47 protein-coding genes and 1 tRNA gene are annotated in these 42,773 nt (G+C 54.9%); 26 read left to right on the forward strand and 22 right to left on the reverse strand.

The window, feature by feature from the left end; genetic code table 11:
* Nucleotides 1-276: 276 nt before the first annotated feature.
* Together AC2FIT_RS20975 and AC2FIT_RS20980 are read left to right on the forward strand one after the other, a co-directional pair.
* Nucleotides 277-483, forward strand: coding sequence for a cold-shock protein (locus tag AC2FIT_RS20975; protein ID WP_496832155.1), 207 nt, complete (start codon nt 277-279; stop codon nt 481-483).
* Between the two features lie 216 nt (nt 484-699).
* Nucleotides 700-1,569 carry a fatty acid desaturase gene (locus AC2FIT_RS20980; protein ID WP_496832157.1) on the forward strand — a complete coding sequence of 290 codons (870 nt, stop codon included), beginning with the start codon at nt 700-702 and terminating at the stop codon, nt 1,567-1,569.
* On the opposite strand, the gene AC2FIT_RS20985 is transcribed toward AC2FIT_RS20980, so the two are convergent.
* The 5 genes from AC2FIT_RS20985 to AC2FIT_RS21005 all read right to left on the reverse strand — a co-directional run bounded on the left by AC2FIT_RS20985 (nt 1,561) and on the right by AC2FIT_RS21005 (nt 5,498).
* Entirely contained in the window at nt 1,561-1,809 is a 249-nt protein-coding gene (locus AC2FIT_RS20985) for a ParB N-terminal domain-containing protein (RefSeq protein WP_039524390.1), read from the reverse strand. The two genes, AC2FIT_RS20980 and AC2FIT_RS20985, sit on opposite strands and share 9 nt — an antisense overlap.
* Nucleotides 1,810-1,883: 74 nt before the next feature.
* Nucleotides 1,884-2,573, reverse strand: coding sequence for a hypothetical protein (locus AC2FIT_RS20990; protein ID WP_496832159.1), 690 nt, complete (start codon nt 2,571-2,573; stop codon nt 1,884-1,886).
* Nucleotides 2,574-4,186: 1,613 nt separating this feature from the next.
* Entirely contained in the window at nt 4,187-4,462 is a 276-nt protein-coding gene (locus AC2FIT_RS20995) for a helix-turn-helix domain-containing protein (protein ID WP_496832161.1), read from the reverse strand.
* A 68-nt stretch (nt 4,463-4,530) separates the two neighbouring features.
* Nucleotides 4,531-4,929: a helix-turn-helix domain-containing protein gene (locus AC2FIT_RS21000; protein WP_496832163.1), complete on the reverse strand. Its 399-nt coding sequence runs from the start codon at nt 4,927-4,929 to the stop codon at nt 4,531-4,533.
* A 38-nt stretch (nt 4,930-4,967) separates the two neighbouring features.
* Complete coding sequence (locus AC2FIT_RS21005) at nt 4,968-5,498, reverse strand: GNAT family N-acetyltransferase (RefSeq protein WP_496832164.1); 531 nt, start codon at nt 5,496-5,498, stop codon at nt 4,968-4,970.
* A 208-nt stretch (nt 5,499-5,706) separates the two neighbouring features.
* Here AC2FIT_RS21005 and AC2FIT_RS21010 point away from each other — a divergent pair, with 208 nt between their 5' ends.
* The gene (locus AC2FIT_RS21010; RefSeq protein WP_496832166.1) at nt 5,707-6,183 is read left to right on the forward strand and encodes a MarR family winged helix-turn-helix transcriptional regulator; all 477 of its coding nucleotides are present in this window, start codon (nt 5,707-5,709) and stop codon (nt 6,181-6,183) included.
* A 322-nt stretch (nt 6,184-6,505) separates the two neighbouring features.
* Here AC2FIT_RS21010 and AC2FIT_RS21015 read toward each other — a convergent pair whose 3' ends face one another.
* From AC2FIT_RS21015 to AC2FIT_RS21025, 3 genes are all read right to left on the reverse strand, one after another.
* A complete protein-coding gene (locus AC2FIT_RS21015) occupies nt 6,506-6,715 on the reverse strand; it encodes a cold-shock protein (protein ID WP_170329064.1) in 210 nt (69 codons plus the stop codon).
* A gap of 58 nt (nt 6,716-6,773) precedes the next feature.
* On the reverse strand, nt 6,774-8,105 hold the full coding sequence (locus tag AC2FIT_RS21020) for a DEAD/DEAH box helicase (RefSeq protein ID WP_496832167.1): 1,332 nt from the start codon (nt 8,103-8,105) through the stop codon (nt 6,774-6,776).
* A 398-nt stretch (nt 8,106-8,503) separates the two neighbouring features.
* Nucleotides 8,504-8,956, reverse strand: a complete 453-nt coding sequence (locus AC2FIT_RS21025; protein WP_496832169.1) for a tautomerase family protein — start codon at nt 8,954-8,956, stop codon at nt 8,504-8,506.
* Here AC2FIT_RS21025 and AC2FIT_RS21030 point away from each other — a divergent pair.
* A complete protein-coding gene (locus tag AC2FIT_RS21030) occupies nt 8,907-9,128 on the forward strand; it encodes an acyl-CoA thioesterase family protein (RefSeq protein WP_496832224.1) in 222 nt (73 codons plus the stop codon). The genes AC2FIT_RS21025 and AC2FIT_RS21030 overlap by 50 nt on opposite strands.
* 520 nt (nt 9,129-9,648) lie before the next feature.
* Here the strand turns inward: AC2FIT_RS21030 and AC2FIT_RS21035 are convergent.
* From AC2FIT_RS21035 to AC2FIT_RS21045, 3 genes are all read right to left on the reverse strand, one after another.
* Nucleotides 9,649-10,710 carry a YeeE/YedE family protein gene (locus AC2FIT_RS21035; RefSeq protein ID WP_496832171.1) on the reverse strand — a complete coding sequence of 354 codons (1,062 nt, stop codon included), beginning with the start codon at nt 10,708-10,710 and terminating at the stop codon, nt 9,649-9,651.
* Between the two features lie 41 nt (nt 10,711-10,751).
* A complete protein-coding gene (locus tag AC2FIT_RS21040) occupies nt 10,752-11,045 on the reverse strand; it encodes an ArsR/SmtB family transcription factor (RefSeq protein ID WP_068338846.1) in 294 nt (97 codons plus the stop codon).
* Nucleotides 11,046-11,160: 115 nt separating this feature from the next.
* A complete protein-coding gene (locus AC2FIT_RS21045) occupies nt 11,161-11,466 on the reverse strand; it encodes a hypothetical protein (RefSeq protein ID WP_496832173.1) in 306 nt (101 codons plus the stop codon).
* Between the two features lie 147 nt (nt 11,467-11,613).
* Here AC2FIT_RS21045 and AC2FIT_RS21050 point away from each other — a divergent pair, with 147 nt between their 5' ends.
* The 14 genes from AC2FIT_RS21050 (at nt 11,614) to AC2FIT_RS21115 (ending at nt 24,533) form a co-directional block, all read left to right on the forward strand.
* A complete protein-coding gene (locus tag AC2FIT_RS21050) occupies nt 11,614-12,354 on the forward strand; it encodes a cytochrome c biogenesis CcdA family protein (RefSeq protein ID WP_496832175.1) in 741 nt (246 codons plus the stop codon).
* A 14-nt stretch (nt 12,355-12,368) separates the two neighbouring features.
* Nucleotides 12,369-12,947: a thioredoxin family protein gene (locus AC2FIT_RS21055; protein WP_496832176.1), complete on the forward strand. Its 579-nt coding sequence runs from the start codon at nt 12,369-12,371 to the stop codon at nt 12,945-12,947.
* A 131-nt stretch (nt 12,948-13,078) separates the two neighbouring features.
* Nucleotides 13,079-13,555 carry a sulfur oxidation c-type cytochrome SoxX gene (soxX, locus tag AC2FIT_RS21060; RefSeq protein ID WP_496832178.1) on the forward strand — a complete coding sequence of 159 codons (477 nt, stop codon included), beginning with the start codon at nt 13,079-13,081 and terminating at the stop codon, nt 13,553-13,555.
* Between the two features lie 46 nt (nt 13,556-13,601).
* The gene (gene soxY, locus AC2FIT_RS21065) at nt 13,602-14,018 is read left to right on the forward strand and encodes a thiosulfate oxidation carrier protein SoxY (RefSeq protein WP_068338854.1); all 417 of its coding nucleotides are present in this window, start codon (nt 13,602-13,604) and stop codon (nt 14,016-14,018) included.
* Between the two features lie 34 nt (nt 14,019-14,052).
* On the forward strand, nt 14,053-14,382 hold the full coding sequence (gene soxZ, locus AC2FIT_RS21070; RefSeq protein ID WP_496832180.1) for a thiosulfate oxidation carrier complex protein SoxZ: 330 nt from the start codon (nt 14,053-14,055) through the stop codon (nt 14,380-14,382).
* Nucleotides 14,383-14,452: 70 nt separating this feature from the next.
* On the forward strand, nt 14,453-15,298 hold the full coding sequence (soxA, locus tag AC2FIT_RS21075; RefSeq protein ID WP_496832182.1) for a sulfur oxidation c-type cytochrome SoxA: 846 nt from the start codon (nt 14,453-14,455) through the stop codon (nt 15,296-15,298).
* A gap of 87 nt (nt 15,299-15,385) precedes the next feature.
* The gene (gene soxB, locus AC2FIT_RS21080; protein ID WP_496832184.1) at nt 15,386-17,083 is read left to right on the forward strand and encodes a thiosulfohydrolase SoxB; all 1,698 of its coding nucleotides are present in this window, start codon (nt 15,386-15,388) and stop codon (nt 17,081-17,083) included.
* 24 nt (nt 17,084-17,107) lie between these two features.
* Nucleotides 17,108-18,370 (forward strand): sulfite dehydrogenase, encoded by a 1,263-nt coding sequence (soxC, locus tag AC2FIT_RS21085; protein WP_496832186.1) that lies wholly within the window; start codon nt 17,108-17,110, stop codon nt 18,368-18,370.
* Nucleotides 18,354-19,679 carry a c-type cytochrome gene (locus AC2FIT_RS21090; protein ID WP_496832187.1) on the forward strand — a complete coding sequence of 442 codons (1,326 nt, stop codon included), beginning with the start codon at nt 18,354-18,356 and terminating at the stop codon, nt 19,677-19,679. Before soxC ends, AC2FIT_RS21090 begins: the two co-directional genes overlap by 17 nt.
* Before the next feature lie 2 nt (nt 19,680-19,681).
* On the forward strand, nt 19,682-20,389 hold the full coding sequence (locus tag AC2FIT_RS21095; RefSeq protein ID WP_496832189.1) for a c-type cytochrome: 708 nt from the start codon (nt 19,682-19,684) through the stop codon (nt 20,387-20,389).
* Between the two features lie 24 nt (nt 20,390-20,413).
* Complete coding sequence (locus tag AC2FIT_RS21100) at nt 20,414-21,676, forward strand: FCSD flavin-binding domain-containing protein (protein WP_496832191.1); 1,263 nt, start codon at nt 20,414-20,416, stop codon at nt 21,674-21,676.
* A gap of 80 nt (nt 21,677-21,756) precedes the next feature.
* A complete protein-coding gene (locus AC2FIT_RS21105) occupies nt 21,757-22,191 on the forward strand; it encodes a DUF302 domain-containing protein (protein ID WP_496832193.1) in 435 nt (144 codons plus the stop codon).
* Between the two features lies 1 nt (nt 22,192).
* The gene (gene hemA / locus AC2FIT_RS21110; RefSeq protein WP_496832195.1) at nt 22,193-23,416 is read left to right on the forward strand and encodes a 5-aminolevulinate synthase; all 1,224 of its coding nucleotides are present in this window, start codon (nt 22,193-22,195) and stop codon (nt 23,414-23,416) included.
* 58 nt (nt 23,417-23,474) lie between these two features.
* The gene (locus AC2FIT_RS21115; RefSeq protein WP_496832197.1) at nt 23,475-24,533 is read left to right on the forward strand and encodes a YeeE/YedE family protein; all 1,059 of its coding nucleotides are present in this window, start codon (nt 23,475-23,477) and stop codon (nt 24,531-24,533) included.
* Between the two features lies 1 nt (nt 24,534).
* Here the strand turns inward: AC2FIT_RS21115 and AC2FIT_RS21120 are convergent, their stop codons facing one another.
* From AC2FIT_RS21120 to AC2FIT_RS21135, 4 genes are all read right to left on the reverse strand, one after another.
* On the reverse strand, nt 24,535-25,479 hold the full coding sequence (locus tag AC2FIT_RS21120; protein WP_496832198.1) for an MBL fold metallo-hydrolase: 945 nt from the start codon (nt 25,477-25,479) through the stop codon (nt 24,535-24,537).
* Nucleotides 25,479-26,228 carry an MBL fold metallo-hydrolase gene (locus tag AC2FIT_RS21125; RefSeq protein ID WP_496832200.1) on the reverse strand — a complete coding sequence of 250 codons (750 nt, stop codon included), beginning with the start codon at nt 26,226-26,228 and terminating at the stop codon, nt 25,479-25,481. Before AC2FIT_RS21125 ends, AC2FIT_RS21120 begins: the two co-directional genes overlap by 1 nt.
* A gap of 820 nt (nt 26,229-27,048) precedes the next feature.
* Nucleotides 27,049-27,660, reverse strand: coding sequence for a HupE/UreJ family protein (locus tag AC2FIT_RS21130; RefSeq protein WP_496832201.1), 612 nt, complete (start codon nt 27,658-27,660; stop codon nt 27,049-27,051).
* Between the two features lie 2 nt (nt 27,661-27,662).
* Complete coding sequence (locus AC2FIT_RS21135; RefSeq protein ID WP_496832203.1) at nt 27,663-28,265, reverse strand: HupE/UreJ family protein; 603 nt, start codon at nt 28,263-28,265, stop codon at nt 27,663-27,665.
* Nucleotides 28,266-28,733: 468 nt separating this feature from the next.
* On the opposite strand from AC2FIT_RS21135, the gene AC2FIT_RS21140 reads away from it, so the two are divergent.
* Together AC2FIT_RS21140 and AC2FIT_RS21145 are read left to right on the forward strand one after the other, a co-directional pair.
* Nucleotides 28,734-29,282 (forward strand): TauD/TfdA dioxygenase family protein, encoded by a 549-nt coding sequence (locus AC2FIT_RS21140; RefSeq protein ID WP_496832204.1) that lies wholly within the window; start codon nt 28,734-28,736, stop codon nt 29,280-29,282.
* Nucleotides 29,279-29,554 (forward strand): TauD/TfdA dioxygenase family protein, encoded by a 276-nt coding sequence (locus AC2FIT_RS21145; protein ID WP_496832205.1) that lies wholly within the window; start codon nt 29,279-29,281, stop codon nt 29,552-29,554. The genes AC2FIT_RS21140 and AC2FIT_RS21145 overlap by 4 nt, the downstream gene beginning before the upstream one ends.
* A 348-nt stretch (nt 29,555-29,902) precedes the next feature.
* On the opposite strand, the gene AC2FIT_RS21150 is transcribed toward AC2FIT_RS21145, so the two are convergent.
* The 5 genes from AC2FIT_RS21150 to AC2FIT_RS21170 form a co-directional block, all read right to left on the reverse strand.
* Nucleotides 29,903-30,421: a GNAT family N-acetyltransferase gene (locus tag AC2FIT_RS21150; RefSeq protein WP_496832207.1), complete on the reverse strand. Its 519-nt coding sequence runs from the start codon at nt 30,419-30,421 to the stop codon at nt 29,903-29,905.
* Nucleotides 30,418-30,972, reverse strand: coding sequence for a helix-turn-helix domain-containing protein (locus AC2FIT_RS21155; RefSeq protein ID WP_496832226.1), 555 nt, complete (start codon nt 30,970-30,972; stop codon nt 30,418-30,420). The genes AC2FIT_RS21150 and AC2FIT_RS21155 overlap by 4 nt, the downstream gene beginning before the upstream one ends.
* Before the next feature lie 120 nt (nt 30,973-31,092).
* Nucleotides 31,093-32,109 carry a Fe(3+) ABC transporter substrate-binding protein gene (locus AC2FIT_RS21160; RefSeq protein ID WP_496832228.1) on the reverse strand — a complete coding sequence of 339 codons (1,017 nt, stop codon included), beginning with the start codon at nt 32,107-32,109 and terminating at the stop codon, nt 31,093-31,095.
* A 278-nt stretch (nt 32,110-32,387) separates the two neighbouring features.
* The gene (gene ykgO / locus AC2FIT_RS21165) at nt 32,388-32,513 is read right to left on the reverse strand and encodes a type B 50S ribosomal protein L36 (RefSeq protein ID WP_068338904.1); all 126 of its coding nucleotides are present in this window, start codon (nt 32,511-32,513) and stop codon (nt 32,388-32,390) included.
* A 90-nt stretch (nt 32,514-32,603) separates the two neighbouring features.
* Nucleotides 32,604-32,678 (reverse strand) — tRNA-Val (locus tag AC2FIT_RS21170).
* 148 nt (nt 32,679-32,826) lie between these two features.
* Between AC2FIT_RS21170 and AC2FIT_RS21175 the strand changes: the two genes are divergently transcribed.
* The gene (locus AC2FIT_RS21175) at nt 32,827-33,687 is read left to right on the forward strand and encodes an N-formylglutamate amidohydrolase (RefSeq protein ID WP_496832209.1); all 861 of its coding nucleotides are present in this window, start codon (nt 32,827-32,829) and stop codon (nt 33,685-33,687) included.
* 2 nt (nt 33,688-33,689) lie between these two features.
* Here the strand turns inward: AC2FIT_RS21175 and AC2FIT_RS21180 are convergent, their stop codons facing one another.
* The gene (locus AC2FIT_RS21180; protein ID WP_496832211.1) at nt 33,690-34,943 is read right to left on the reverse strand and encodes a DNA polymerase IV; all 1,254 of its coding nucleotides are present in this window, start codon (nt 34,941-34,943) and stop codon (nt 33,690-33,692) included.
* A 357-nt stretch (nt 34,944-35,300) separates the two neighbouring features.
* Nucleotides 35,301-36,005 carry an orotidine-5'-phosphate decarboxylase gene (gene pyrF, locus AC2FIT_RS21185; protein ID WP_496832213.1) on the reverse strand — a complete coding sequence of 235 codons (705 nt, stop codon included), beginning with the start codon at nt 36,003-36,005 and terminating at the stop codon, nt 35,301-35,303.
* Nucleotides 36,006-36,148: 143 nt separating this feature from the next.
* Here pyrF and AC2FIT_RS21190 point away from each other — a divergent pair, with 143 nt between their 5' ends.
* From AC2FIT_RS21190 to msrQ, 5 genes are all read left to right on the forward strand, one after another.
* Entirely contained in the window at nt 36,149-36,466 is a 318-nt protein-coding gene (locus AC2FIT_RS21190) for a hypothetical protein (protein WP_496832214.1), read from the forward strand.
* Nucleotides 36,467-36,593: 127 nt separating this feature from the next.
* Nucleotides 36,594-39,212 carry an ATP-dependent chaperone ClpB gene (gene clpB / locus AC2FIT_RS21195; RefSeq protein WP_496832216.1) on the forward strand — a complete coding sequence of 873 codons (2,619 nt, stop codon included), beginning with the start codon at nt 36,594-36,596 and terminating at the stop codon, nt 39,210-39,212.
* A 91-nt stretch (nt 39,213-39,303) separates the two neighbouring features.
* Nucleotides 39,304-40,650: a dGTP triphosphohydrolase gene (dgt, locus tag AC2FIT_RS21200; protein ID WP_496832218.1), complete on the forward strand. Its 1,347-nt coding sequence runs from the start codon at nt 39,304-39,306 to the stop codon at nt 40,648-40,650.
* Between the two features lie 299 nt (nt 40,651-40,949).
* Complete coding sequence (gene msrP / locus AC2FIT_RS21205) at nt 40,950-41,852, forward strand: protein-methionine-sulfoxide reductase catalytic subunit MsrP (RefSeq protein WP_496832220.1); 903 nt, start codon at nt 40,950-40,952, stop codon at nt 41,850-41,852.
* A 4-nt stretch (nt 41,853-41,856) separates the two neighbouring features.
* Entirely contained in the window at nt 41,857-42,471 is a 615-nt protein-coding gene (msrQ, locus tag AC2FIT_RS21210; protein ID WP_496832222.1) for a protein-methionine-sulfoxide reductase heme-binding subunit MsrQ, read from the forward strand.
* Nucleotides 42,472-42,773 lie beyond the last annotated feature (302 nt).

Consider the following 42,773-nt stretch of genomic DNA (forward strand, 5'->3'; position numbering starts at 1 on the left):
CGATGCCCGAAAGTCTTTCTGTCCGAAATCGCCCTCGCGGCTCTCGTCATCTACTGGCTATGAGTCCTGAGCGTAGGCCAGACAGGCTCAAATTATCTGTTGTCCGCCAAAGCATCAAGGCTTGTATCGTGTGTACTCGAAGTCCATATACACAAGGCTTACGTTTTTCTTTTTCGACCTGCTGTCTCCCCAATTCGGCGTTCAGTCTTTCGATTCAGACCTACCACGCCGAGTCGCCGCAATGATGCGGGCGGCAAGTATTAGGAGACCTCCACCATGGCAAATGGCACAGTAAAATGGTTCAACTCGACCAAAGGTTTTGGCTTTATTGAGCCTGAAGATGGCAAGCGCGACGTGTTCGTACATATCTCAGCACTTGAACGTTCCGGCCTTAGCGAATTGAAAGACGGTCAGAAAGTTACTTTCGACATCGAAGCTGGCCGTGACGGACGCGAAAGCGCCGCCAATCTGGCACTCGCTTGACTTTCCACGGGCACCCTTATGGGGTGCCCGTTTGAACAGTGGGCAACTAAGAGCCGTTGGAGAACAAGTAAGTTGCAACCTAAAGACTGGACGCGGGTGCTCGCACAATACCGTGTGCCCGATGCGAAGCGCAGTGTTTTTGAACTTGCGATCACTGTTGTCCCCTTATTCGCGCTATGGGCCCTAGCGTGGTTTGCGTTGTCATTTAGCGTCTGGATGGCAATATTGCTGGCCGTCCTGAATGCCGCATTTCTGGTCCGTATCTTCATCATTATGCATGATTGTGGTCATGGATCTTTCTTTAGAAGCCGCATCGCATGCAATTGGACCGGTCGGGTTCTAGGTGTTCTTACCGTGACACCCTATGACGTTTGGCGGCAAAGCCATGCGATTCACCATGCCTCAACCGGTAACCTTGATCGGCGTGGTATGGGTGACATCCCTACTTTGACCATTGAGGAATACCTGAAACGGAAGTGGTTCGGGCGTGCCGCGTATCGTCTAACCCGGAACCCCGTCTTCCTGTTCGGTGTTGCGCCGATCTATACGTTCTTTCTTCAATACCGCTTACCTGTTGGTTTCATGCGGTCGGGCTGGCTGTACTGGGCAAGTGCGATGGGAACAAACGCCGCAATTGCAGGGTTATTGGCTCTGATTTTATGGGCCGGAGGCTTAGAGGTGTTGGCGAGTGTTTTCCTGCCAACCGTGATTGTCGCATCGTCAATTGGTATTTGGCTGTTCTACATTCAACACCAGTTTGAACATACAACCTGGGATCGGGAAGAGGGATGGAATCTCCAGAACGCCGCGTTCTATGGCAGTTCTCACTATGCCCTGCCAGGCATCCTGCGTTGGTTCTCTGGCAACATCGGTGTGCACCATGTTCACCACCTTGCCAGCCGCATACCGTTTTACCGGCTAAACGAGGTTTTGCGTGACCATTCTGAGTTGGAAAACTGCCAGCGTATTACTCTATATGAAAGCCTTCATTGCGCGCGATTGCATCTTTGGGATGAAAAAAGTCAGCGCCTGCTGACCTTTTCCGAGGCCTTGTCGAACACCAATTCCAATAGGCATTTAGTGTAGCCTGGCGCGTACCAGATAGGCTTCGACCGTATCACCACCCAAGGCGCGAATGGCCTCTAATCGGTGAAGGCCTTCAATCAGCACGAACCTCTTGTTGTCCGAGCGTATCTGGATCGGGGTCTTCTGACCGTTCTTCAGGATATCTTCGGCCAGCGTCAGAACTTTTTGTTGATCAAGCGTTTTCGCCCGTTTCACAGGTACATAGATCAGATCGAGCGGATATGGTCTTTTCTCCAACATAAGCTAGGTTAGCAACCTTTCGTGCATTTATTCCGGTTCAGAGTTCGCTACAAAGGTGGGGGCAGGAACATACGTCATAGAACCGAACGAACAGCGTCGCGCAGTTCCTGATGCATAATCCAAGTTGCTGGCTCATCGTCACTTTCAATGTGAGAAAATGCCAGGACCTGAGCGGCGCCATCATTCTGTACCGATCCGGCTTCGGGCAGGTCCAGTTCCAGATATTCTGCGATCAATAGCCCGATTTTCTTGAAAACTTTGATGGAGGCCTCGCGCGATTTGTAACCGGCCGCCTGAGACAAGTGACCAATGGTCAGACCGTCCTTGCCTGCGATAGTAAGTGCTTTGAGCATTGTAACCTGCGCAGGGGTGAGCCTGATCTGTCGCAATGCCTCCGCGTATTCTCTTTCACTGGGAACGAAGGTGCCGGAGTTTCCTTCCAAACGGCGTTGATCGCTTCGTTTCCTGTCGCGTTCTTCGAGAAATTCTTTCAAGGCTTCAATGGCCAATGCCGGTGTTTCGCCAACTGCATCGGCAATCACTGCCTGCGTTTTTGCTGGTGGCTTGGGGAAAGCGCGCGCAACGCAGTTACCGCTCAGAATGCCAGCCTTAATCAAGTACTTTCCAAATTCGACTTCAATCACTCCTGATACGTCAGCGTTCCGCGACTTTCGAACACTACGGTCCTGAAATGATTTTTGTTGCAGACTATGAGCTGACATCATTGAGTCCTGAAGGGTTATTCGAGGGGCATTTTTGCGCATCAGAGAAACACCACTACTATTATCGCCGCAACAAACACCGCTGACGCGATAAACATTTTAACTCTGTAGGACCAGCGATGCGCCCTTTCGGCTTTGAGCCTTTTGCCCAGGTTTTCGTCTATCGAGTTATGGTTCACGGCTTCGTCCTTCCGGATTTGTCAGGCGGTATTGACTCCGACCAACCTATTGTCGCGGCACGTTTTCGGTGCACTTATCGTTCTGCCTTGTGAACGGCCGATTACACTCCCAACCATCACCTCTTCGATTCAAATGAGCGTTTGAAGGCACAAGGATCGCAACGCACCTGTCCCGGTTTGCACGAAACCCACGATCGCATTTCCATCCGGAATATGTTTCAGGTGCAAGATATGCATGCTGTGGAATTGCCACAGGCACACAGCCGCTCTCCGTTGCTCTGTAGCCTCTGAGGCACACCCAACCTTCCGCGCTGTTTTTGTCAGTCAGGCGACCGTTGCTAGGGACACTAATCGCAACACACTCCTGACCCTCCTTTTGAAAACCCCAGTTACAGTGCGTTTCCTGTGCTCCAAACCGGGTTCCGACGTAACCATTTTGAGGTGAAATCACCTCTTCACATTCGTCCCCGACTCGCTGGAAGAGCCGTTTGCACTCCCATCGATCTCCGGTCGATGCAAGATAGGCATTCTCAGGAACATTGATTTCCTGGCAAAACGCCCCGACATGCTTAAAACCGTGATTGCATTCCCAGCCACTGCCATAGGAACTGCCTGTCAAATAAGCGTTTTCTGGTACGTCTGTTCTTTGGCAGGATCCATTCTTGTTTTCGAAACCTTCGTCACAAACCGAACCGTCGGCATTGTCTGCGACTTGGGCAGGAAGCTGCGTTCCTGAGAGCAACACCAAGAGTGTCGGTATCAAACAAAGAATGCATCGCGCAGACACGGTAAATGATTGATTTAAACGAAGCCTGAGACCTGATCTATCGGGCATCAAGCACGCAATTTATGAGCAATGTGCTGTTCATACGGCGCCTTCTTTCATGGGTCACGCGTTGACTGGGGCTTGTCAGGTGACAGTTGCGAATGCTTGCGAGAAACGAGCTCATAACGAAAACCCCAGCGAAACCCGTTCCTATGCTGGGGCACATGCTACAGTTAGTCTGAAGGCCATTGGGTCATCGAAGCCGGCAGCATCGCGGCGACGAATAAATCTTCCCAATACACTCTTGTGGTTCTTAGTCTGTGAAGAGTCAAGGATGCATCCTCGTCACGAAGCGTGTGCTACGGAGATGGCTATTTTTGAGACCGATGAGTGACTAGGTGGCTTAGAGAACAACTGAGAGGAAAAATTCAGCGTGATACCACCTTTGAAACCGAGTTAATGACGAACTTGCACAAACTGAGTTCTGTGATGCTCAGTGCAGCTTCACGAACGCATTGCGTTGAAAGTCTGCTTCCAGGCCAATTTCGGGTACTAAGGCAAAATGGTGAGACAGGAATTCTGGGCACATTGATACCGCAGTGTGATCGGCCCATTGCCAAAGTAAATTTGAGTTCTGTTCCTGGCCTGACAGCGAGACCAATCGTGTCCACGGCTGGCAAGCAAAACGAAGCGATCTGCATGGGTATCGTTCAAATCTGTTCTCGAAGACGAGTAACTGTTTCTTTTGGATGAGCATCCAGTAGCGCAAGGAGCTTATACGCAGGCCCTCCGGGGCGGCGAGCGCCGCTCTCCCACAACTTGTAACCAAACTCGCTCATCCCGATAAGTTCGGCCATTTCGACCGCGGTCAAGCCCGCCTTTTCGCGGACCTCAAGCGGTGTAGCGACGGGCTCGGAATTGGTGTCCGAGCGGGCGCCGTGCGCCAGATCAACGGGCACAAGGCTGGGGTCCGGTCCTGTCATCATCTGCTCCCTATTATTGTCGTTTGAGGCATGTGCAAAAGTCATGCCCGAAGTTCGCGATTGCGCAGATGTCAAAGTCTGGTGCGCAGGCGTTTTTCGACAGCGCTCAATCTGCGGGTCGTCTGTGCCATATCCGTTCGGAGGGTCCGGATTTCATCAAGGATACCTTGAATATCCTCCGACCCGGAAGTGGTATCGGTTGGATCAAGCACACCTTCTCCTTCACCGCTCAGAAGCCAAACCAGCGAGACCCCAAGTATGCCGGACACCATCTGCGCCTTGTTTGCACGCGGCTCTGTGCGATCCTCTTCCCATCCCTGAATGGTCTTCAATTTGACGCCTAGGCGACTGGCAAGCTTCTTTTGAGAGTATCCCACGGCTTCGCGCGCAGCGACAATCCGATCACCCAGAGTTGCCGCTTCATCACCATAGTATGAGGTGTCGTTTGATATGGTCGTAGCTACGTTCATTCTGCTTTCTCACTTTGATTGAAAATGTCATGGCGCGGTCAGGCCGCGAATTCGCTACGATCCTCAAGACGGATCGTCACAAGGTTGCTGTTTTCATGGCGGCGATATGGGGTCAGCGCCTGTTTGATGAAGGGTTGAATGTCCATCCGGGACCGCTGCCAACGCGCAAAACGACGGAACAACGCCCAGGTGCACTCGTTGTTGGACGTAGTCACAGTCTGGACACGGGTGACATCGGCGCAGACGTCCCGACGCATCACCTGCGCCAGCATCAGCGACGCAACGCCCTTGTCAGCCTCACCCTCTGAAACGCCAACCAGCCAGACAAACAGGGTCTCAGGGTCACATGGCAGAACATAAGCCAGCATCGCGGCGACCAGGTCTCCATCCAGTTCCGCAATGATGGAGAATTCTTTGTAGTCATCAAACGTCGCCAGGTCGCCAAGCAAATAACCAATGGCTTCCTGATCCGCGGTTCTGGACAGCGAAGACACCGCTGCGCCATCTTCCGACAAAGCTGGACGCAACAACGGAATAGCTTGTTCGAACAGCTCCAAAGCATGCTGCATGTACCACTCCATCAATAAACTTTAATTAGCTAAGTAACACACGAAAGTTCAAACTCAAAATGCAATGATAAAATTTACAAATCCGCGATGAATTCATCTCTTTTTACGATATTTTAATTTGCAAAACTAATCATTTTACATTCCGCTAACACTTGAGCAATCAATACAAATTTGACAATCTCACTCCAATCGAATGCGGAGTAGATACATGGATCGTATCGACAGCAGCCTTGTCGCCCTGCGACAAATCCTGCGCGCCACCGAGATGTCCGGCCGGGAACTGGCGCAATCCGCCGGGCTGACCGCGGTCCAGCTTCGTGTGCTGCAAGTGATTGGCGAGACGGGGCAAACCACGGCCAAAGCAATTTCAATGCGCATGCATGTCAGCCAGGCAACAGTCACTGCGCTGGTGGACAAGCTGGTTTCGGGCGGCATGGTTGTGCGCGAGAAATCCCTGACCGACCGACGGCAGACCAATATTCTGATCACGGATCGCGGGCGGCAGATCCTGGAGGACGCCCCAGATCCGCTGCAACAGCTCTATGTGCGGCGGTTCAAGCAAATGCAGGACTGGGAGCAAGCAATGCTTGTTGCCGCGCTCGAAAGGGTTGCAACGATGCTAGACGCCGAAGACCTTCAGGCTGGCGCGATCCTGACAACCGGCGATTTGAACAAGGCGGAATAATAGGCCGGAATGACCGACCCTCTTCACGCGCCTCTTTGTCGAGGCGTTTTTCAAGAAAGGACTTGGCAGCTTAAACGGACCCGTCGTCAACTTGGTCGATCTTTCATTGCCACGCATTCATTGCGGGCAAGCAGCCAATATCTCCTTTTGGAACGACACTTCCGCTTTGGACTGCGACCAGCCAATCATGCTTACCGCAGGGAACGGCAGCACTGAACCCAACATGTCGGTTAGTCGCTGCGCAGCAAATGGCTGGTTCTGAATGCCTAGGGTTCCAGACAGCGACAATTGCAGCCGCAGTCTGGTATCGTTTGTGAATTGCCTACTGCAATTGCAGGTTTTCGGCGGATGTCTTGCCACGCATCCGGTCTTCTTTCAGATCGAAGCCGACCTTTGCGCCTTCTTTCAGGCTGTCGAGGCCAGAGCGCTGAACCGCACTGATGTGTACGAACGCGTCACCGCTGCCGTTATCCAATTCGATGAAGCCGTAGCCTTTAGTTTCGTTGAACCATTTTACTGTTCCGGTCGTCATGAGGTTATCCTTTCAATGACATGTGCCCCGCCGGGATTGGCCGGGCTGCTAGCTGCGCTCAGGCAGCAGGTTGGGTAAACTCACCAATGTTGGAGAGCATTCGCATAAGACCGTCCTGCGCTTGGGAGGGGACGATCTGGTGTTGTTGGTGTCCGTTTCGCTGGCGCGTTGCGTGGCTAACCGTTCGCGGCTTTGGCGGAGGTGTAAGATTGGCAACGCTGAGCCTTTGCGGTTTTGCATTGCGATCGCGTTTCACAGGCGCGGCTGGCGGATTTAGGTCACTTGGCAACTGGTTGCCAATTAACTTTTCAATATCCCGCAGGAGCGGTATCTCTTCGCGATCACACAGTGAAATCGCGGTGCCAGTTCTGCCTGCACGTGCTGTCCGACCAATGCGATGCACGTAGGATTCTGGCACATTTGGAAGCTCATAATTTACCACATGGGATACATCGTCGATGTCTATCCCGCGTGCGGCAATATCGGTGGCTACAAGGACAGTGGTTGCCCCTGACCGAAAACCCGCCATAGCGCGTTCGCGTTGAGGCTGGCTTTTGTTCCCGTGAATGGCGGCGGAGTTGATCCCGGCTGCAATCAAGTGCTTGCAGACGTTATCGGCACCGCGTTTGGTGCGTGTAAACACGACCGCACGATGCACGTCCTTGTCCGACAGAATATCTGCCAGAACACGGCGTTTGTCCTGCTTGGCCACATGCTTGACGCTTTGCGCGATCCGTTCAATCGGCGTTGAAACAGCCGCCACCTGAACCTCTGCCGGATCGCTCAGAAAGTCATCGGCAAGCTTTCTGATCTGCCCCGGCATTGTTGCCGAAAGCAGCGCCGTCAGGCGTTTCTCGGGCAGTTTGGCCATGATCTTGCGAATGCTGGGCAGAAAGCCCAAATCCAGCATCTGATCGGCCTCATCCACCACAATGGCTTTGGTTGCGGACAGGTTGATAACGCCTGTGCCAAGGTGGTCGAGCAGGCGTCCGGGTGTTGCCACCACAATGTCCACACCGCCGCTGAGAGTCTTGATCTGCCCGCCGGGGCGTACGCCACCGACGACAAGTGTCGCCGTGATCTGGCTAAACTTGCTGTAAGCGCGGATGTTGTCCACGATCTGCGCCGCAAGCTCGCGCGTCGGCGTCAGGATCAATGTCGTGCACTGTTTCGGAGCGGGTTTTGATCTATCACGCTCAATCCGATGCAACAGGGGCAATACGAATGAGGCGGTTTTTCCTGTGCCGGTCTGGGCAATGCCGATCACGTCGCGCTTAGATTGCAGCAGCGGAATGACCTTGGCCTGAATGGGCGTAGGGGTCGAATATCCCTGAGCCTTGATGGCCTTCAGGATGGGCTCGGCAAGGCCGAGGGTGTCAAATGTCGTCAAAAGCGTTTGGTCTCGTGCCATAAACGCGGTTCACCGCTATCGGCACTTGGTCTCTCTAATCTACTGGGAAGCTCGTATGAAATAGCCGCCGTCGTTTCGTTGCTCTCAAGGAGCTATTCAAGACAACGATCTGGGGATCACGGGCGAGAATACTTTGCCGCTGATTTGGTCATCCACACGCAGCGTTACGACTCCTCTAAAGAGCAAAGGTGAAGAAAGCAACAACTCATTTCGGAGCGGACATCGGCCCAAGGTTCAGTCTATTGCGCATCCTAGAACCTGCAAAGTCTACTTGTGAATGTCCGCTTCGGGCTGCAATCAGCCAAGTATGCAACCCGCGGAAAATGACCGCTGTGGGCCAAAGCTGCCGAAAACTGACCCGGTCCTAAGATGTTTTGTCAACCACGGGCGCGCATCTCCAAAGCGTCTTGTGTAGTTAGAATGTTACCCGCGTAACCCCAGGAACCGCTGCTCACTTCTAGCAACCGGACAGACGTTCCATTCTGTATCGTTTGCCCGGTGACTTCACCGAAGGCCTTGGTGACATTTTGTATTATCTTGCTTTTTTCTTCTGCCGAAAACACACTTTCAAGCACCTGAATTTCAATTGAGGGCATCGCACACTCCATTTCTTTAGACTTACCAAAATGCTGGTCTGTACTTGGCCGATTGTTCGACAAGATGACATGCAATGCCCTTTCTTGTAAGAATTCTATGCAGTTCGAGAGGAGTAACCACATGTCAGCAATGGTTTCATTTCGCTCGGTTGTTGATCCAACGGATTGCGATTTTCTTGGACATATGAATGTTTCGAAGTACTTCGCCGCATGTTTCGACGGTGTAATCGCCATTCAATCTGAATTGGGTTTAACTGCAAATGATATACGAATGGGCCGCCGAGTTTCATTCGCTGTTGTCAACGCCCAAAGCGATTTCCGCGCAGAGCTTACTGCTGGCGACTCGATACGGCTGGAGACGGAAGTTGTAGCGATTGACCCTACGCTCAGGACACATAGCCAGTAGATGACGAGAGCCGCGACGGCGATTGCGGACAGAAAGACTTTCGGGCATCGGTCATCAGGTCTCATGCCAAGCTGGTCTCCATCGTAGATACCAGCTTGAATCACGCCTGTCCCACAATGTGTATCCCTTTTGTCAATACTTCCTAGGCCGTTTGATGCAACCAACCGGAGTTCTGTGCCGGGGTGCAGCCCGTCGCTTCTGCCGTTCGCTACGAATGCAAAAGAAGCCAGCGGATCGGTGAAAAAATGACGTTACATCCCAAAGCTTCGTCCGTCCTAAAACCATGGCTGTTATTTCCGGTTACAGAATCTGGAGGCGCTGACGCGACGGTACGGCAAGCTTTGGCGTGTCCTTTGCGGGGTGATCAAGGATGAAGTCAGAAGGAAAAAAACTCTGATTAGTTATGATGATGGCAGAAATGCCAGCACCATAGCAACCTAACCATATTCTATTAAGCTTCTGTGCAGCGCGTGTACTGCGCCGGCGCGAAGCCCGATCCTGACTGACTTGGACAGTGAACTCAACGCTCAGTTATGAAAGACAGTCCAGACACGAGTTGTCTCAATCCAAGGGCTGCACCTACAAATATCGCAGCGAAGGTTACAGGCGCGCTGTAGGTCAGAAGTGAGAAGGCAGATATGCCTTGTCCGACGCTGCAACCAACCGCGATGATCGCTCCTGGACCCATAATCGCCGCGCCCAGCATTTGCCGCTTGAGCTCACGCGGATCTTCGCATGCTTCCCATCGGAAATGGCCTTTGGACCAGGATCCCAAAAACGCGCCAATGAGAACGCCTGAGACTGAGCCAACCGCAAAGGACAACGTGTTTCCGGACGCTGTCATCAGGTAGAATATCGTATCACCAAGGGGAGCGGCAAAGGTATGGGTTTGCACCGGTTCGCCGTCAAAGCCATGTGTCGCAACCCAATTGGTGCCAAGCCAACCTGAGACGATCGCCAGCCCAACGACAGTTCCCCAAAACACTTGTGCCGGAGTGCGGCGGAAGCGCTGGTTCGCCAAGGCTAAAATCACCAAAACAACGCCGATAACTGAGCCGACGAGCCAAGCTGGAAAAGAGGTCAGCCGTTCGGAAAGAAAGCTTATACTCTGGGGGTTATCGATATCCGTTTCCACAGGAAAGACCCAAACCCGCAGATATGCCAGGGGTCCGGACATTACGACGTAAGCAGAAAGACCCATGATCAAAACGATGACGAATGATCGCAGGTCGCCGCCCCCAAGCCTTGCCAGCGCGCCATAGCCGCAGTTTCCGCTGATCGCCATTCCGTAACCGAACATGAGGCCACCCACGATTGATCCGAGCGGGTTCCAGGTCTGCGCAAGGTACCTTGTTCCGACAGGGTCCAGCCACCCGAAAGCCATAGCTGTGTGGCTGCCGACAATTGCAACTCCGATCGCAATTGCCCACATCCGCAGCCGCCGGTCATCATCTGCGTATAGGTAGTCTTCGATTGCACCTAATGTGCAAAAGCGACCGACACGTGCGGCCAGTCCCAATACGATGCCACCAATCAAACCGATCAGAGCAACTGTATTTGCGTCTCCCAATTCTTCGAACATTGCCAGTCTCCTCCCAAAGCTGGCGGTTTTCTGACCGGCTTCTACTTTTCCCTACAGAAAAGATCGTAAACGACTTCTAGTATTTGCGTCGATCGATCATCAGCCAATCTGTAGTAGATCGCTTTCCCCTCGCGTCGCGTTTTCACCAAGCCCTCAAAGCGTAAGCGCGATAATTGTTGAGACACGGCAGCCTGACGTGCCGAAAGCATTTCTTCCATCTGCGTTACAGATTTTTCCCCTGACGACAGATAACACAGAATCATCAGGCGTCCCTCATGACTGATTGCCTTGAGGAAACTTGATGCCGTCTGAGCATTCTCCATCATTCTGTCCATGTCTTCGGAGCACGTATCCTTTGAGAACACTGGCAGTTTCGAAGATTTGTCCAACAAGATCGCCTCGCTTTCATGGCTTCAAGTATTCAAAATAGTTTATGTAATCTGCAGCAGTTTATCCAGAGGCCTTAATCGGAACCCCAGCGTCACGTAGCAAAACGCCCAGCAACCCCCAGAAAAAGTCCTCACCGGGATAACCTTCGATTCGGCCGACCTCTTGGCCATTGTCCAGCAGAACAAAGGTTGGCGTGTAGTAAAGAGGCCGTTCCAATGTGATGCCATCAGGCATGGCTGCGTGGATATCAATGCGTTGCAGCGGAGCGGCATTTCCTTCGGGTGATTTTGGGTAGATCTCTGAGATTTCGGAATCCCAGCGGGCACACCACATGCACCCATCTTCTTCGGCCATCAGAAGCGTCATTTCTGCCCGTAATGCCACGGGAGAAAGAAGCAACGTAGTTGCAAGTAAGAGCAGAAATAATTGGCGCATCTTAAGCTCCGATTGACCGCAGCGATATCTTTATTATTTTGAATGTGTGAATGATAGTGCGTCAGGACAGGTTTGACCATGCTCGACATTACATTTGCAGGAGCTTTGGTCGCAGGACTGTTATCTTTTGTGTCGCCCTGCATCCTGCCTATTGTACCTTTCTACCTCAGTTATCTGGCGGGGGTCGGGATCGATCAGATTTCTGCTGGTTCCGCCATTTCTGGTACCGTTCGTCGCAGAGCTACGTTTTCGGCCATCGCATTTGCGGCAGGGATCATAACGATCTTTATGGCACTTGGAGCGACCGCTTCGATATTTGGCCAGATGGTACGAGAGTATTTCGACATCCTGCGTTGGATCGCAGCGGCTATCATCATTGCGATGGGCCTGCATTTCCTTGGGTTTATTCGCATCGGGTTCCTGTATCGCCAGTTTCGCGCGGACGTTGGCGAGACATCAAACGTAAGCCTGATTGGGGCATATGTTCTTGGATTGGCGTTTGCTTTTGGCTGGACACCCTGCGTAGGGCCAGTGCTTGCCGCGATCCTGTTCACGGCGGCCGGGACTGAGACGGCCTGGCGCGGGGCGGTGCTTTTATTCGTCTATGGGGTTGGAATGACTGCACCCTTTGTTCTGGCGGCCTTTCTGGTTCGCCCCTTCATGCAATGGATGGCGCGGTTCAGAAGGCACTTACCACTTATAGAAAAGGCAATGGGCGGTTTGCTGGTCGTCTTCGGCATTCTTATCGCCACCAATTCCATCAATCACATCGCACAATGGATGCTCGACCATATGCCGTGGCTCGCAGCTATTGGGTAATTTGGGAGGAAGATATGACACGAGCTTTGTCAATTTTGATCGCATGCCTGATCGGTGGGGCAGTTTTCGCTGCTGATCTGGGCGACGATGGATTGCATAAAACACCTTGGATGCGTGACACGTTCAAAGACCTCCGCGAGGATCTTGAAGAGGCCAACAGTGAAAACAAGCGGTTGGTTTTGTTTATTGAACAACAGGGCTGTATCTACTGCAAAAAGATGCACGAAGAGGTGTTCCCTCAGCCCGACCTGGCGGCGTTTATCGAAGAGAATTTCTTCGTCGTCCAATTAGATTTGCATGGCAGCACGACGGCCACCGACTTTGACGGGCAAGAGGATGAGCAAAGAGCGTTAATGCGCAAATGGGGGATTCTGTTTACCCCAACGCTTGTATTTCTACCGCAAGAGGTCCCCGAGGCTGCCACAGCCATTGATGCTGCGGTTGCTGTAATGCCGGGAGCGTTCTCCAAGGGAACAACCCTGGACCTTTTCACCTGGGTCGAAGAGAAAAGATATGAGCTTGATAATGGTGAAGATTTCCAGCGCTATCATGCTCGACGCATTCAGGAGCGAAACGATGTTTCGAGCGATTGAATGCTGTCATTACAAATAAAAAAATTCACTATAATGAATTTAATGTTGCGATAAGCCGTGCTCGTCGACTACGGTACACAAAGGCTTTGGGTCGCAAGGCGCCAGCGGCGAGTTAGCAAATGGGAGGGATCATGAAGCTGAGACTCTTAACTTTGGTCTGCGCAATGACAGGCTTTGCCGCATCTGCGGCAGATACAGACCCGAAAGACGTAACCTACGATGAATATGGTGCTGTCGAAGTTTCTCTGACCGGCGTTGCCGGTGATGCGGCCAATGGTGCGCTCATCGTTGGCGACAAGTCGAAAGGCAATTGCGTGGCGTGCCACGCGGTCACGGCTTTGGCGGACATTCCGTTCCATGGCGAAGTTGGTCCAATGCTGGATGGGGCCGGTGATCGTTGGACCCAAGCAGAGCTTCGTGGATTGATCGCGAACGCAAAGATGACGTTCGAAGGTACGGTGATGCCGGCGTTCTACAAGGATGACGGCTATATTCGTCCGGGCGACGCCTATACCGGCAAAGCTCCCAGCGCGCCTTTGGCGTCGATCCTGACCGCACAGGAAATCGAGGACGTGGTCGCGTTTCTTGCGACCCTGAAAGAGGAGTAGTCACGCCCTCCGGTGTGAACTTACGAGGATTTAAAGGAGATTGAATATGGAACTCTCTCGCCGCGAGACTCTGGCCCTTGGGCTGGGCGCCGCGTTCCTGACAATTATGCCGCTACGCGCAAATGCAGCCGCTGAAGATGCGATCGCTGCATTTACAGGCGGGGCAGATGTGGCCGACGGCGGTGTTACACTGACGGCACCGGAAATCGCTGAAAACGGGAACACCGTACCGATCGAAGTCAGCGCGCCGGGTGCTGCTTCAATTCTCATCGTGGCCGCGGGCAACCCCGAACCGGGCGTTGCAACGTTCAACTTCGGCCCGCTGGCCGCTGCGCAAGCCGCTTCAACCCGCATCCGTCTTGCCGGAACGCAAGATGTTATTGCTGTGGCCAAGATGGCAGATGGCAGCTTTGCCAAGGCATCCGCGACCGTAAAAGTAACAATCGGCGGCTGCGGCGGTTGATCGCCAAGCGCCCCGAAGAACAGGAGATTGACCAATGGCATCCGGTGTAAAACCCCGCGTCAAGGTTCCAAAGACAGCTGCTGCTGGTGAAGCCATCACGATCAAGACACTGATCAGCCATAAGATGGAAAGCGGTCAGCGCAAGGATAAAGAAGGCAACGTCATTCCGCGTTCGATCATCAACCGTTTCACCTGCGAGTTTAACGGCGAAATGGTGATTGACGTGACTATGGAACCGGCGATTTCGACCAATCCGTACTTCCAGTTTGAAGCGACCGTACCCGAAGCCGGTGAGTTCGTCTTTACCTGGTACGATGATGACGGCTCTGTCTACGACGAGAAAAAATCGATCGAGATCGCCTGACGGCTTGACCACTAAGGAAGATCAGCGCTGGTTATGAATTCTTGCGCTGGTCCACCAAGGGAGGAATGCAATGAATACCAAGGCACTTACGGCGATCACGGCAATTCTGGTTTTCCCAGTTGCAGTAATGGCCGGACCGGACGAAGAGAATCTTGTGATCAATGGCGAACTGAATATGACCTCGGTCACTGAAGCTCCGGCGCACCTGGAGAGTTTGGATACGATCTATTCGGGTTGGCATTTCCGCACTGATGAAACGCAAGCACTGCAAATCGATGATTTTGACAATCCAGCAATGATCTTCGTCGATCAGGCTGTCGACCTCTTTGCGACGGTCGATGGTGCCGCTGGTGAAAGCTGTGCTTCGTGCCACGATGGGGTGGAAAGCTTCAAAGGATTGCAGGCATCCATGCCCAAGGTCGACGCCGAAAGCGGCAAACTGGTGGTAATGGAAGATCTGATCAACAGGTGCCGCACGGACCGTATGGAGGCTGATGCCTGGAAATGGTCTGGTGGAGAAATGCAGGGTATGGTCGCATTGATCGGTCTGCAGTCACGCGGGATGCCAATGAACGTCGCCATTGATGGCGATGCCGCCCCATATTGGGAGCAGGGCAAGGAAATGTATTATACCCGCTACGGTCAGTTGGAGCTGAGCTGTGCCAATTGTCATGAAGACAACTGGGGCAACATGATCCGTGCCGATCACCTGAGCCAAGGTATGATCAACGGGTTCCCGACTTATCGCCTGAAACAGGCCAAGTTGATTTCGCGCCACAATCGTTTTCGCGGCTGTATTCGCGACACGCGGGCAGAGACTTTTGCGGAAGGATCAGATGAGTTCCGTGCTTTGGAGCTCTATGTGGCTTCGCGTGGCAATGGGCTTTCCGTGGAAACACCGGCTGTACGTCAATAACGAATGACCCGCGTGGGCGATATCCAGCGCGGGTTTTTCGTACGTTAAACATTCACACATTTATATGAATAACAGGAAAGCCAATAGATGATTTCGCGACGTGACTTCTTGCAGGTTTCGATGGCTGCTTCGGCACTGTACGGGGCGTCTGGGTTCGGGAACTGGGCCAGACTTGCTGCACAGCAAAGTCTGTCGCAGGATCAACTGCTGGAGTTCGAGACCTTTGGCAATATCAGCCTGATCCATGTCACAGACATTCACGCGCAACTCAAACCGATTTACTTCCGTGAACCCGAGATAAATCTGGGTATTGGCGATGCACGGGGGCAGATGCCGCATGTTACAGGGGCCGCATTCCGCAAGGCTTACGGGATCGAAGATGGAAGCCCGTCCGCCTACGCGCTGACCTACAATGATTTCGCGGCGCTGGCGAAAACCTACGGCCGGGTTGGTGGCTTGGACCGTGTGTCCACCGTGATCAACGCTATCCGCGCGGACCGCCCAGACGCTTTGCTGCTGGACGGCGGCGACACCTGGCACGGATCGTACACCTGCTATCAGACGGCTGGTCAGGACATGGTCAACGTCATGAATGCGCTGAAACCTGATGCGATGACATTCCATTGGGAATTCACGTTGGGCAGCGACCGGGTTAACGAGATTGTCGAAGGGCTGCCCTTTGCCGCTTTGGGCCAGAACATCTTTGATGCCGAGTGGGATGAGCCCGCCGAGCTGTTCAAGCCCTACAAGTTCTTCGACCGGGGTGGTGCCAAGGTCGCCGTGATAGGGCAGGCGTTCCCCTACATGCCCATCGCGAACCCAGGCTGGATGTTCCCTGAATACTCTTTCGGTATTCGGGATGAGAACATGCAGGCAATGGTGGACGAGGTTCGCGATGCCGGTGCGGATGTCGTTGTCGTCCTAAGTCACAACGGCTTTGACGTGGACAAGAAGATGGCAGGCCGGGTTCAGGGGATAGACGTGATCCTGAGCGGTCACACCCATGACGCGCTGCCCGAGCCGGTTCTGGTGGGTAAGACGCATATCATCGCCTCAGGCTCAAACGGCAAGTTCGTCAGCCGCGTGGATCTGGACGTGCGGGATGGGCAGATGATGGGGCTGAAGCACAAGCTGATTCCGATCTTTTCGGACGTCATCGCACCTGATCCCGCGATCACTGCCCTGATCGACGAACAGCGGGCGCCATATGAAACCACGCTGCGCGAGGTGATCGGCAAAACGGAGTCGTTGCTCTACCGCCGTGGCAATTTCAATGGCACTTGGGATGACCTGATCTGCGATGCGCTGCTTAGCGAGCGCGAAGCGGATATCGCGATGTCACCCGGCGTCCGTTGGGGGCCGTCAATCCTGCCGGGCCAGGAGATTACGCGCGAGGACATATGGAACGTGACCTCAATGTCTTATCCGAATGCGTATCGTACAGAAATGACGGGGGAATTCATCCATGTGATCCTTGAGGATGTGGGTGACAACCTGTTCAATCCCGATCCCTATTATCAGCAGGGCGGCGACATGGTTCGCGTCGGTGGGCTTGGCTACCGCATCGATGTGACCAAGCCGCAAGGGCAACGGATCAGCGAAATGACCCTGCTCAAAACTGGTGAGCCGATTGACCCGTCGAAAACCTACGTCGTTGCTGGTTGGGCCAGTGTCAACGAAGGCACCGAGGGGCCGCCGGTCTGGGATGTCGTCGAAAACCACATTCGCAACCTTGGCACCGTCACGGTGCAAGAGAACACCAGTGTCGATGTTGTCGGCGCTTAAAAAACAGATGGAGACCTAAGAGATATGGATGACGCGTTCAAACCGTCCCGCCGGGCCTTCCTGAAAGGCAGTGCTGCGGTTGCAGCAGGGTCAGTTGCCGGTGCAGCTGCCGCAGACACACCCGACCCCCTGATAACAGAGCTTCAGGATTGGGCATCCTATACAGGTGCCGGCGTCGATGAGACACCATATGGCATGCCGATCAGCTTTGAATCCCATGTCGTTCGCCGCAATGTGGAATGGCTGACGGCCTCTCCGATTTCATCGATCAACTTCACGCCGATCCACGCGCTTGATGGCACAATCACACCACAGGGCTGTGCGTTTGAACGTCATCATTCAGGTGCGATTGAGCTGCGCAAAGAAGACTATCGCCTGATGATCAACGGGTTGGTCGATCGTCCGCTTGTCTTTACTTACGACGATATCGAGCGGTTCCCGCGCGAAAACCATGTGTATTTCTGCGAGTGTGCGGCGAATACCGGTATGGAGTGGGCGGGTGCGCAACTCAACGGCGTCCAATTCACCCATGGCATGATTCACAACATGGAATACACCGGTGTTCCGCTGCGTACGCTGTTGCAGGAAGCGGGGGCCGATATCTCACCCGACAAATGGGTCTATGTTGAGGGCGCGGACGCGTCATCCAATGGCCGCTCTATCCCGATGGAAAAAGCGCTGGATGACGTGCTGGTGGCCTTCAAGGCAAATGGTGAAGCGCTGCGGATGGAGCATGGCTATCCCGTGCGCCTGGTCGTTCCCGGTTGGGAAGGCAACATGTGGGTCAAGTGGCTGCGCCGCATCGAGGTTGTCGACATGGCGGTCGAAAGCCGCGAAGAAACATCCAAGTACACCGATGTCTACGCCGATGGCACAGCCCAGAAATGGACTTGGGTAATGGATGCAAAATCCGTCATCACCTCACCCAGCCCGCAAATGCCGATCAAACACGGACCGGGACCCTTGGTCATTTCCGGGCTTGCCTGGTCAGGCCACGGGCAAATTACGCGGGTCGATGTGTCCAAGGACGGTGGGATCACCTGGGAGACGGCTCGTCTTGGCAAGCAGGGCGACAGCAAGGCTTTGACGCGTTTCTATCTCGATACGAACTGGGACGGAGCACCAATGCTTTTGCAGGCCCGGGCGATAGATGAGACCGGCTATGTGCAGCCGACCAAAGACCAGCTACGCGAAAAGCGCGGTGAAAACGCGGTCTATCACAACAACTGTATCCAGACTTGGTACGTGAGCGCAGAAGGGATCGCTGAAAATGTCGAAGTCTCTTAGTCATGTTTTCCTGCCCGTATTTGGCGGTACAGCGTTCGTGCTTGCGGCGGCAGTGGCTATTGCGAACCGGAACTACGGCCAGTCGCAGATAGAAACCTTGGAAACCCGGATTGAGCAGGTCGAGGCAAACGCAGCAGCAGCCCGTGAAAATGCGCAAGCAGAAGCCAGCCGAGCAGCCGAGCTGGAGTTCAAAGTCGAAGAGATTCAGGCGGCGGCGGCAGAACGGGTTGCAAGTGGTGCGAATCTTACCGCACCCGCGCCTAGCCACGACGGCACTTATGGGCTTGGGCGGCCTGCATTGGAGGAAGAGGTCGCGGCCTGGGATGTGGATGTCTTGCCTGACGGGCGCGGCTTGCCAGCTGGGTCCGGCGACGTCTGGACCGGAGAAGAGGTTTTTGCCGACCGCTGCGCGTCATGCCACGGCGAATTTGCCGAGGGTGTAGACAATTGGCCTGTTCTGGCCGGTGGTTTCGATACGCTCGCCGACGAAGACCCTGTCAAAACCGTAGGGTCCTATTGGCCGCATTTATCGACCGCTTGGGACTACATTTCGCGCTCAATGCCGTTTGGTGAAGCGGGTACGCTAACCGCAGATGAGACCTATGCAATTGTCGCCTACATCCTTTATTCCAACGATCTGGTGGATGATGATTTCGAACTGAACAACGAAAATTTCGCCGATTTCGAAATGTATAATATGGACGGCTTTGTCGTCGATGTTCGACCTGAAACCGAATACTCCGAATGGCGCAAAGAGCCTTGCATGGAAAACTGCAAGGCAGAGGCCACCGTCACGATGCGCTCTGTTTTTTTGGTTGAGACGCCGCCAGAGGGTGGTTCGAACTCAGTCATGAATGACGCCAATCCGGATGAGCTGCCGGCTTTTACGGCGGACGGACCGTCATTCATCCCAACCGCAGCACCAAAGCCGGAGGAAGAGGCCGTAGCAACACCAGCCGTTCAGGAAGCGGCAGAAGTCGACGAAACCGCAGAACTGGTTTCCGCGGGAGAGAAAGTTTTTAAAAAGTGCAAAGCCTGCCATCAGGTCGGTGAAGGTGCAAAGCACAGCACGGGGCCGACATTGAACGGAGTTATCGGGGCGAATGCAGGGTCCGTCGAAGGGTTCAAATACTCGAACGCCATGAAAGACGCTGCCGAGGCAGGTCTTGTTTGGACCGCCGAAGAAATGGCGGCCTTCCTGGCAAAACCCAAGGAATACATGAAAGGCACGCGCATGTCTTTTGCGGGGCTTAAGAAACCAGACGACATTGAGGCGGTGATCGTCTACCTTAAGTCGTTCGGAAATTGATCATGCGATGGTCGAACATAGTTTTATGCGCAGCGGCAGTGGCTATTACTGCCTCATCGACCTATGCAACCGAAGACCTAGGCGATGCCGAAGCCGGAAAAGTGGTGTTCGCCAAATGCAAAGGCTGTCATCAGGTCGGTGAAGGGGCGGAGAATAAGATCGGCCCGCATCTGAACGGTGTCTTTGGGCGCAAGGCTGCGGGGCTAGAAGGTTTCAACTATTCCAAGAGCCTTGTACGCGCGGGAAACTCGGGCCTGGAATGGCACGCTGATACTCTGTCCGCCTATATCGAAAACCCACGTGCATTTGCCTCAGGCACGAGGATGAGTTTTCGCGGCCTGAAAGACCCGAAAGACCGCGCCAATGTGATCGCCTATCTGCGGGGATTTTCCGACAATCCTCAAGACATCCCCGAAGCGGATCCAACGGCGAGGGGCACAGATCACTCGGTCGACCCTGCGATCCTGGCGATTCAGGGGGATCCTGAGTACGGCGCATATCTCAGCAGCGAATGTACAACATGCCACCAGATCGAAGGGGGCGATGAGGGCATCCCCTCAATCGTGTATTGGCCTGACGAGGACTTCGTGGTCGCCATGCACGCTTACAAAGACAAGCAGCGGCCACATCCGGTCATGCAAATGATCGCCGGACGGCTGAGCAATGACGAGATCGCGGCATTGGCCGCCTACTTCAATAACCCAGAGTGACAGTACCGAATGGGAGGAAACACCATGACACTCAATAGACGAGTATTTCTTGGAGCCGCCGGGGTAGTGGCCGCCGGGCTATCTGCTCCGATGGTGCTGGCTCAAGGCAAGCCCCGTGTGGTGGTTGTCGGCGGCGGTGCGGGCGGTGCGACTGCCGCGCGCTACATTGCAAAAGACAGCAAAGGTGAGGTTGACGTGACGCTGATCGAGCCGTCGCGGACCTATTACACCTGTTTCTTCTCAAATCTTTACCTAGGTGGGTTTCAGGATCTTTCGGATATCGCCCACAGCTATGGCACGCTTGCTGCGAATTACGGCATCAACGTGGTGCATGACTGGGCCACAGGGGTGGATCGGGATGCAAAGACCGTGGCGTTGGCCGGTGGCGGGTCGATTCCGTATGATAAGCTGATCCTAAGCCCGGGTATCGATTTCGTTGACGGTGCCGTTGAAGGTTGGGACGTCTCAGCGCAGAACAAGATGCCACATGCTTACAAGGCGGGGTCCCAGACCGAACTTCTCAAAGCGCAGATTATGGCGATGCCCGAAGGTGGCACCTTTGCGATGGTCGCTCCGCCGAACCCTTTCCGTTGCCCGCCCGGACCGTATGAGCGGATTTCGATGGTGGCGCATGTCCTGAGGAAAAATAACCCGACAGCAAAGATCATCGTGGCGGATCCAAAGCCGAAATTCTCGAAAATGTCGTTGTTCCAGGAAGGCTGGGCAAACAATTACGAAGGTATGGTCGACTGGATCGGAGAAGACTTTGGCGGTGGCATTGTATCAGTGAATCCGGATGCAATGACAGTCACCATCGATGGTGAAGAGACCAAGGTCGATGTCTGCAACGTGATCCCGGCGATGAAAGCCGGACGCATTGCGGAAATGGCAGGGGTGACAGATGGCAACTGGGCACCGGTGAACGCTGCGGATATGTCGTCGAAGGCTGATCCGGACATCTATGTTCTTGGCGACGCAAGCCAGCAGGGTGACATGCCGAAATCCGGTTTTTCGGCCAACAGTCAGGCGAAAGTCTGCGCAAATGCCGTTCGCGGTGCGCTGACCGGGTCCAAGGTGTTCCCGGCCAAATTTTCGAACACCTGCTGGTCGCTTATCGACACGGATGATGGTGTAAAGGTTGGCGCAACCTACGAGGCGACGCCTGAAAAGATCGCCAAGGTTGACGGCTTTATCAGCCAGACCGGCGAAGATGCCGACCTGAGAAAAGCAACATACGAAGAGTCGCTGGGTTGGTACGCCGGTATCACCTCGGACATGTTCGGCTGACGCATTCGGGGGCTTTGACCGGTGTCAAAGACCCCGATGAGCAATCTGAGAAAATGCGGTTCAGGAGGAGGACTAAAACTATGAAACACTTTATCGCTGGGGCCGCGTTTTCAGCTGTTCTCGCAAGTCAGGCACTTGCGGAAGAGATCATCACCACCCCGTTTGATGGTAGTTTTGATGATGCCACGTTCGCCGTCGAGTCCGCGATTGTGGGGCAAGGGCTTGTCATCGATTATGTGAGCCATGTTGGTGAAATGCTGAATCGAACAGGCGCTGATGTCGGCAGCGACAAGCAGATATTCGCGGCCGCTGACATCTTTATTTTCTGCTCGGCAAAAATCTCGCGCGAGGTGATGGAGGCCGATCCGATGAATATCGGCTTCTGCCCCTACGGTATTTTTGTGGCCGAAGACGAAAGTGGCGTGATGGTGGGATACCGAAGCTACCCTGACGGGCCAATGCAAAAGGTCCAAGCGTTGTTGTCCGGGATCGTAGAAGAGGCCGTCGGGAACTGAAATGAACTACCAACAGTATTTTCGTGACCAGTTGGAGCAGTTGAAAGAAGACGGAAACTACCGGATTTTTGCTGATCTCGAACGACAACGCGGCGCGTTCCCAACTGCGCGGAGCTATGCGGAAAACGGCCCCGAGAAAGTCACTGTCTGGTGCTCGAACGACTATCTCGGTATGGGCCAGCACCCCGATGTTCTTGCAGCCATGCACAAGGCGATTGACAAAAGCGGTGCCGGGGCGGGTGGAACACGGAATATCTCTGGAACCACCCACGCGCATGTTTTGCTGGAACAGGAACTTGCCGACTTGCACCGCAAGGACGCGGCACTGCTGTTTACGTCGGGCTATGTATCGAATTGGGCCGCTTTGGGAACTCTGGCGTCCGGCATACCGGGCATCACGGTTCTGTCTGACGAGTTGAACCACGCCTCGATGATCGAGGGCATTCGCCACAGTCGTTGTCAAAAACGAATCTGGAAACACAACGACCTGGCAGACCTTGAAGGGCACCTTTCTGACCTGCCTGCCAATGCACCTAAGCTCATTGCGTTCGAAAGCGTCTATTCCATGGATGGCGACATCGCACCCATTGCCGAGATCTGTGATCTGGCAGATCGTTATGGCGCGATGACCTATCTGGATGAGGTACACGCCGTAGGGCTTTACGGTCCGCGCGGTGGAGGCATCGCCGAACGCGAAGGTTTGATGGACCGCCTGACGGTTATCGAGGGGACATTGGGCAAAGCGTTCGGCGTAGTCGGCGGATACATCGCGGCGTCGAAAGAGCTTGTCGATTTTGTCCGGTCCTTTGCCAGCGGGTTTATCTTTACCACTGCGTTGCCTCCGGCCGTGGCCGCTGGTGCTGCGGCGTCGGTTCGGCACCTCAAGCACAGTAATGCGGAGCGGCATATACACCAGCAGCGTGTGCGCGAAGTTCGGGACAAGTTGGACGATCTGGGTATTCCCCATACACCAAACCCAAGTCATATTATCCCGGTCATGGTTGGCGACCCGGTCAAGTGTCGCTTCATCTCGGATGTTCTGATACGTGACTATGGGATTTACATCCAGCCCATAAACTATCCGACGGTTCCCAAGGGAACGGAACGTCTAAGGATTACACCGTCACCGGTACATTCTTCTGAGGACGTGGACCGGTTGGTCGCAGCCTTGGGTGAGTTGTGGACGCAATGCCAATTGGCGCGCAAACCACTCGCCGCACAATGACAAGGCCGACTTGACCGAAGACAAGGACGCGCACGCTACGAAGTGAGAATTTCTGTTCATGGAGAGGCTCATTGATCAGTTGGGGGACCCGGGCACCTTGGCATTTGCCGGAGTGCTTGTCGGTATCTTGTTCGGTGTGACGGCTCAGAAGTCTCACTTTTGTTTGCGTGCATCGACTGTCGAAGTCGCCGAAGGCGAGTTTGGCCCCCGCCTTGCGGTTTGGCTGATCGCCTTCACCGCAGCGTTAACCTTGGTACAGGCGTTTGTCTCGTTTGAGTGGCTGGACTTTTCCGAGACACGCGCCATCGCGTCAACGGGCAGCCTAAGCGGTGCGGTAATTGGTGGAGTGATGTTCGGCGTTGGCATGGTGCTGGCGCGTGGATGTGCATCTCGGCTTTTGGTGCTGGCGTCCTGCGGCAATCTGCGTGCCTTGGTGACTGGATTGGTTTTGACCTTGGTGGCTCAGGCTGCCTACACCGGCGTACTTAGTCCCGCCCGTGAGTTTCTTTCCGGTATCTGGACTGTCTCGGGTGGCGCGCCGCGCGATCTTTCAAAAATGCTTGGGTTTTCGCCAATAGCCTATACAGCCATTGCAGCATTTGGACTTGTCTCGGCAATTGCGTTTGCGTCCCGCCGGAAAGTTGCGCTTACAAGGATCGTCTCAGCCGCAGGGGTTGGGGTGGCGGTGGCGCTTGGCTGGTTGATCACATTTGCCATCGCGCAAGCATCTTTTGAAGTCGTGCCTGTGTCTTCAATCACGTTTACCGGTCCGGCCACGGATACACTAATGGCGTTGGTTACCCAGCGAAACGTTGTGCTGTCCTTCGGTATCGGCCTTGTTCCAGGCGTAGCAATTGGCGCCTCAGGGTCGGCCATAACCTCAGGGGAGTGGAGGATTGAACGGTTTGGCCTGGATACCCCGATGGAACGTTATCTGGTTGGCGCTGTTCTCATGGGATTCGGAGCGATGCTGGCAGGAGGTTGCGCCGTAGGGGCCGGGCTTTCAGGAGGGTCCGCCCTGTCAATGACTGCTTGGCTTGCCGTTTTCTTCATGTGGGTTGGGGCGATCACGACGCATAGGTTATTGATGCGAATACCTGTTCCTCAACACTCCTGAGTTACTCGAATTCCATTTGCTCAAATACGCGCCCTGCATTTTTTGTTGCCAGTTCTTCAAACGTATCCAGATGGGCATAGGGTGATTGATCGACATAATAAGCCTCGGCCAGATCGCCGCCTGCATCCATATGCTCTTGAATCTTGCCGCGCAGATAGATCAGGTAGTCGCGCGTATAGCGGCGCACCTGATCCATATTCGTCGGATGACCGTGTCCGGGGATGACATATGTGGCATTCAAAGCCTCAAACTCGGTGTCCCAAGTCTCAAGCCAATCCGCTGTATAGGTGTCTTGAAAGATGGGTAGCATGCGCTCGTGAAACGCCATGTCACCCGCGATCACAAGGCTTTGGTTCGGCAACCAGATTGAGATATCGCCGGGACTGTGCGCAGGTCCGAGGTATTTAGCCTCGATCCGGAAGTCGCCCATCTCAACCACGTATTCATCGTCGAATGTCTCGGTTGGGGCAGCCAGAAAGGTTCCTTCTGCCTTGTCTTGATTGTATCGCTTCATCCCTTCCAGGATCTGGGGGCCGTACTCTTCGAATTCAGCAGCTGCATCCGAATGTGCGATGATTGGGATTCCGAGATCTGACCAATACGCGTTGCCAAGCATTGCGTGCCCCTGACCATTCTCGTTGAAGACAAGCTTGACTGGCTGATCCGTGATCGCCTGAATTTCCTTGTGAAGCGCTTGCGCCAAAACAAATGCAGCGCCGCCGTTTATCACCACCACGCCTTCACCGGTTACGATAAAGCTGAGGTTGTTGTTGTGACCAGAGTTTTCGTAGGTCGGCGGTGCGGTTGCGCCAATGGCGGAATAGACGCCAGGAATGTATTCAACTGGTTTGGAATACAGCACACTTTGCGGATACTGGTCCGCTATATCCTCACTGGCCCAAACTGGTGTAGCCAAGGCCAAGGCAAACGTCAGCGACCGCATCATTACGTCTCTCCAATGAATCTGTATGCAGAGCCAGCTTTTTCGACCCGGCCGACTCCTCCATTTGGCAGGTGGAAGCCAATGATTTTCATTTGATCCTGCGACGTCTGATCCAGTAACGAACTCCGCACGGTTGCGGCAGCCTGCGGATCCTGATCCGTGCCGCTGTACCAATCGGGGCGTTCGAAAGCCACGTGCGGATTTCCGATCGCGTCGCCGACAATCATCACAGAGTCACTGCCATTGCGAATTTCAAAGGCCATGTGCCCGGGCGTGTGTCCAAAACTTGCCCGGGCGGCGATGCCAGGAAGAACCTCTTGCCCATCGTCAAAGAACGTGACCTGATCCTCAATGGCTTCCATACGCCGCTTTGCACCAACTGCGAACGCGGCGCGATCCTCGCCAATCGTCTCTACAGTTGAAGGGTTCCACCAATAGTCCCATTCTTTGCGACCGATGTGATGCGTTGCGTTGGGGAACAGCAGGTCGTCGAAATCATCCAAAACACCCCATATGTGATCCGGGTGCGCATGAGTGAAAACCACGTGGGTGACATCCTCGGGCGACAGGTCGATTGTTTCAAGAGTTTCCAAAAGCTTGCCGGATGTGGGCATGAAATCTGGTCCGGCTCCAACATCGAATAGCACAGTGTTCTCATCGTCGCGGTAGAGCGCAACGTTGCACTCTGGCTCGTATTTGGTCATGTCTACTTGATTGCGGTTCAGAAGCTGGTCGAGTTCTTGCTGAGGCATTAACCCGAAGACCATCTCCGGTGGTAAGGACAGGTACCCGTCTGACAAGGTCGTAATCCGAGCTGAAGAACCAAGCTGTAAATCCGCCCGGACGATTTTGGATTGAGCTCCAAGCGCCGTGCAACATGCGGCGTTGAACAAGAAAGCGCGTCGAGAAAAGGTATTTCCATTCATATACAATCATTAAAATGAATATTTTAATTTGTAAATGAAGAAAGAAAGGCAATGGGTGCAAAGCCGCTTTCGCCAGGATCACAGAGTGTCTCGGCTTAGGGCTGCTATCAGCCTTTTACCAATCCTGTGTCAACGATCATTTGGTCTAAGAAAACAAATGACGAGTTTGTCGCTCAACTTCGACTTTTGACGAATTGGGGATCGAACGCGTGCAGCGAATGGCTGGATTGAAGGGTTGCGATGCACCATAGAACCGATCAGGTCAAAGGCAGGAGGGGATTGCCCGCGAAGACGGTCCAGCCGTTTAGATTTTGATAGCTCCGGCGATAGCCAGCGCGCGAATGGCAGGCAAGTTTGGTATATCCATGACAGATCCTCCGATCCGGTATGCCCAACCACATCGACAACCCGGCGTTGACAAGGCATCGTATCACGAGATGCTGCACTGCATCCGGGGACGGCCGTGAGTCCTAACTGTGAGTTTTATCCTGTCGTTGCGCGACCTCGCCCGCCGCCTTGGCCCGATTCGCCAGCCCGCCCTGCATCCTGACCTTTGTCGCATCTCTCGTGCTGCTCCCCTCCACCGCAACAAAAAATGGTAAATCGTCAATCCGTGCGGATGACAAATTCGGGTCTTGGTGGCCGGTTATATCGAACGGGTAATTTCGGAAAGCCCAAGTGCGAGCATCAGGAGCGAGACAGCGGCAATCCATGCGGCCGCCACGCGAAAAGCGATTCCTACCCAAGGCTCAGTGAAACGCTCTTTGATCAGAAGAAAAATTCCAACAAGGTATAACATACCCATATTCGCGCCGACCATCGAGCCTGACATTGTGAACAGCCTGTCTTGACGCGGGCCTTCGTCTGGAACGGATGCATCTCCTATCAAGAAGGCTCCGACACCGATCAATGCCAGGGCTACCGGAAACAGTTTGCCAGGAAAAAGCGCTGCAACCGAACACACGACAAAGGCCAAAGCGAACATGGTCGCGTCGAGTTCTTCAAAATCAAAGGCAAGCATCAAGCCGCCAAGGCTGGCAACCAGAAAGCTGCCAAGTAGCCACTGCACCCTTGCAGTTTCGAACCCACCAGCAACCAATGCAAGTCCAAGCAGTAGAAGTGCCTGCGGTGGTGTAGAAAAGGGATGGAGGAGCCCGACGTAAAACCCTTCCATGCCGGGGACGGGGCTATGTGCTGATGCCGGATTGGCAACGAGCACCAACAAGGGAAGATATAGTAGCGGCCTAAGCTTTTTCATACTCAGGCAACGCCGGTGAGGAACACGAGTCCTGCGAATGCAATCAATCCACCGGCACCGCGAACGGCAATTCTGCCAGCAGGCCACCGAACAAGTATTCCAAACGAAATACCGATAAGATGCAGTAAACCGGTTGAAACGACGAAACCAACTGCATAGGCGAACGCGTTAACGGTTGCGGGAAGTTCGGTGCCATGCGCATAGCCGTGGAACACCGCAAAAGACCCGACAATCACAGCACAAACCCAAATTGGTGGCTTCACGGCAAAAACTATCATTATTCCCAGCACCACAGCGGAAAGAGCGATACCCGTTTCGATAGCCGGAATGGGAATCCCAATTATTCCCGCAACCGCGCCAAAGGCCATTACCAGCGGAAACACAACAGGCAGAATCCAGACTGCAGGCGCTCCTAGAAAGGCACCCCACAGACCAACTGCGACCATTGCCGCCACGTGGTCCCACCCAAGTATAGGATGCGTGAAGCCTGCAACGAAGCCTCCGCCATAACCATCTCCAGAGTGAGCGTAAGCTGCAAATGCGGTGAAACAATAGACCAAAGCAGACAAAAAAAGACCAGACGCAATGCGGGCGAGCAAAACCAAAACCCCTCAAAATATCCTAGGCTGATATTGTCACTTTACTTTTTGTTGCAACTCAACCCAAGACGAGCGTCTGCATATTCTTGCCCCTCAAAGAGTTCTGGTCAGGTCGTCGCAATGCCACTTAAAGCCTATAAGCCAAAGCTCGGGTCATTCTGACTTAAATCATGCGTGGAGGCTCTGTCGGAACGCTCTGCTTCATAGTCAACGCCAGATTGCCGGTAGTAAAACTTGGGCGACGTTTGATCCCGGACGTGCCATTGGTCACTTCGCAGGATAGCCTATTGCAGGTCATCTAACTTGACGCTGAAGCCATTTAAATCAGCTCGCCCCACAAATCTCCGGTCTATGTACCACGGGTGCCGATCATCGGTTCCCGTCGCTCAATTCTGCGTTCCATTTAGATTAATTCAGTTTTCCCGATCTTTCACAATCCGCTACTTTGCCCTCAGCGGCACAAGGAGCGAACTAATGGATATTAGACGTCTCACAGGTCGCCTCGGGGCAGAAATCTTTGGAGCCGATATCCGAGACAGCGGCCAGTTCGAAAAGATCCACACAGCATTTGCTGAGCATTCTGTCATTATCCTCAGAGGGCAAAGCGCCAGCCCCAAGAACCACTTGAACTTTGCCCGCCGCTTTGGGCCGATCGACGTGAACCGCTTTTTCAAGCCGGTCGACGGCTACCCCGAAATCGCGACGGTCTTAAAGGAAAAGGATCAGAAAGAAGCGGTGGGCGAAGGCTGGCATACTGATCATTCCTATGATCAGGTTCCGGCCATGGGTTCGATCCTGCATGCCATTGAGATGCCGCCTTATGGCGGAGATACGTTGTTCGTGTCTATGAGGGCGGCTTACGAGGCCCTGTCAGATTCTATGCGTCGGTTCCTTGATGGGCTTACTGCCCTGCATTCTTCCCGCCATGTCTTCGGTGCTGCCGCGCAGAATAGCGAAGCCGCCAAGAGCGGAAAGCTGGGAAATGCGGAAAAGGCCACCCAGGAGCGCGCCACCCCGTTGTGATTACGCATCCGCTCAGCGGGCACCGTGGGCTATTCGTGAACCCTGTTTTTACGACCCATGTCGAAGAGCTCAGCGCGGAGGAGTCTGCCGCCATCCTCGCGATGCTCTATGAGCATTGCAAACAGCCCGAGTTCCAGTGCCGTGTTCGTTGGCGGGAAGGTGATATTACCATGTGGGACAACCGGGCCACTTGGCACAAGGCGATCAACGATTATCACGGTTTCCGCCGTCTGATGCACAGGGTTACGGTGGAAGGCGTAGCCTTGACCTAGCAGCCACCTGCCATTGACCGCGACCGTGTGAAAAAAAGCCCGTGCGCACAGTAAGAATCCCGCTGCCAGCCGTTTTGCAGAGTTTACCAGATAAACGCACTTCGCATTTTTTTTACCCAAGGACGTTACCAACAAACAAGCTTTCGTTTTTCCGAAGCCGGTGCGGCAATTGGTAGGCTGGTTTCAACCAGTTGCAGTCCTTTACCGCCGTAGACGCGAACATCATGAGATTGCCTATTGATAGTCGACGGCTCTTCTCGCTTAAAAAGAAAGTGATTGCAGGCGGCAGTGTAAGCCGCTGGGCAAATGGTATTTCTCTACAGCAGCCAATGCGCACAGTGCCGCAGATCAGCAGAGGTGTTTGTACATATAGGTTGTCGATTCCAGCCGGTCTTCGAACGGGTTGCGGCAAAAATTCGGTATCTCTCCGGCGATCTGAAAACCTAGGCTCTGATACAATAGGCGTGATGGATCTGAACTGCGTGTATCCAGAACCAACAGAGTGCGACCCAGAGCGACGGCACGATCCTCAAGCGCGGCCATCAGGGTTCGTCCCAACCCTTGGCGTCTGGCATGTGGATGAACCAGTAGCTTGGCAACATCGGCGCGATGCGGCTGGTTCGGCATCGCCGCCGGGATGAGCTGCACCGTACCCATAACGCGTCCTTTGTCATGGGCCGCAAAAATATCCAGCGCGCCGTTGTCCAGATTCGGGCGTACTTTGGTCTGCCAATATGCGTGTGACTGATCCAGCGTAAAGGGCAAGATAAATCCAACACTTGCCCCATCCTGCACACAGGCGTGCAGGATATCGGCGAGGTCACTCACTGCCGCGTCAAAGCCCTCTACGTCGAGACGCGAAATCATATCAGTACCAACAAATATCGAGCCCCACGCTCAAGCGATGTTTCAAATCGGGTTGGACCCGAAAGATGATAACGCAGGCAATCCCCGCCATTCAGTTCGTGCGCTATTCCATCCACGGTCAGCGTTAAAGCGCCATCCAACATGATCAAGTGATGCTCCTGCCCCGGTTTTGGCGGCGCGTCGTACGAGATAACGGTACCCGGTGGCAAATGGCCCTCAACGACCTCTGCGCTGAGACCGTTGGCGGGCGGGGATACCGAGCGGCGGGTGAATCCCGTTTCCGGGTCTCTCCATTCGGGCTGTCGCTCGAACGGGACACGTGGATCGAAACTGTCTTCGACCATCATAAGAAGCCGAGACATCGGCAGGCCATAGGCGGCGCAAAGTCTACCCAGAGTTTCGGCCGTTGGACTGACACTTCCCTTCTCTAAACGAGATAGCGTCGCGCGACTGATCCCGCTTTGGTCTGCCATCTGATCAAGGGACAACCCGTGGCCTTGGCGCAATTCACCAAGGCGTTTGGCGAGGCGGTTCGAGAGGTCATCCAGCATCATTCACATACGGGAAAAATTATCATAATAGAGAAAATAACTAATAAATAATAGAATATCAATAAGAAAGGGCGCAGAGAAACCTTTGCGCCCTTCCAACGTCTCGGGTTGAGAGTGGTCTTACTTCCAGCCAGCCTCATTAAAGATTTTCTGCGCTTCGGGCAGATTCTTGGCAACGTCGGACAGGCTTACCTCATCCGCGTTGAAGTCACCCAGTGCTTTGACCGAGTCTGCAAGCTCTACGCCATCGACCGCCGGGAACTCATCATTGCCGGCCGAGAAATACTGCTGGGCCGAGTCACTGGCCAGGTATTCCAGGAACAGGATCGCGTTCTCCTTGTTTGGTGCATTTGCGGCAACACCGGCACCCGATAGGTTCATATGTGCGCCGGTGCTGTTCTGATTGGGGAACACCCAGCCGATCGAGTCGATGTCCGAAGACACGCCTTTGACGTCTTTGCGGATGGCCCGCGCAAAGTAATATGTGTTCGACACGGCGATGTCACATTCGCCTGACACCAAACCACGCAGCTGATCGGTGTCGCCGCCCTGCGGTTCACGCGCCATGTTGGCGACAATACCTTCGGCCCAGGCTTTGGCGGCCTCAGGACCGTCATGGGTGATGATGGATGCCAGCAGGGTCTGGTTGTAGGTATTTGTCGAAGACCGGATGCACACCAGGCCTTCATAATCGGGCTGTGCCAAATCGGCATAGGTGGCGGGCGGATTGGTCAGATTTTCCTTATCGTAAAAAATGATACGGCCACGTTGGGAAAAACCGAACCATTGATTGTCGCCGTCTTGCAGGTTGGCGGGGATACGCTCTTCCAGAACTGCGCTTTCTACTGGTTGCAAAATGCCCGCGTTTTTGGCGCGTTCCAAGCGTGAGGTGTCCACGGTCAGCAGAACATCAGCAGGTGAGTTCGCGCCCTCAGCTTCCATCCGTGCGATCAGCTCATCGGCTTTGCCTTCGATACGGTTGATGGTGATCCCGGTCGCCTCTTCAAAGTCGCTATAGAGGCGTTCGTCGGTATCGTAGTGGCGCGAGGAATACAGGTTCAATTCTCCCTCGGCGGCGACAGTGGTTGACATCAGCGCCAACAGAGCGGCGGCAGCGCAGGTAGAGGGTTTCAGCATCATATCTCTCAACATTGTGAATCGTTGCATTAATTCCTGAGTGAAACAGTCAATGATACGATTTTTCTGCGAATGCAAGTAAATCCGACAAAAAAACTTGGAAAAATGATTGTCGTCTTCAGATGCCAAGATTCCAATGATCTGCACGTCCTTTTTGTCACGTCAGCTGGGGGCGGCGGCTTGCCGGTGCAGCAGCGATGAAAACGTCAGGCATACTGTGCGCACAAAAAAAACCGCACCCAAGGGTGCGGTTCCTTTATTACAATTGTGCGTAAGTCTCAGCCTTGACGTGCTTTGAACTTGCGCTGCGTCTTGTTGATCACGTAGACGCGGCCTTTGCGACGCACAACCCGGCAATCACGGTGCCGGTTCTTGAGCGAGCGGAGCGAGTTCCTGACCTTCATGGGTCTGTCTCCAATCTGCGGCGCCTTCATCAAAGACGTGGCCAGCGCCTGGGTTAGCGGGTGCCCCGGATACCCGGAACAGTGAAACGATGGTGGGCGGTACAAGGATCGAACTTGTGACCCCTTCGATGTCAACGAAGTGCTCTACCGCTGAGCTAACCGCCCACGAACCTTTGCGTTACCCTGCCCCAAAACGAAATGGGGCGCAGAGACCCGCGCCGGTAGCGGGGTCTATAAAAGGACTCGCCAAGGGGTTCAAGGGGTTTGGCAGAACTATTTTCCGGTCTATGTTCGAACTGAACAAGGAGTCACCATGCAGAACATCCCCTATGTACTGGATATGCCGACCAGCCGCACATCTTGCGTTGTTTTTTCGTCTCCTCACAGTGGTCGAAACTACCCCCAATCGCTCTTGAAGCGGACGGTTTTGAACGAAAGCATGATTCGGTCGTCGGAAGATGCCTTTGTAGACCAGTTGTTTTCTGCAGCGACCTTGTTTGGCGCGCCGATGATATCGGCCGTAATGCCGCGCGCGTACCTGGACCTGAACCGCAATGCGGATGAGTTGGACCCGGCATTGATACAAGGTGCGCGCCGCTCTGGACATAACCCGCGCGTCGCCTCGGGCCTTGGGGTGATTCCGCGCGTCGTGGCGAATGGGCGCGCGATTTATCGCGGGAAACTGACCATGGATGAGGCGCGTCTGCGCATCGATACCTGTTGGCGACCCTATCATGCGCGCGTCAAATCCTTGCTGAAGGAATCCCATGACGCATTTGGGCAGGCGATTCTGGTTGATTGCCACTCGATGCCGCATGAAGCTGTTGCGATCGTCGGCAGTTCAAAAACCAGCCGCCCTGATGTGGTTTTAGGAGATCGGTTCGGCGCGTCGGCCTCAGCCGAGGTTGTGGACAGAATCGAAGCAGCCTGCGTCGCCGCCGGTTTGAATGTCGCACGCAACGCGCCCTTTGCCGGGGCCTATGTCACCCAGACCTACGGCCGCCCCGCCCGCCATCAGCATGCGGTTCAGATCGAAGTTGATCGGGCGCTGTACATGGATGAAGTCAAAATAGAACCGAATAAGAACTTCGCAGCATTTCAGGAAACACTGCGCGATATCATTCGGGATATCGCCAGCATTGGAAATGAATCGCTGCGTTTGGCGGCCGAGTAGACTCAGCGCAGGGCCCGGCCTTTTACAATTGCATCGCTGCCAAATCGGCGCCGGATCTCGTCCGTTGCGCGTTCAGCCTGCGACCGCTGGGTCGCTGCAGGGTCCAGCAAATCGCCGGAGATGTCGGCCTGCGACTCGGGACACAGGTCTGACAGGCCAACCCCTAATAGGCGATATGGCCCTTGATCCCCGACCTGATCAAATAACCCGCGGGCGGTGCGATACAGACGGTCTGCGATCTGCGTGGGGTCATGCAATGAGACACGTCTTGTGATGATCTTGTGGTTTGATCTCTTTAGCTTCAACGTGACGACCCTGCCAGCCAATCCTTTGGCCTTGGCGCGATCGGCAACCTTTTCAGCCATGCGCCAAAGATGACCGTCCAGAATGTCGAGGCTGGCCGTATCCTCGAAAAAAGTTGTCTCGTTGCTGATGGATTTCATTGGCTCATGGGCCGAGACGCGCCTCTTGTCCTGCCCGCGCGCCAAGTGCCACAGACGGTAGCCCATAGAGCCGAACCGCATTGTCAGCGCCTCCTGGTCCCAGCGCAGCAGATCGGAAAAGCTTCGGATACCCGCGCGATCAAGAGACGCCTGCGCAGCGGGGCCGATACCCCAGATCAGTCGAACGGGCTTGTCATGCAGAAACTCGGCGGTTTCGGCCTTGCCGATCACCGAAAACCCGCGCGGCTTGTCGAGGTCCGAGGCGACCTTGGCCAGGAACTTGTTATGTGACAACCCAACCGAGCCGGTCACGCCCAGTTCATCTTTCATCCGCTTTACCAGTCGCGCCAGCATCACGGCAGGCGGGGCATCGTGCAGGCGTTGGGTGCCGGACAGGTCCATGAAAGCTTCGTCCAGCGACAGGGGCTCAACGACCGGGGTCAGCTCGTCCATCATTTTGCGAATCTCGTGCGAGACCTCGGCATAGACAGACATGCGCGGCTTGATAACCACTGCATCTGGGCAAAGCTGGAGGGCTTTGAACATTGGCATGGCCGACCGTACCCCACGGATGCGCGCAACGTAGCAGGCGGTGGAAACCACGCCGCGGCGGCCGCCACCGATTATTACGGGTTTGTCAGCCAGCTCCGGATTGTCGCGTTTCTCGACCGAGGCATAAAACGCATCGCAATCCATATGCGCGATGGACAAGTCGAAAAGCTCGGGGTGCATCTGGACGCGCGGGCTGCCGCAAGCAGGGCAGCGCCGTTCATCCGTCAATGTGGTCAAGCATTCTCGGCAGAGACCGGGCATGTAGTTTTCCCGCCTTCCGTGCGATCCCGTCAGCGGTTTTCTTATACCAACCGCCACGGATGCGCAAAGAGTTGGCGCGCTAATATCGTAGTCTGTGCCTGGAAGAAGACCCCCCGCGAAGTGGCGGGGGGAGGTAACGGACCACAGGAAGAAACGGTCCGCGGGGAGTATTACCTGTCCAGAATCGCTAAAAAACGCAGGTTTCGATAGCGCGTAGGTCACACTTCGAAAACTCGTGCTTTGCCTGTGTGTTTTGGGGCACAGGGACGATTTAAGGTCAGCCCATCGAAAAGTGACGCAAGGTCAACTGGTTGCAGTGTGATTCAGCGCGGAATCCCGCCGATTGTGTCGGGCGCTTCAGTGCCGTGTCAAGGAATTTAACTCAGCAAGAACCGCCTCTGCCGCGGCCTTTGGATTCTCTGCCTGATAGATCGGACGCCCGACAACGATGTGGTCGGCGCCATCGCCAATTGCACTGGCTGGCGTTGCAACGCGTTTCTGATCCCCAAGTGCGGCACCCGCCGGGCGCACACCGGGCGTCACGATCAGACGGCCTTCGGCTTGGGGCAGGGCGCGGATCAGGGCGGCTTCGTGGGGGCTGGCGATGACGCCATCGGCACCGGACTCAAACGCGCGGGCCGCCCGTTCAACCACCAACTCTTGCACGTCGCCTTCTTTCATCAGGCAGGTATCCAGGTCGTCGCGATTTAGCGAGGTAAGGATGGTGACGGCCAGAATCTTCAAATCCTTGCCCGAAGCGCCCTCTTTCGCGGCGCGCACCACGTGGGGATCACCGTGAACGGTCAAAAAATCCAGATCGAACTGCGCCAACCCGCGCACCGCATTCTCTACCGTATTGCCGATATCGAACAGTTTCATGTCCAAAAAGATGCGCTTGCCGTAGTCCTGCTTGAGTTCATTCGCTAGGGCCAATCCACCGCCGGTCAGCATTCCCAGCCCGATTTTGTAGAAGGACACGGTATCCCCCAATCGTTCAGCCATGGCCAACCCCTGCAGGGCGTTCGGAACATCTAGGGCAACGATCAGGCGGTCATCGGACATCGAGCAGGCTCCTTTTTTGGCAAACGCCTGCGTCCTATCGGGTTCCGCGCCCGCTGTCCATCTTCGAAGCCGGACGCAGAAGGTTTCATTTTGTGCTACCATGCCCCGTATTGATCACTTGAATTCGGAGTTAGGGACAGAAAATGAAAAAGCTGGTTTTGCTGGGCACGTTGGTTGCGTTGGCTGCATGTGAGGAAACTCTGCCCGAAACACCGGAATCCGGGGTCGCACCGGCACCGACAAATGACGATTTGCGTTTGGTTGGAGGCTATAGGTCCGAAGATGACTGGTGTCAGCTCACGGGTGAAACTGCGTTCACGGGCAATTTCCTGGACCATACTGCTGACCTGGTTTCGTGTCCGACTGGCAGTGCGGCGGCCCAGTCGCTGGTGGCCGATCTCGGTGCAGTTCAGGTGGCAGATACCGGAGGCTATACTGTCTATACGATCCAGCGCGAATAGAGGCGATTTCTGACTTCTGGCCTCTTGAACCTCCGAGGACATTTCCCAGATTGAGTGTGAGGCCCAGACCGACGCGTGCTGCCAAGCGGGCGCGTCACACCTAGGGCGCTTGGAAAAGGAGAATACCATGGACTTGAACAAGTTCACCGAGCGGGCACGGGGATTCGTGCAGGCCGCGCAGACGATTGCTCTGCGCGAGGGGCACCAGAGGCTGGAGCCCACACATATACTCAAAGCATTGATGGATGACGATCAGGGGCTGGCCAGCAACCTGATCACGCGCGCTGGCGGCGCACCCACCCGTGTGGTTGAATCGTTGGATGCCGCAATGGGCAAGATCCCGAAGGTCAGCGGTGACTCCGGCCAAATCTACATGGACGGCCAGACAGCGAAGGTACTGGACGAAGCCGCCAAGATAGCCACTAAGGCGGGCGACAGTTTCGTGCCGGTGGAGCGCGTGCTGATGGCGCTGTGCATGGTGAAGTCCAAAGCCAAAGAGGCGTTGGAAGCCGGTGCCGTATCCGCCCAGAAACTGAACGAAGCGATCAACGATATCCGCAAAGGGCGCACTGCGGATAGCGCGTCTGCGGAAGAAGGCTATGATGCGCTCAAGAAATATGCGCGCGACCTGACCGAGGCTGCGGCCGAGGGCAAGATCGACCCGATCATCGGGCGCGATGAGGAAATCCGCCGCTCGATGCAGGTTTTGTCCCGCCGCACCAAGAACAACCCGGTTCTGATCGGTGAACCCGGCGTCGGTAAAACCGCGATTGCCGAGGGTATGGCCCTGCGCATCATTAACGGTGACGTGCCGGAATCGCTGAAGGACAAGAAGCTGCTCGCGCTCGACATGGGTGCGCTGATTGCTGGCGCTAAATACCGCGGTGAGTTCGAAGAGCGCCTTAAGGCGGTTCTGACCGAGGTGACCGAGGCCGCCGGTGAGATCATCCTGTTCATCGACGAGATGCACACGCTGGTCGGGGCTGGTAAATCCGACGGCGCGATGGATGCCGCTAACCTGATCAAGCCTGCGCTTGCCCGAGGTGAGCTGCATTGTATCGGCGCGACCACGCTGGACGAGTACCGCAAATACGTCGAAAAAGACGCGGCTCTGGCGCGCCGGTTTCAGCCCGTCATGGTGCAGGAACCGACGGTCGAGGACACGATCAGCATCCTGCGCGGCATCAAGGAAAAGTATGAGCTGCACCACGGTGTGCGCATCTCGGACTCGGCGCTGGTCTCGGCTGCGACACTCTCGCACCGCTATATCACCGACCGGTTCCTGCCGGACAAAGCGATCGACCTTGTCGATGAAGCGGCGTCGCGTCTGCGGATGGAGGTGGACTCCAAACCAGAAGAGCTTGATCAGCTTGATCGCCAGATCCTGCAGATGCAGATCGAGGAAGAGGCGCTGAAGCTTGAGGACGACGCGGCTTCCAAGGATCGACTGGAAAGCCTGCAAAAGGATCTGGCCGAACTGCAGGAGAAATCCGCTGAGATGACTGCCCAGTGGCAGGCCGAACGAGACAAGCTGGCCGGTGCGCGTGATTTGAAGGAACAGCTCGACAAAGCGCGGGCCGATCTGGAGATCGCCAAGCGGGAAGGCAACCTCGCCAAGGCAGGTGAGCTGTCTTATGGCGTCATCCCCGAGCTAGAGAAAAAGCTGACCGAGGCTGAGAACGCCGAAAGCAACGCCATGATGGCCGAGGAAACGGTGCGTCCAGAACAGATTGCGTCCGTTGTCGAACGCTGGACCGGTATCCCGACCTCGAAGATGCTGGAAGGTGAGCGTGAGAAGCTGCTGCGGATGGAAGATGATCTGCATTCCCGCGTGATTGGTCAGGATGCGGCGGTGACTGCCGTGGCCAATGCTGTGCGCCGTGCGCGGGCAGGTCTGAACGATGAGAACCGCCCGCTGGGTTCGTTCCTGTTCCTTGGACCCACCGGCGTGGGTAAAACCGAACTGACCAAAGCCGTGGCGAATTTCCTGTTCGACGACGACAACGCGATGGTCCGCATCGATATGTCAGAGTTCATGGAGAAACACGCGGTCGCCCGTCTGATCGGTGCCCCTCCGGGCTATGTCGGTTATGACGAAGGCGGTGTTTTGACCGAAGCCGTGCGGCGCAGGCCTTATCAGGTCGTGCTGTTTGACGAGGTCGAAAAGGCGCACCCGGATGTGTTCAACGTGCTGTTGCAGGTTCTCGACGATGGTGTTCTGACCGACGGTCAGGGCCGCACCGTGGACTTCAAGCAGACGTTGATCATCCTGACGTCGAATCTTGGCTCTCAGGCGCTCAGCCAGTTGCCCGAAGGTGCGGACAGTGCGCAGGCGCGGCGGGATGTGATGGACGCGGTTCGGGCGCATTTCCGGCCAGAGTTTCTGAACCGTCTGGACGAGACCATCATCTTTGACCGGCTCAAGCGGGCCGATATGGATGGCATCGTCGATATCCAGATGGCACGACTGCAAAAACGTCTGGCGGCCCGCAAGATCGAACTGGCCCTGGATGTTAGCGCAAAGGAATGGTTGGCGAACGAAGGCTATGATCCGGTGTTTGGCGCGCGTCCGTTGAAACGTGTGATCCAGCGTGCCTTGCAGAACCCGCTGGCGGAGGCGCTGCTGACTGGCGAGATCAAGGATGGTGAGACTGTCCCGGTCAGTGCCGGGGCCGACGGATTGATCATCGGCGACCGGCTGGGTACATCGGAACGCCCGCGACCGGATGATGCCGTGGTGCACTAGGCGCTCTTAAACGAACGTGAAGCCCGCCCTTTCCCAGGGCGGGTTTTTCTGTCACGAACCCTCTGAAATTGTTGGAAAGGAATTCTTCTGCATGGCGAAAATGAATTGGGCGCAGTTGTTGAATACGGATACCTACGACAACAAACAGGAACAGGCCGAGCGCCCATCATATGTCATTGCCGCAGACAGGATCACCTTTTCGGCCCCGTTCCGCCGATTGGCGAACAAGACGCAGGTTCATCCGCTTTATGACAATGACCATCTGCGCCATCGCCTGATCCATTCCGAAGAAGTGGCAAGTGTTGGCCGGTCCATTGGGATGCAGGTCGGTGTTTGGTTGGCCGATGAAAAGTTCATTGCTCCCGAGGATGCCCATAAAGTGGCGGGCGTCGTGCAGGCGGCCTGTCTGGCGCATGACGTCGGAAATCCGCCTTTCGGGCATTCCGGCGAAGAGGCGATCGGCAAATGGTGTTCAGATAAACTCCGCGGAGGTTCACCCGCCTTTAAGGGAATCGCGGGGGATCGCTGGCACGAGTTCGAGGCCTTCGAGGGCAACGCGCAGGGCTTTCGCATTCTGACCCGGCTGGAGATGTACCGGAACCAAGGGGGTATGCGCATGCCCAATGCGGTTCTGGGGGCATTCATGAAATACCCGATGGGGGCCGAGACCTCGAAACGATTCAAGGACAAGCTGGCTCAACCCTATGTTGGGGCCAAGAAATTCGGGTTCTTTGAAACTGAGCGAGCGTATTTCACGCAAGCAGCTCAGGCGATGGGATTGCCCGAGGCGCAGGGCCTTGACGGCCAAAGCTGGTGGCGGCGGCACCCGCTGGTCTATCTGGTCGAGGCAGCCGACGACATCTGCTATAACATCGTCGATCTGGAGGATGGGTATTCGGCGGGCGAGCTGTCTTTTGAAGAAGTTCAGGGTCTTTTGTCCGCCTTCGCCAATAGCCCAAGCAGCAATCAGGGCGGCTATAGCAAGTTCGAAGAAATCAGCTATTTGCGCGCCCGTGCCATAGGCGCCGCTATCATAGCCTGCGTTGATGCCTTCAAGGCGAACCACGACGCGATTCTGGATGGTAGCTTCTCGGATTCGCTTATCGGTGTGTCTAGCCGCGCCAAAGACTTTGCCAAGATTGAGAAACTGGCGCGAGAGCACCTTTTCAAGGCACCGCGCAAGACCCGGCTTGAAGTCAAAGGGCGCAACGTGATCCGAAAGGTACTGGATGGCCTGTGCCCGGTATATGAGGAGCTTGCCCGACGCAATTGGCAGCAGGATGAACTGCCGGACTACGAGCGGCAACTTATAAATGCTGTCAAATTGGATCTGCGCGACGTCGTTGATGCGTATACCGCCTTGCATTCCCTGACCGACTTTGTTTCGGGCATGACTGACAGATACGCGGTGCAGATTTCGGACATGCTGTCTGGCTGAGGCACTTTGGGAGCTGGTTCAAATGTCGATTCAGCTGACGAGACTGCACCAGTTTTTGCTCAAAGCCCGGCTGTTGACCCAGCAGCGAATGCTGCGCTGCTGCAGGCCGAAATAGTCCCCCGACTGTGTTCATCTGCTTGACCTGTGCGCGATGCGCTAAGCCGTTTACCCAACCTGAATAACGCTTGGAAATACGCGAGCGTTACAATCTCGTCTCTGAATCGTTACGCCTGTTTTCTTGGTGCTGTGGTATCAGCGGACTATCTCGTACAATAGCAAGCTTGACGACGGAGACACACATGGCGCATCGCTGGACCAACACATTGACACATGCAGACGTTACCCCACGGGCGGCGTTCCTGAACCGGCGTCAGGTCATGGCGGGGCTGGCGGGTGTCGGGCTGGCTCATTTGGCACAAGGTGCCTCGGCGCAAGAGGCGTTGGAGCCCAACGCCTGGGAAGAGATCATCTCGTACAATAACTACTACGAGTTTGGCACCGGAAAGGATGATCCAGTCAAATACGCGCATGCGCTGACCACTGAGCCGTGGAGCGTCAAGATTGACGGTCTGGTCGACAATCCCGGCGACTATGACTTCAAAGACATCATGTCCGAGATGACGGTCGAAGAACGCATATACCGTTTCCGATGCGTCGAGGCGTGGTCAATGGTGATTCCGTGGAACGGGTTCGAACTGGCCGACCTGCTGAACATGGCGGGTGTTCAGGAAGGCGCCAAATACGTGGCCTTCGAAACTGCCCTGGTTCCAGATGAGATGCCCGGAGTGCGCTATCCGGTTCTGGACTGGCCTTACCGCGAAGGTCTGCGCCTGAACGAGGCGATGCATCCCCTGACAATGATCGCCACCGGCATATACGGCCGCCCGATTCCCAACCAGAACGGCGCACCGCTGCGTTTGGTCGTTCCGTGGAAGTACGGATTTAAGTCGATCAAATCGATCGTGCGGATTACAGTCACGGATGTTGAACCTCCGACAAGTTGGAATATGGCAAACCCGCGCGAGTACGGCTTTTATAGCAATGTGAACCCGAATGTGGATCACCCGCGCTGGTCTCAGGCGTCTGAACGTCAGATCGGCGGTGGCCTATTCGCCAAGCGTGTTCCGACGCTGATGTTTAACGGCTACGAGAAAGAAGTCGCAGGACTGTACGAGGGTATGGACCTGACGAAGTTCTATTGAACCTATGCAGCGCGTGAATCAGACATTGCGTCAGCTTCCTGTCTGGGTCGTCTATTTGCTTGGGGCGCTTCCGGCGCCCTGGCTTTTCTATCAGGGCCTGACCGGCGGCCTGGGCGTAGATCCGATTGAAGCGCTGGAACATCGATACGGAGAGTTAGCGCTCCAGCTCTTGATCGCCGTTATGGCGATTTCGCCTCTGCGCCGGTTCATTGGGCTGAACCTGCTCAAATTTCGTCGCGCCCTTGGTGTTCTGACCTTTGCCTATGTCAGCCTGCATCTTCTGGTCTGGTTGGTGCTGGATGTTCAGGTGCCCAGCCAGATTTGGGCCGATATCGTGAAACGCCCCTATATTACGGTTGGCATGGTCGCCTTTGTGTTGATGATCCCGTTGGTGGTGACATCGAACAACCTGTCCGTTCGCAAGCTGGGCCCACGCTGGCGCAGTCTGCAACGTCTTGTATTCCCGGCGGCTATTCTGGGTGGGCTTCATTACGTCATGCTGGCCAAGGGATTTCAGGTCGAGCCGTTGGCCTATCTATTTCTCATAGTCGGGCTTTTGCTTCTTCGTGTGCCGTTTCCCCGGCTTCTGACTCGTTTGCGCCGGGCCGATTCCGCCTGAACCAAAACTGAATCTGTGGGTAACTCTGTTTAAATGCTGGAACTTGGCGTTTCACACTGCATGTGCTTAAAAGCGTGTGTGGGAATAATTTGATTAAGTATCTGTTTATAATAAGAAAAACACTAAACGGCGATTTTTTCCCTGAAACTCGTATTTTCTGCTTGCGGTGGGGGTGAGTAATACTTAGAACCCCCTTCACCGGCGCTGCTGAGGCGGTTGCTGGGGCGCTGGAGACGGCGGTGACGCATCGGAGAGACGGTGGGACGCTCGGGAGAGACTGGGGGCATCTTTGGTTGTGGGTT

This window comes from Ruegeria sp. YTSA135 (assembly GCF_059610165.1).

Excerpts from the sequence above, each read along its gene's own strand:
- AC2FIT_RS20975 (WP_496832155.1), top strand. The coding sequence starts at position 277 with ATGGCAAATGGCACAGTAAAATGGTTCAACTCGACCAAAGGTTTTGGC.
- AC2FIT_RS20980 (WP_496832157.1), top strand. The coding sequence starts at position 700 with ATGGCAATATTGCTGGCCGTCCTGAATGCCGCATTTCTGGTCCGTATC.
- AC2FIT_RS20985 (WP_039524390.1), bottom strand. The coding sequence starts at position 1,809 with ATGTTGGAGAAAAGACCATATCCGCTCGATCTGATCTATGTACCTGTG.
- AC2FIT_RS20990 (WP_496832159.1), bottom strand. The coding sequence starts at position 2,573 with ATGCGCAAAAATGCCCCTCGAATAACCCTTCAGGACTCAATGATGTCA.
- AC2FIT_RS20995 (WP_496832161.1), bottom strand. The coding sequence starts at position 4,462 with ATGATGACAGGACCGGACCCCAGCCTTGTGCCCGTTGATCTGGCGCAC.
- AC2FIT_RS21000 (WP_496832163.1), bottom strand. The coding sequence starts at position 4,929 with ATGAACGTAGCTACGACCATATCAAACGACACCTCATACTATGGTGAT.
- AC2FIT_RS21005 (WP_496832164.1), bottom strand. The coding sequence starts at position 5,498 with ATGCAGCATGCTTTGGAGCTGTTCGAACAAGCTATTCCGTTGTTGCGT.
- AC2FIT_RS21010 (WP_496832166.1), top strand. The coding sequence starts at position 5,707 with ATGGATCGTATCGACAGCAGCCTTGTCGCCCTGCGACAAATCCTGCGC.
- AC2FIT_RS21015 (WP_170329064.1), bottom strand. The coding sequence starts at position 6,715 with ATGACGACCGGAACAGTAAAATGGTTCAACGAAACTAAAGGCTACGGC.
- AC2FIT_RS21030 (WP_496832224.1), top strand. The coding sequence starts at position 8,907 with ATGAATGTTTCGAAGTACTTCGCCGCATGTTTCGACGGTGTAATCGCC.
- AC2FIT_RS21025 (WP_496832169.1), bottom strand. The coding sequence starts at position 8,956 with ATGGCGATTACACCGTCGAAACATGCGGCGAAGTACTTCGAAACATTC.
- AC2FIT_RS21035 (WP_496832171.1), bottom strand. The coding sequence starts at position 10,710 with ATGTTCGAAGAATTGGGAGACGCAAATACAGTTGCTCTGATCGGTTTG.
- AC2FIT_RS21040 (WP_068338846.1), bottom strand. The coding sequence starts at position 11,045 with ATGGACAGAATGATGGAGAATGCTCAGACGGCATCAAGTTTCCTCAAG.
- AC2FIT_RS21045 (WP_496832173.1), bottom strand. The coding sequence starts at position 11,466 with ATGACGCTTCTGATGGCCGAAGAAGATGGGTGCATGTGGTGTGCCCGC.
- AC2FIT_RS21050 (WP_496832175.1), top strand. The coding sequence starts at position 11,614 with ATGCTCGACATTACATTTGCAGGAGCTTTGGTCGCAGGACTGTTATCT.
- AC2FIT_RS21055 (WP_496832176.1), top strand. The coding sequence starts at position 12,369 with ATGACACGAGCTTTGTCAATTTTGATCGCATGCCTGATCGGTGGGGCA.
- soxX (WP_496832178.1), top strand. The coding sequence starts at position 13,079 with ATGAAGCTGAGACTCTTAACTTTGGTCTGCGCAATGACAGGCTTTGCC.
- soxY (WP_068338854.1), top strand. The coding sequence starts at position 13,602 with ATGGAACTCTCTCGCCGCGAGACTCTGGCCCTTGGGCTGGGCGCCGCG.
- soxZ (WP_496832180.1), top strand. The coding sequence starts at position 14,053 with ATGGCATCCGGTGTAAAACCCCGCGTCAAGGTTCCAAAGACAGCTGCT.
- soxA (WP_496832182.1), top strand. The coding sequence starts at position 14,453 with ATGAATACCAAGGCACTTACGGCGATCACGGCAATTCTGGTTTTCCCA.
- soxB (WP_496832184.1), top strand. The coding sequence starts at position 15,386 with ATGATTTCGCGACGTGACTTCTTGCAGGTTTCGATGGCTGCTTCGGCA.
- soxC (WP_496832186.1), top strand. The coding sequence starts at position 17,108 with ATGGATGACGCGTTCAAACCGTCCCGCCGGGCCTTCCTGAAAGGCAGT.
- AC2FIT_RS21090 (WP_496832187.1), top strand. The coding sequence starts at position 18,354 with ATGTCGAAGTCTCTTAGTCATGTTTTCCTGCCCGTATTTGGCGGTACA.
- AC2FIT_RS21095 (WP_496832189.1), top strand. The coding sequence starts at position 19,682 with ATGCGATGGTCGAACATAGTTTTATGCGCAGCGGCAGTGGCTATTACT.
- AC2FIT_RS21100 (WP_496832191.1), top strand. The coding sequence starts at position 20,414 with ATGACACTCAATAGACGAGTATTTCTTGGAGCCGCCGGGGTAGTGGCC.
- AC2FIT_RS21105 (WP_496832193.1), top strand. The coding sequence starts at position 21,757 with ATGAAACACTTTATCGCTGGGGCCGCGTTTTCAGCTGTTCTCGCAAGT.
- hemA (WP_496832195.1), top strand. The coding sequence starts at position 22,193 with ATGAACTACCAACAGTATTTTCGTGACCAGTTGGAGCAGTTGAAAGAA.
- AC2FIT_RS21115 (WP_496832197.1), top strand. The coding sequence starts at position 23,475 with ATGGAGAGGCTCATTGATCAGTTGGGGGACCCGGGCACCTTGGCATTT.
- AC2FIT_RS21120 (WP_496832198.1), bottom strand. The coding sequence starts at position 25,479 with ATGATGCGGTCGCTGACGTTTGCCTTGGCCTTGGCTACACCAGTTTGG.
- AC2FIT_RS21125 (WP_496832200.1), bottom strand. The coding sequence starts at position 26,228 with ATGCCTCAGCAAGAACTCGACCAGCTTCTGAACCGCAATCAAGTAGAC.
- AC2FIT_RS21130 (WP_496832201.1), bottom strand. The coding sequence starts at position 27,660 with ATGAAAAAGCTTAGGCCGCTACTATATCTTCCCTTGTTGGTGCTCGTT.
- AC2FIT_RS21140 (WP_496832204.1), top strand. The coding sequence starts at position 28,734 with ATGGATATTAGACGTCTCACAGGTCGCCTCGGGGCAGAAATCTTTGGA.
- AC2FIT_RS21150 (WP_496832207.1), bottom strand. The coding sequence starts at position 30,421 with ATGATTTCGCGTCTCGACGTAGAGGGCTTTGACGCGGCAGTGAGTGAC.
- AC2FIT_RS21155 (WP_496832226.1), bottom strand. The coding sequence starts at position 30,972 with ATGCTGGATGACCTCTCGAACCGCCTCGCCAAACGCCTTGGTGAATTG.
- AC2FIT_RS21160 (WP_496832228.1), bottom strand. The coding sequence starts at position 32,109 with ATGCTGAAACCCTCTACCTGCGCTGCCGCCGCTCTGTTGGCGCTGATG.
- ykgO (WP_068338904.1), bottom strand. The coding sequence starts at position 32,513 with ATGAAGGTCAGGAACTCGCTCCGCTCGCTCAAGAACCGGCACCGTGAT.
- AC2FIT_RS21175 (WP_496832209.1), top strand. The coding sequence starts at position 32,827 with ATGCAGAACATCCCCTATGTACTGGATATGCCGACCAGCCGCACATCT.
- AC2FIT_RS21180 (WP_496832211.1), bottom strand. The coding sequence starts at position 34,943 with ATGCCCGGTCTCTGCCGAGAATGCTTGACCACATTGACGGATGAACGG.
- pyrF (WP_496832213.1), bottom strand. The coding sequence starts at position 36,005 with ATGTCCGATGACCGCCTGATCGTTGCCCTAGATGTTCCGAACGCCCTG.
- AC2FIT_RS21190 (WP_496832214.1), top strand. The coding sequence starts at position 36,149 with ATGAAAAAGCTGGTTTTGCTGGGCACGTTGGTTGCGTTGGCTGCATGT.
- clpB (WP_496832216.1), top strand. The coding sequence starts at position 36,594 with ATGGACTTGAACAAGTTCACCGAGCGGGCACGGGGATTCGTGCAGGCC.
- dgt (WP_496832218.1), top strand. The coding sequence starts at position 39,304 with ATGGCGAAAATGAATTGGGCGCAGTTGTTGAATACGGATACCTACGAC.
- msrP (WP_496832220.1), top strand. The coding sequence starts at position 40,950 with ATGGCGCATCGCTGGACCAACACATTGACACATGCAGACGTTACCCCA.
- msrQ (WP_496832222.1), top strand. The coding sequence starts at position 41,857 with ATGCAGCGCGTGAATCAGACATTGCGTCAGCTTCCTGTCTGGGTCGTC.